This is a genomic window from Fenollaria sp. C0166D3, assembly GCF_056590255.1.
Window position 1 is genome coordinate 173015 of sequence record NZ_JBWPVU010000002.1, and the last position, 57671, is coordinate 230685.

The window sequence follows — 57671 nt, forward strand, 5'->3', positions numbered from 1 at the left end:
AGCTTTTGTAACACAGTAAGGGCATGGACACCAATATGGATGTTACCAGTTATGATTATAGGAACATTTATATTCTCTTTGATTGGTTCTTATTTTACAAAAAAAATATTAAATAAAAAGTTGGAATCCGCAGGAGTTTTATAATGGAAAATTCAAAGTTTGTTCTGGGGTCAAAATATGACCTCAGAACAAAACTTATCTTGCTTATAGGTGCGAATATTTTAATTTTTTTAGGGTTTGATTGGATCTATCAAAGCCTTATTACATTATTTTTCCTTGTCATTATTATTAGCGATGGTTATAAAAAATCCACTATAAGGTATATTTTATTTTTTGTAATAAGTGTAGTATTGGAAAAATCTTTAGCCTATTTTAGTATGAATTTTCTTTTGAATTTAATTTTATTTATCTTGGCAATTGGAAGAAAATTTCTGCCATGTATTATCGTGGGTAAATGGATTTTAAATTCAACATCTGTTTCCAGTGCAGTGGTAACTTTACAAAAATTAAAACTTTCAAAAGACTCGCTCATAATGATTTCTGTAATATTTAGATGTTTGCCTACTATTAAAGACGAATGGAGTCATATAAATATGGCGATGAAAACTCGAGGAATTAATTTTAACTTAATCAATTTAACAAGAAGACCAACATTAATTATGGAATATTTTTTTGTGCCATTGTTCGTAAGTGTGATAGAAATTGGGGATGAGCTCTCTCAATCAGCCATTATAAGGGGACTCGATGCTCCTGTTAACAAAACAAGTAGACACCTAATTAAGTTTAGAAAAAATGATATTGGTGTTCTAATTCTTATGATTTTAATTTTATCAATAGTAATATTTATGAAAGTATCAGGGTGGGACTTATGATTGAAATTAGAGAATTAAGTTTTAAGTATAAGGGAGGATCTGATTACTCATTAAAAGATATAAATTTGAAAATCAAAAAAGGGGAATGCATTCTTCTGTGTGGTAGGAGCGGTTGCGGAAAGTCGACTCTATTAAAGCTTATGAACGGTATAATACCTGAGTTTTATGATGGGAACATTTCTGGCAGCGTTATGGTCAATGGTATGAATACATTTACCACACCAATTTATAAATTATCTAATAATGTAGGCTCGGTTTTTCAAAATCCTAAAACACAATTTTATACAACCAATACAACCGATGAAATCGCTTTTGGTTTAGAAAATTATGGAATAGAAAGAGAAGTAATTAACAAAAGGATTGGAGAAGTTGAAAAAGAGCTTCATCTTGAAAACTTGATGAATAAAAATATATTCAATCTTTCTGGAGGAGAAAAGCAGAAGATTGCTATAGCAAGCATTTACGCATTAAACCCTGAGATATTTATTCTTGATGAACCATCTTCAAGCTTAGACATAAAGTCAATGAAAGAACTATCGCTTACAATAAAAAAGCTTAAATCTTTAGGAAAAACTATTATTATTGCAGAACATAGGCTGTGGTATTTAAAAGACATTGTTGATAGAGCAATATACTTAGAGGATGGAAAAATCATCAGAGAATATAGTATGGACGAAATTGAAAATCTAAGTGAAGATGAACGAATGAGAACAGGACTTAGGCATTCTGATTATAAAGCTATTGAAAGATTTGATGATTTTGAAACTTCAAATAAAGGGACTTTATTAGAGTTAAAAAATCTAATATTCAAAAGAAATACCAAAATAATTTTGTCCATTGAGGATCTTAAATTTTTTTATGGGAATATTATTGGAATTGTTGGAGAAAATGGAATTGGGAAGTCTACATTAGCAAAAATTATATGTGGCTTAAACAAAGAAAATAAAGGTAAAATTTTAAAAGATGATGAGAATTTAAATATAAAAAGTAGGCTAAATGAGAGCCTGCTTATTATGCAGGAAGTGAACTGTCAGTTATTCACGGACAGCGTTAAAGATGAAATAGTATTAACATCAAATATTAAAGATGATAATGCTTTAGATACTTGGTTAAAACATATGGAGTTGAAAAATATCAGTGATAGGAATTCTCACACCTTGTCAGGAGGACAAAAACAGAGAGTAATTATCTTATCCGCTTTACTATCCGACAAGAAAATTCTATTTTTCGATGAACCAACCAGTGGATTGGACTATAGAAATATGAAAATAGTAGCTAAAAACATAAAGAAAGTAAAGGAAGAAGATAAGTTGATTTTAATAATATCCCATGATGTTGAGTTTTTAGAGTCAGTTTGTGATAAAGTGATTGATTTCACGTCTTTATGAAAATGCATACATTAGTAAATTACAAGAGGGACATATGATAAAAACGCAAGAAAAACGAGAAGTTGTGAATAGTATTTTTTATAATATTCCATAAAATAAATTTTATAATATATTTTTTTCATTTTAGAGGACTTTTTATGCCTATGTGCAGAAGTCCTCCTTTTTTTGTATAAAAACGCAGACAAAAAAAGAAATGGAGGAAATAAAATGCCAAAAGAATATTACCTTTATGTCAATGGACAAAGGGTTAAAGTCAGCGAGCAGATATATAAAGTCTACTGGCGAGAAAAAGAACACGAAAAGTATTTAGAGCAGGTGGACAAGAAAAAACACTTGCTCTTTTTTCGTCCCTAAATCATGATGGGAATTTTGAAGATAATCTATAAGATAAAAATGTTGATGTAGAAAAAGTTGTAGCTACACAAATGATGATAGGAACAACGCTTACACTAATTGTTTATACTATGGAGATAAGACAAAAGATTTAGAGAATTTAAAACAAGGAGATTTTGTTAAAATTTTTGGAGAAGAAAAGCCTTATATAGATAATAATGGTAAAGAGCGTAAAAATATTCGTGTATTATCAGCAAAATTATTAAAGTCTAAAGATCTTAATAATGAAAAGCCAAAGAAAGAATCTGCCTTAGGCAAAATTGCAGACTATAAGAAAGAGGAAAAGAACAAATCTAAGTCTAAGACAGAAAAAGGAATTGACAGATAGATTCTTGAAAGAATTATTTAAGTGTGCTATAATGTGTGTACAATTAGTTAGAATATAATGTTTTTCAAAGATTTAAGCTTATAAGTTTTTTTTAAATACTTCGGAAGTATTTAAAATAAAGGAGAGAATAGTAATGGAAAATAAAGAAAGAAAAGCAGGAAATCAAAGCTTGGCAAAGGCTGCAAAAGCAAAGAATGACGAATTTTACACACAGTTAAGCGATATAGAAAAGGAGCTAAGATATTATAGGCAACACTTTAAGGATAAAGTTATTTTGTGCAATTGTGATGATCCGTTTGAAAGCAATTTCTTTAAATACTTTGTGCTTAATTTTAATCGTTTAGGACTTAAGAAGCTGGTGGCGACTTGTTATGCCACATCACCAATAGCTAACGAACAAATCTCTTTGCTTGATGTTGGATATGGGGAAGAAAGCGAAGGAATTGCCTAAAGAACCTACAGGAGAGTATATTCTTCCCGTTTTAACTTCAAGCTTTATGAATCAAGGCTTAAATTATTTTGCACCTAAGACAGGTGCCACTATAATAAAAAATGTTATTTCTATCCCATCTAATAGCGATGTATATAGATCGTACTATCAGTCTAGAGAATTTTCAGTATTGTCAGATGCCTATGCTATTGAATGGAAAGATAGAAATAAAAAATTAAGCCCTAACGGTTATTTGTTTTTTGTATCTTGTATAAATAAAGTTACTGATTTGCCTATATATTCATATAAAAACAAATTAGGCGGTTGGGATGTAGTTAAAAATAAATATATCAAATTTCCAGTAGATAAAAATGGAGAAATTGACTTTATATTTATGGAAAACTTGATGCAAGCTCTAAAAAAACTATCTGTGAAAGATATTATAATATATTTAGATCGAAAAATTAGCGATATGAACGATATGAAAGAAGATATAGTTAGGTGATAAATATGAAAAAAAATAAAGTGTTTAGTATTATACAAGCTGATATAGAAGTAATTGAACAACAATTAGAACATAGAAACGGTTCTCAAGATTTGTGGAACAGTTTGAGTACGAAATATTTACTAATTTTACCAGAGATAATTTCAGTTATTAAAGTTGAAGGAAAAGCGGCATTTCTTGGAGAAGAATATGATTACAGACCAGAATTAAAAAAATTAAAAGCTGCATTATTAACATGGGTATTAATGAATGAAGATGAATTGGAAATTGAAGGAAATAACATTAGTAATGATTCAAAAGAATTGCTAAATTTATGTACAACATCTTCAGTAGAAGAAGAATTAAAAAATTTGATTCTTGAGTCTAAAATATATATTAGTAAAAAAGGATCTAGAGAAAAGAAAATAGGACTTGAAAAAATATGGGATGCGTTTGAACGACTTAAGACTTTAGAGTGTGCAAATAAAAAATCTTCCGTAGATAAAATTATAAAAAAGATTTCAAGTAATCAAGAAGAAATTGAAGAACTAATAAATAAAGAATTTATTGAATTAACAGAAATTGGTAATTCATACAATATAAGACATTCAGAAACAACACAAAAGAAATTACCAAATAGTTCTTTTATCGAATATTTATATTTTAGAATGCTATCGTTAGTATCACTTGTATTAGAATTGATTAAGTGTGAATAAATGTCTGGTACTGGTACTGGAATGGGTATAAAAATAATAAAATGTGGTATAATTAAGCGGATTTATTAATATTTATAAAAATAAAATGGCTTGATTTAAATGCTTTTAGATACAGCGTATGATTGATAATGAAGAATGGGAGTAAAATTTGCGGCCTAAATGGCGGCTTAAACTTGATTTGTCGGCTCACAAACTCGAAGTATTAACTATACGACTCGTTTGTGAGCCTCCTCATCTACGTCTAATCCATCCATTTATTTCCACAAATTTTGAATAAATAAAATTTGGCGTTGATAGAGTTTTAAATAAACCGTTTTATCTCGTGACTCACGGCATTGAACTAGATAGGATATGGGAGGGCATTTAGCCCGCCTCACTCCTAAACATTCTGCGCATCGCGAAATAATTCCGTTTTATCTCACAAATTGAATAAACGAAATTTGGTGCTGATAAAAAAGATTTTGCTCGTTGCGACGTATCGTCTATACGACTCACTCGCAAAAATTCTGCACATCGCCTTTCTCATCAAATTTTCTAGCGAAATTTGGTATAGTGCAAAATCTCAAGCTACAAAAATTCATCAATTTTCGAAGCACCCTACACAAAAGAGCAGGCCGAGCAATTCCTATTTCGATCCGGTCTTTCTGAGACACCATTGATATACGCAGTTGAAAAAGATAGCGACTTCATCGGATATGTGATTTATCATGATTATGATTCAGAGAGTGTCGAGATTGGAGGGGTTTTAGAACCTTCCTTTTGGGGGTTAGGGATTGCATCATGCTTGACATCAGGGATGATGACAAAAGCTAGAAACTCAGGTAAATAGGTAGTGATTGAATGTGTACCTGAACAAAAAAGTAGTATTCGGATAGCTTAAAAATATGGATTTCAAAAGTGTGGTATTATCGATGGACTGATGATATATCGCTTGTAGAGGTAAATCCCCGTCTGTCGGGATAGGTAAATTAGAAGCTATGTGTGTAATGAAGCATTTGGAGGTATATAAAATAATATGATTAATGAAATTAAGGGTAACAATATTATATTGCGTGAGCAAAAAATCGAAGATGCGAAATTCTTTACCTACTGGTACAATCAGCCATTAGTCATGTTCCAATGTGGCTTTACAAAACTTACTGATGAAGAAGCTGAGAAAGAGAGGATTACAATTGGTCATAAACAGAAAGACTCAGTATGGTATACGATTATAGATTTAGAGGGGAATATAATAGGTGAAACGGGATTGTTACGAATGTGGCCTACCTGGAACTGTACTGATCTTTCGATTATCATCCCTGACCCTAAAATGCAACATAGAGGATATGGAACAGAAGCTATTAGACTTATGCTGAACCTTGCTTTTGATCACTATGAAATGAACCGAGTGGCAATTGGTGTGGTAGGGATGAATACCAATGCATTGAATTTCTATAGAAAAATCGGATTTAAGCAAGAAGGTATTCAAGAGCAAGGATACTACTATAACAACGAGTACAGTGACTTTATTATGATGAGGATTCTTCGCCAAGAATGGCGATAAAATACTAATCGCAATTTGTCTGGTTCATTCAAAAAAATTATATAGTGAAAGCATATGACTTTAAGATCATAGAATCTTTCAGTGATGTGCTTTTTCTGTGCCTATTTTATTTCCGGTGGAACTTTGACTGACATCGAGTTATGAAAGCGTTTGAGATTACTTTCTTCAAAAGGAACATAATTTTTTTTAGACTGTCGGGATAATTTACCTTATTCAAAATAAAATATTATTTACAAATTTAAAATACTATATTAGGCTCACAGGCTGTGCTTCTTAGTTTACTTGCTTGTGGGCCTTTTAATTTATTTGTTCTCAAAATTTTTGTACGAGACTTGGCTTTAAAATGTCGGATGCTATAGAAGATGAATATGTTTTTATGAGAATGTATATCTAGTGATACTTATTATATAGATAAAATAAATTTAAGCAAGTTATTTTAGTAAATAATATTTTGCGTAAGAATTAATTAATAAAGTACATAAGCAAATATGCATTTTGTATGAATAAAAAATTAATATATGATATAATATAAAAAAGAGGTGGTACGTATGGATATAGAAATAAAAACTTTACCTATGCATTTACAAGTTTCGATCTATGGCTTTTTAAAAGCTAAAGAAAATAAAGATGATATACTAGAAGCAATGTATTGGGGAGAAATATATGGATCAATAAATTCTGCAGAAGTAGATAGAGAAATATCCAGCGAGCTTGCTTGGATTTTGAGAGAAGAATACTTAGGAATGGTGAAAGAACAATGATTGACTTTAGTAACTGTGATATAGATTTGTCGGTTAACTATAATGGAGCCAATGGTAAGAAAGCTTGTATAATATATAATAATGAAAGATATATGATAAAAACAGCGGGCTTAGCAAAAGATAATCCTAATATAAAATATTCAAATAGCTGTATAAGTGAATACGTTAGCTGCAATATAATTGATGAGTTTGGATATGAAGTTCAAAAAACTATCTTAGGTGAATTTAACGGAAAAATGGTGGTAGCTTGCAAAGACTTTAGAGAAAACGGTAAATATACATTCTATGATTTTGCTTCATTAAAAAATAATATCGTGTTTAGTTCAACAAACGGAACAGATGCAGAGCTATCGGAAGTTCTAACAACAATTGAAGAACAAAACTTAATAGAAGTAGAAAAACTGAAAACATTTTTCTGGGATCAGTTTATCATAGATGCTTTTCTCGGCAACTTTGATAGGCATAACGGTAACTGGGGTTATCTTTATAATAATGAAACAGGACTGTGCAAATCAGCGCCTATATTTGATTGTGGTTCTTGTTTATATCCACAATTAGCAGAAAATCAAATGAAGACTGTATTAAATGATGAAAATCAGATAAATGAAAGAATATATGTTTTTCCTAATTCTGCATTAAAAATAGGCGGTGCTAAATTAAATTATTACAATTACTTAAAAAATACAGAGAATATAGATTGTCATAATGCTTTAAAAAAGTTTGTAGAAAGATATGATGAAGCTAAGATATTAAAAGTAATCAACCATACGCCTCAAATAACAGATATTCATAAAGAGTTTATATATAAGATGCTAAATAGTAGATATAAGAAAATAATTATTTTTTCGTTAGAGAATAACGCTAATCTAAATAAAAGTTTCTAATATTTAAAATACTTATACTTCAATAGTGTATTTACAAATATTTTACGAAAAATATGCACAAATTAGTGAAAAGATATTGACATAAAGAGCTATATATTATAATATTAAAGTATAGAATATAGTTGATGAGAGGCCTTAAGATGCTATTAGACAGAACTCAATTCAATAATAAATTAATCCACTCAAAGGTGGATTTATTTTAGTGCTATTGCGAAGTTTGCAAGTAGCACTTTTTTAATGCTTATGGTTTTGTTTAGCAACGGTAATAATTTTTACGGAGGGGGATATAATGAAGAAGCTTAGACGAATTATTTCAATGCTAATGGTTTTAGTTTTATTTATTGGTATATTGCCTATGAATTTAGGAGTAGTTAAAGCAGAAGCAGAGCTTGGTGATACTACTAAACTGAATAATATAAAAGTAAGGGCATATAATAGCGAGACAGAGATATGGGATGACATAGGCCTTACTATAAAAGAATATGTGGGGAGCAAACAAGATACGATATATACACCGATAGAATTTGATCCAGGTAGAAGACTTTATCAAATTAAGCTAGATCCTAAATACAAGAAAATACAATTTTATATTGAAAAAGCTTATGAAAAACAAGCTGTTGAAATAAAAAGTGGCGAAAGTTATAAAATTAGAAATAGCAATTATACTGAAGAAACTGTCTTGCAATCAGGATCAAATACTTTTGAATTTTATGTAAAAACGTCAAATGGATCTGCTACTCGTGAATATTTCTTTAGTGTTGATAGAGGAGATACAACAAAAGCTTATAAAATATATCTGCCTATTGGTTATAAAGACTTAAAGACAGCCTTCGAAGGTGACATTGTTAATATTAAGGCGTCAACAGATTTTAAGGGGAAAGTTTTTGAGAAATGGATTGCGCCAAATAATGTTGAAATAAAAGATCCTTATATAATATTAAATAAATTTAAAATGCCAAACAGCGACGTGACAATTAAAACTCAATATAGAGATAGTTCAGAAGATGGATCTAAATTAAAGTACATTATTGTTCATGCAATGAAAGATAATGTTTGGGAAACTTTTTACGATTCAGTAAAAGTAAGTAATGATACCTATGATTATGAATTAAATCTTAGCGGAGGATACACTGATGTTTATTTAACTTTACAAGCAGAGGATATTTTATTAAATAATAGCGAAGGTAGTTTATTAAAACAATCGAATAATCACATAAAAATAAAAGTTAATGGGGATAGTTTAAGTGTAGATGACTTTCCCTACGGCTTTGATACAAGTAAAACAGTATTAATAGAAGGAGAAAATCTTTTAAACATTAAAATTATTTCGAAAAACTTTAAAAATACGAGCGATTATACTTTAAAAATAAATAATGGCGAAGTAAAGTGCAATGTAAGCTTCAATCCAGACTATGGCAAAGGCTCAATGGAAGCAGTAGAAATTGCAAAAGGCTCGACATATGAATTACCTAAATGTACATTTGAAGCACCTGAAAACAAAGAGTTTGCTGGATGGAAGATAGGAGAAGAAATTAAAAATCCTGGCGATGAAATAACAGTTGATAAAGATACAGAAGTAATAGCTTTGTGGAAAGACATTATTTATAAAGTAAGCCTAGTTCCAGGTGAAGGCAAAGGTGAAACTATTGAAAAAGAATATGCTAAAGACTCGAAATATACTCTTCCTGATTGTCCATTTGAAGCGCCAACTAATAAAGAGTTTAAATCTTGGAGTGTTAATAACGAAGAAAAAGCTGTTGGTGATGTAATAACAATTAATGATAATACGGAAGTAACAGCAACTTGGCAAGATAAGACTATTGAAACTCATAAAGTGATTTTAGTGGCAAACAATAATATCGATGATAATATAGAAACAGAAAAAGAAAAAGGAACAGACTATACTCTTCCTGATTGTCCATTCACAGCACCTGATGGACAAGTGTTTAAAGCGTGGGAACTTGATGGTCAAGAATATCCAGCTAAGACAATTATTACAATAAATAAAGAAACGATAGTAAAAGCCATTTGGCGAGATAAGCCTATTGAAAAATATAAAGTGACTTTAGTTGCTAACAATGGCACTAATGATACTAAAGTAGTAGAAAAAGAAAAAGGAACAGAATATACTCTTCCTGAATGTAATTTTACTGCGCCTGAAGGACAAGTGTTTAAGGCATGGAAAATAGGCGATAAAGAATATAAGCCACAAGATAAAATAAAAATAGATGGTGAAACTATTGTAAGAGCTATATGGCAAGTAAAGTCAAATGAGACAGATCCAGACAAACCAAAACCTGATGAAGACAATCCTGGCGAAAAAGCAAATCCAGACGAAGACAATTCTGACGAAGACAATCCTGGTGAAGAAAGTCCAGATAAGCCAAGTCAAAAGCACGCTATAAATATCACCCCATCACCATATGGCAAGGTCATTATTGAACCAAGTGAAGCAAAGGCGGGAGACAAAGTTACTGTACATGCCATAGCGAACTATGGATATGAACTTGTGAGCCTTAGCCTTCGCGATGCAAGTGGTGAACTGCTTCCTATTAATAAGGGTCAATTCATTATGCCTGATGGCGAGGTAAGCATTTACCCTATATTTAGAGAAATTGCTCCATACATCGAGCCTGAAATATATGATAAAGCTGAAAGAGAAGAGCAAAAGATGAGAGATAGAAGAAATTATTATCATGAAGAAGAAAAGGACGAAGACGATGTCAAAACTATTGACAAGGCTAAAGAAGAAAAGCAAAAAGAGTCAAAAGTTTTAATCACTATAGGCTCAGAAATGCTTGACAAAGTGGATGGTGGCGTTCGCACTCTCAAGGCTATGGATACAAAGCCATATATCAAGGGCGGCAGAACAATGCTTCCACTTAGATATATTGCCGAGGCTCTTGGCTATAGGGTCGCTTGGTTAAGTGAGACAAGGACGGCTGTCATTATGGATTTAGGTCTACGAGTAGAAATACCTGTCGATAGCAGCTTCATCATTGTCAATGGCGTTAAATACACAAGCGATGTTAAGCCTGATATGCGTAATAACAGAATCATGCTTCCTATAGCAAATATCGCAAGGGCACTTGGCCTTAAGGATGGCAAAGACATTCTTTGGGACGAGGTCAATAGGCAAGTGACTTTAATTAGAAATTTTAATACGAAGTAATAATTAAGAGGCTAGTCGCAATTTTGACTAGCCTCTTTGTATTTATCGTCTATACTATTTTTCTTCTAAAAGCTCTTCTAGCTCTTTTTCTTTTTCTTCTTTCTCTATCTCTTTTTCTTCTTTTGATCCAGTCATTATCTCTTGATATATTTCCATGAAGAGACTTAAATCACTTTCTCTCTTGAAGTTATCGACTGCTGATTGGTATAGGTCCTCGGCTAAATCCATAACGACCTTTTTATTCTTGTCGCTAGCAGATACTTTGATGACAAGTAAGCCTTTGAATATGGCTCTTAAAACGCTAGCATCACTATCGCCATAAGTGAACAAGGGATGAGTATGCTCAATAAGCAGCTCCTTGAAGGACTTACTTGTGTAGTATATCCTTGCCTTGCCGTCGGTTTTGATGTAGTGGTGGTTCGAGTCGACTTTAGCAAGATGCGATAAAAGTATCGACAGCTTTCTTATGCAGTGTATAGCTGTGTTTGGATCGTTTGTACCAGGTGATAGAGCACGCGTTGCTATCTCTACTATCTTTCTAATGCCTTCCTTATAATCTTCTTCGGCGATTCTTCTTTCACTAAAAATAAATTGCTTTTGAATTTTTTCTAGAGTCTTATCATCAAGACAGTCTTGACTAAAGTAGCCAAGCGTTTCATTTTGAGCAACGAAATCGCCTTTTGATACTTCTATGGTGAAGACTATGTCCTCGTCTTCGATTAGCTTTTTAATCTTATCTATGTCAATAATTTCTAGGTAGCCTGATTTGTGAGCAGCAAGCCTTTTATCTTTCATAGTCCACTCTTCTTTATCAAGCAGTTCAAAATCACGATCTTCAAGCTCTTTCTCAATAAGTTTATCAGTTTTATCTGCAATATCTTCAAGTAGATTGGCATAGTTAATGCCAGACAAAACGTTTTGCACGAAGATAACGAAGTAGATTGCGCCCCATATAGCGTAGATGACACCTATGGTCCCAGCTATAACAAGTCTTTGATCTTGACCGGCCTTCATAAAGTTAAGGCTAACAAGGCAGTAGACGAAGCCGCCTATGAATATACCTAAGACTTTCATAGTTATCTTCTTATCTAAAAAGTTTTCGACGCTCCTCGGTGTAAATGAGTTATGATATAGAGTGAAAACTGCTAGTATGGTCGAGAATGTAAAAGTAGTTATTGTTAGTAGAGCAGAAACAAGTGATGAAAGTACTGTCTTTGCAAGCTCGACGCTCGATAGCATCACACGTGGTATGTGCTGCGTAAGGCCTGAGTAGCTGCTGTCTATGTAAGTTACTATCGCAAGCAGTATTACCGAGTAGAAAATGTATTCAAGACAGTATATCCACCGTCTATTGTTATAGAAAAATAATTTAATTTTGTTTTTCATCTTGTCACCATCCTTTTATATATTATAGCACATATTTTGTTAAAAAAATATATTTTAGGGTATATATAGTTAGCTGCAACTAATAAAAATACTGTTAGAAAAAGAGGTGTATTATGGAAAAAATAATTGATTTGGATATGACTGTTGCTGATTTAGTAAGTAAGTATCCAGATATTAAAGATGTACTAATTGAAATTGGCTTCAAAGAATTACAAAATAAACTTATGTTTAACAGCGTAGGTAAGTTTATGACTTTAAAGAGAGGTTCTGTTGTTAAAAACATTAGCATAGATTTTATAAAAGAAAAACTTATTGAACATGGATATACTATTAAAGAGAGCGAAATAAGTAATGATGACAAGGCTAGACTTGATAAGCTTAAAACGTTTATCGAAAGACTTAGTCAAGGAGAAGATATTGACAGCGTTAGGGCAGATTTTGCTAAAGAGTTTTCTGACGTTGACAGTAAAGAGATAATGAAGGCAGAAGAAGAGATTATTGCCTCTGGTGTACCTATAAAGGAAGTGCAAAAACTTTGCGACGTGCACAGCGCATTATTTCATGGAGCGACTGAGACAGAGCAAGGAAAAAAACTTAAAGCTATTGACGAAGTAGGACATCCTATATATAATTTGCATAAAGAGAACGATGTAATCGCGGATTTAATTGATAAAACGTTTTCACTATTAGATAAAAATGATTATAAAAGTGTTGACATTGATAATCTTAGAAAAATTCGTGTGCATTACACAAAGAAGGGTGATTTAATTTATCCATTATTAAAGGTTAAATATAATATTCCTGGGCCATCTGATGTTATGTGGTCTGTTGATGACGAGATTAGAGATGCATTTAAAAAACTTGACACAAGTAATAGGGACGATGCATGGGCTGAGGATCTTAAGAAAAATCTTCAAAGAGCAAAAGAAATGATATATAAGGAAGAAAATATATTGTTCCCGACTATTGAAGATAAATTTACTGATGAAGAGTGGCACAATATATATGAAGATTTCAAAGCATACAGCGGAGGCCTTAGAGCTGATAATGAGTGGAAGAGAGAGACTTTTGATACAAGCGAAACAAAGTCATCTTATCAAAATGCAATGATAGAACTAAAGGGCGGTCACTTTAGGCTTGATGAGCTAGAAGCGCTCTTAAATACAATGCCTTATGAGATTACCTTTGTTGATGCGAACGATATAAACGCTTTCTTTAATGACAATGGTAGGGAAAAGTTATTCAAAAGACCTATGACAGCTATCGGCCGTGATGTATACAGCTGTCATCCACCAAAGATTGAAGCCATGGTTAGAGAAATAATAGCTATGTTTAAGAGCGGGGCAAAGGATCAGCTTGGTATATGGATGAATAAGGAAGGACACGACTGTTACGTTTTATACATGGCAGTAAGAGATGAGACTGGTAAATATCTTGGCACTATGGAATTAGTTCAAGAAATGGATTTTGCTAAAGAACATTTTAAAGATAATAAATAAAAAATATTTTGATTAAAGGACTTGAGGCAATTACATTAAGTCCTTTTTTGTACATAATGTTTCTTTGCTAATTGATTTTTGCACTTGATTGTGGTAAAATGTAAGTATAATGGAGGGGATGATATGAAGAACAAATACGAAGACGCAATTAAGCTGCTTGAGGACAATGGTATTGAGTATGAATCAGTTAAGCATCCGCCAGCATATACGACTGAAGACGCTGATAAGTTTATCGAGGGCAAAATTGGCTGCAGAACTAAAACTATGTTTATGACGGATCAAAAGAAGAGACACTTCTACATGCTTGTTATGGACGATAAGGACAGACTTGATATGAAGGATTTCGCTGAAATTGCCCACGAAAAGAGAGTAAAGATGGCTTCGGAAGAGACTTTATTCAATAAGCTTGGCAATGAAGCGGGATGTGTTTCGCCATTTGGCCTACTTAATGACACGGAAAAAGAAGTTCAATTCTACTTTGATAATGCTATATTAAAAGAAGAGATAATGACTTTTCACCCAAATATTAATACAGAGACACTTTTCTTCAAGACTGAAGATTTGTTTAAGATCTTAAAAAATATGGGCTACGAAGTTCATTTTGTAGACTTAAATAAATAATGAAGAAGAAATCACTTGCGATAGCGATTTTAATATTGCTAGCGCTTCTAGCCATATCACGCATAGAGACAACTCATAGCTACACTGTTATAGATGAGGAGCTTGGCGAAGTAGAGATGACTTTAGCTAAACCAATATTTTCTAGGTTTTATAACAAAGTCATTTTTACTAAAGATGGCAGATCTAAGACGAAGACTTTTGAGGGCAAATACAAGCTAAACATCTATAAGGTGGACCTAGGCAGAGTTAACGACGAGAACAAATTTGACATCGCTTTTGGCGTTTACTCGATAGCCCCGTGGCACAGGACGCCGTCGAAGCGCGTGTTTTTATACAAAGTAGTTGACTTAGACTTGAAGCCAAAGTTTCGCTGCTCGAGGCTCATTAATCCCATGTATGATTTTATTTTGTATGATATTGATGGCGATGGCTTTGACGAGGTCGTTTCGATTGAGAAATATAAAGGAGTTTACTCTATCGGTATCTATAAGCAGTATGATATGCTCATTGAGCGTATCGCGACTAGAAAGATAGATTTTCGTCCGACAAAATTATCGAAGGACAAAAAACTATATATAGAGGGTATAAATATAATGAAGGAAATTAATTTTTCAAAGGAGGGTATTGATTTAAAATGAAAAAGAGATTATTAGCTATGGTCTTGCTATTAGTAATGACCTTAAGTGCATGCTCTTCACCATTTAATAATATGGGAGGAGAAGATAATAAAAAAGAAGAAGGTAAAGAGACTAGTAAAGAAAAAAATGAAGTGGACGAAGCAGACTTAAATGCTTTGCTTGGCTACGATGCAGAAAAACTATTGGATGTAGAAGAAGTAAAGGACTTCGAAGACATTGAGATTGAAGCAAATGTTAAGCCATATGACGTGCAAGATCCGAGCGAAGTATACGGCTTTAGCCCATATGACGAGCCGGCTAATGTAGCAAAAGCGGTACAAAGGCTAAAAGATTCTGGCTACTTCCGAATTAATTATAACACTTTCAAACAACCATTTGGTATATATGAAGACAATCAATATATGGGCAACAACTCATTTATAACTACTGACTCCGTTGTTCACCTATATCACATCATCTACCTTGGAATGATGGAGGACATGGAACAAAATTCATTGAAGCAAAAGCTTATGGCTCTATCAAAGAATTGCTTGGACAACGCTCTTCTTGATTACAAAGAAGCAAAGGGCGATGAAAAAGACGTCCTTATGAGAAATGCAGCGCTATTCTTATGTGCGGTTGACTTACTTGAAGCTGAATACGATGGCGAAGTGCCTAGTGAAGTAAGGGCCTTAGCTGATGATGAGCTTAAGAATATCAAAGCAGAAGGAAATGCTGCTTCAAACATAACAGGCAATGACATTGATTACTCACAATTTAAGGTGCGTGGCAATTACACTAAGAACGAAAACTTAAAGAAGTACTTCAAAGTAAATATGCTTTATTCACAAGAGCTAGTTCGCTTAGAAAATCCAGATGGATCCATAAATCTAGATGTTCTTAAGCAAGCGATACTTATCTCGAGACATATGCTTAAGGATGAGACAAGTTTTAAATTATGGCAAGACATATATAAGCCAATTAGCTTCTTAGTTGAAAACACTGAAGACATCACACCTATTGACATATATACAAGCATCAGCAAAGTGACTAAAGACAATACTATAGATGCCATACTTGATGAGAAGGTTCTTAGCGCTGTTGCAGATGATATTAAAAATACAGATGATCCAAAGATTAAGCCGGACTCAGGAAAGGTTTTTGCCTTCTTGCCACAAAGAGCTGTTGTTGACAACACTTGGTTACAAAACTTAGTCGATACTGATCGTATGAGCAAGAGACCAGTAGTTTCAGGCGTAGACCTTATGGCACTTCTTGGCAATAGCCTTGCTGAGAGACTTACTCTTACTAACGAAGACAATTTGAAATGGGATAAGTTTAAAGACAGATATGAAGAAACAAAGGCAATGGTTGACGCAAGAACAGATAAAGAAGAAAAAGCAAACATTTACAGAACATGGCTATGGGTTCTAAAGGCCTTTAACAATGAATATGGCGAAGGCTATCCAGACTTTATGAGAAGTGAAAGATGGCAATACAAGGACCTAAACACAGCACTTGCATCATGGGCTCAATTAAAGCACGATACTGTTCTTTATGCAAAACAATTTGGCGCTGAGATGGGCGGCGATGAACCGACAATCATTAAGCACTATGTTGAACCAAACGTAAATCTATATAGAAGAGTTAAGTACTTAGTCGGCTTAACTATGGATGCGGACGAAAAATATTCTTTATTAAACAATGATCAAAAAGCTAGATTAAAAGATTTTGACGACATGCTTGAATTTTTAATCAAAGTTAGTATAGAAGAGTTAAAGGACGAAACTACTAGCGATGAAGATAATGACAGACTTGGCGTTATCGGCGGAGAGATGGAAAATATCTTCATTGCATTTAATAAAGATGATGTCAATGGCGAGTACGAGATAAGACCATCTGAAAGAGACACAGCAAACATTGCCGACATACAAAAGATAGGCTCAAACGATGTAGACAAGCCAGAAGGTTCATTCTTAGAAGTGGGTTCAGGAAGTTTCTCGTACATGACTGCAATATACAGACTTGATGGAAAGTACTTTGTGGGCTCAGGACCTGTAATGAACTACTACGAATTCTATTCTGAAGACAGATTAACAAACGACGATTTCAAAGAACTATTATCAAATTTTTATTCGGCAAAATCTGAAAATAGAAAGCAAGTTCATCCATTCTTTGAAAATGAACTATATGATAAAATTGAATTTGGCTATTAGGAGGCAGCGATGAAGTACATCAAAGACGGCAAATCATATATCGTTAGAATCGATAGAGGCGAAGAAGTTTTAGATAAGCTAAATGAGTTTATCAAGGAGACTGATATAAAGGCGGCTACTATAAGTGGTATAGGCGCTTGCTCAGAGGTAGAGCTAGGTGTTTATAGCGTAAAAAAGAGAGAGTATAACAAATACAAATACGATGGCGAATTTGAAATTCTTTCTTTAATTGGCAATATCACTAGAGATGGTGAGGAGCCGTATATACACCTTCACATCATGATTTCAGATGGCATGGTACTTGCTGGCGGCTTAACTTTCGGCATGGGCATAACTGTTGGTGGTCACCTTAATAAGTGCATCATAAGCGGCACATGCGAGCTACGCATCGATGAGTGCGAAAACGCCTATCAAAGAAAAATCGATGACGAGACAGGCATCAAGATAATCGATATATAGTTAATAATACCTCCTCTTTGGGTACAATAAACCTACAGAGGAGGTATTTATATGAAAGAAAATATTAAGAGAGTGCTTGAAATTTTAGGAAGTGAAGAAGATTTTTATTTAGCAACAGCTGCTGATGGCAAGGCAAATGTAAGGCCATTTGACGTGCATTGCGAGTTTGAGGACAAGATCTACATCGTTACTAAGAAGCATAAAAACGTTTACAAGGAGATAAAAGCCAATCCACACGTAGCTATAGCAAGATCCATTGGCAAGGACTACTACAGAGTATTTGCGGAGCTTGTTGAAGATGAAAGAAGAGAAGCTAGAGAGAAACTTGTTAACGATAATGCAGAAGCATGTAAGGGCAAGTACGCCGCAGACGATAATGACACAGCTGTCTTCTACTTAAAGGATGCAGTGATGAATCTTATGAGTCACGGTAAGGATCCAGAAGTAATTAAATTTTAAAAATCTATATAAGGCAAGTCCATTAGCTTGGGCTTGCTTTTTATTTGAGATGAAATTAATAGGCAAAGTAAAAGCAAATGACATGTGACAAGCCGTGTAACTCTTTAAGCAAGTAGAGCAAGAGCAATCTTTCGCTTATCTAAATAAATACACCCATTGTCTTGAATGAGTGTAAAAAATGTGTTATAATAGTTTAAATTGTTTTACAAAGAGATATAGATATGAAAGAGATATGGAAGTGATTAATTGCTAGATAATGAATTTTTGAAAAGAGTTTTTAAAGTCGCGTGGCCATCGGTACTTGAGAGTGTCTTCATAGCCTTGGCGGGCATCATCGACACTTACATGGTATCGAGCTTGGGTACTTATGCGATTTCGGCTGTTGGCTTAACGACGCAGCCTAAGTTTATAGGCCTCGCTATATTCTTCTCGATAAGTATAGCTGTCTCAGCCCTTGTCGCGAGGAGAAAAGGCGAGGAGGACAGGCGTTCAGCGAATGAAGTCTTAGTGACTGCCTTTGTCGTTGCCATAATTTTATGTGTAATAATATCGACAGTTATGGTGACATTCTCAGATCCAATACTTAAGCTAGCTGGAAGTAAGCCAGATACACATGATTATGCTATCGAGTATTTTAACATCATCATGGGATTTAGCATTTTTAATATAATAAGCATAGTTATAAACGCGGCTCAAAGAGGTAGTGGTAACACCAAGATTGCTTTCACGACAAATTTAGTATCAAGTATAGTAAATATAACTTTTAACTACATACTTATCAATGGTAAACTTGGTTTTCCAGCTATGGGCGTAAGAGGTGCGGCGATAGCGACCGTGCTTGGTACCTTTGTTGCGAGTGTTATGAGTATTAGGTCCTTATTCAAGGCGGGTTCATATGTAAGACTGCCATATATAATAAAATATAAAATCAAACCAAGCTTTGATGCTTTCGTAAGCATAATGAAGCTCGGACTAAATATGTTTGCTGAGAACCTTGCGATGAGAGTCGGTTTCCTATCGACAGCGCTTATGGCGGCGTCCTTAGGAACGGACCAGTTTGCGGCACACAATGTCGGCATGAACGTACTAAGCATCGGCTTTGCCTTTGCTGATGGTATGCAGGTCGCAGCCGTTGCACTATCAGGCGAGGCACTTGGCGCGAAGAAGTATGACGACGCGGTGACTTACGGCAAGACTTGTCAAAAGGTGGGCTTCGTCATATCACTAGTTTTATCAGCGATATTATTATTCTTCGGCAAATACATTTTCGGCGCCTTCTTCCAAGACGAAGCAGTTATTAATTACGGCGTAATGATTGGCCGCTTCATAACAGTCATAGTTATTTGCCAAATCTCGCAAATCATTTATGGCGGCTGCTTAAGAGCGGCGGGCGATGTGAAGTACACACTTATCGCATCCATAGTAAGTGTTAGTATCATACGTACAGTAGTTACTTATGTCTTGGTTAATGTATTTCATCTTGGCCTTATGGGTATATGGCTGGGCGTTTTCTCAGACCAATTCTCAAGACTAATCTTTATGAGTACAAGATTTAAGCAAGGTAAATGGGTTGAAAAGAAAATTTAGAATAGAAAAAAATTATAAATAAAAAATAAATGCAAATTAATATTTAAGGCACAAAAAATATGATGTAGACTAAGTTGATCTACATCATATTTTTTTCTTTAAGTAAATTTTAATAGTTTTCTACGAATATTTCGAAGTGTGCTTGTGGATGATCACATGCTGGACACTTCTTAGGCGCTTCTTTTCCTTCATATAGGAAGCCGCAGTTTAGGCACTTCCAAATATAAACGTCGCCTCTTTTAAATACTTTGCCAGCTTCGATATTTTCAATAAGCTTTTTGTATCTATTGTAGTGAGCCTTTTCGACTTCAGCTATGTGAGTGAAAACTGCAGCTATCTCATCAAAGCCTTCTTCTTTTGCTACTTTAGCAAATTCTGGATAGATTTCACTCCACTCTTCATTTTCGCCTTCAGCAGCTGCCCTCAAGTTAGCAAGTGTATCTTGTAGTGCTACTGGATAAGTACCACATGCTTCGATTGTTTCGCCATCTAACTCGTCCTTTAAGAACTTGTAGAATCTCTTTGCGTGTTGCTCTTCGTTTTGAGAAGTTTCTAAGAAGATGTTTTGTATTTGTACATAACCATCTTTCTTTGCTTGAGATGCGTAATAACCGTATCTTACTGAAGCTTGTGATTCATTAACGAATGACTTCATAAGATTTTCACATGTCTTTGTTCCTTTTAATTTCATAATACCTCTCCTTTCAATATATTTAATTTAAGAACTTTATGTAAATATATTATATATCAAATAAATTTTTTTGTAAAGAAAAGCTTATGGTTGAATACATATAAATATTATAGTAAATAGACGTAAAAATGCTTGAACTAAAGCGGGCCTTGTGGTATAATTGATTTCATATTTGGTAAATTTATTATAGAAAATATTTATAGAAAAGGGGTAAACTATGAACATAACTAATGAAGTACAAAATTTAAATAAGGATAAGATAAAACACAAATACAATTGGAAGGAGATTGCACTTATCATCATTGGCATAACACTTGTTGCCAGTGCTATACATTTTTTCTTGGTTCCATCCAATTTAACATCAGGAGGCGCCTCAGGTATAGCCATCGTCCTAAGTCACTACATACCACTAGGCGTTGGACCACTATTTATCTTAGTAAACATCATTCTATTTATTATGGGCTTTATATGTATAGGTAAGGACTTTGGTACTAGGACTATAGTCGTGACACTTGCTTTATCAGGTTTGGTATGGCTATTTGAAATAATATTTCCAAATCCAAAGCCATTATCAGATGACTTATTTCTAATAATCACGCTAGGCATGATTATTCAAGGCATAGGCGTGGGCATGGTACTTAATCAATATACATCGACAGGCGGAACAGATATCATCGCCAAGATTATGCAAAAGTACTTGGGTCTTGATTTAGGTATAGGCTGTGTTATTGCAGACCTTGTTGTTAGTATATTTGCTGGATCTGCTTTTGGTATGAATATATTTTTATATTCAGTTATGGGTGTTATAATCAATGGCGCTGTTGTAAGCATCACTATAAGCGGTCTTAACACAAGTAAGCTTTGCTACATCAATACTAAAGAGGTTGATCTTGTATCAAAGTTTATCATAGAAGACCTTGATAGATCAGCAAACCTTATTCCATATAAGGGTGCTTACTCAAAGAAGGATAACGTTTTGATTCAAACAGCAGTTTCGACTCGTGAGTACATTAGATTGAAGGAGTTCGTTAACGACGTAGATCCAACAGCCTTTGTAGTAACAAGCAGCGCGAACGAAATACTTGGTGAAAAGTGGAGAAGATTTATATAAGTAAATATCATATTAAGACTGAGCTAGTAGATAGTTCAGTTTTTTTATGCTATAATATAAATAATGTCAATAGTAAAGGGGCTTAGTATAGACTAATCTTTATTATTAAAGCCGAAATTATATGATATAATATTAATGATATTGTGAGGAGATAAATATGCAGACAAATGATTGCATTGAAAAATATAAAAAAGAATTTGAAGAAGAGATAAGATCTTTGTTTTGGAAAAGCGATGGCTCTTTGAAGAAAAAGATCTATGGCAAGGTCAAGGAAGAGGCGCTTGACGAGATAGTAAACGATGTCTTTGTATATGATGATGACTTACTTAAATCACTAAACCTAAGTACGGCTAAGATAAGCGTCTACTTAGAGACAAAGTATAAAGCAGTTGATTTTAGAAGCTTTGTCGCACCGCTATCGAGGATACTATTGCCCGTGGCGATATCCTTTGTGACCTTCTTCTTAAGTGCGAAGTCCTTAAAGTACTTTGACATCGAAAAGATATTTGGTGTTACACTAAAAACTTTTTTCGCCTTCGCTTTAAGTGCCGTGGTCATAGCTATGCTATTTAGCATTTACTACACAAAAGTAAACGAGAAGAAGCTCTATGCCATATACATAAGAGATAGACTTAATTTTGAAATCAATAGGCTCATTGCCCAAGAGAAAGCTGAGGCATAATATGGCTTTATTTGTAATTATATTTGCCATTCTCATCTCATTAATCAATGGCGGACGCATAAAAAATTTATTTAAAATGAACTTAAGATATACATGGTTCTTAGTAATAACAGCGCTATTAAATATAGCGGTACTTGTCTATATCACAAGATTTAATCTTGCTCATAGACGTGAGCTGATGATGGTTTACCCATATCTTAATCTATTTACATTTTTTGTGATGATATTCTTTTCTATTGCAAATAATAAGTACTTTGCCTTTAACATCATTGCCTTGGGCCTAGCTTTAAACCTAATGGCGATGATTAATTACGCTGGCTTTATGCCAGTTGTGAAGGAAGCACTTCTATATAACGGCTCAGTTCATGAGCTGGCTGCTTTAGAGAACTCACTTTCGATGACACATACGCTTCTAGTGAGCGGAAAGACTTTCAATGCACTGGCGGACACTATACCTATAGGCAAGTTCATTAGTTTTAAAACTGTTATTAGCATAGGTGATATATTCTTATCGCTGGGTTTATTCATGCTTGTGGAAGACGTAATGAAGAGGAGGTCATGATATGATATTTAAAAATATAGTACTAGGTCTTCTATGTATTGCAAATTTATTATTTGGCCCGACAAAGGACATAGATGTAAATAATATATTAAAGGAAAGTATCAATACTTTCACTTATAAAATAGAGCTAGAAGCAAGAGAGGACGCGCTCGAAAAGTATAGATCCGAGCTTGAAAAGCTTAGAAAAAGCAGAGTAAGGATATTTGCTGCCGGTGACTTTATGACGCACGGACCGCAATTAAAAGGAGCAAAGTACAACGACGGATACAAATTTGACGAATATTTTAAGTATTTGCCATTCTTTAAAGAAGCAGATCTTGCTATGATTAATTACGAGACAACTGTTTCCTACAACGGTCAATACACTGGCTATCCAACGTTTTCTTCGCCCGAATCGTCTGTTGAAGCTATTAAAAACAGCGGCTTCGACGTGATTGCGACTGCGAATAACCACGCCTTTGATAAGGGCTTCAAGGGCATAGACAAGACCATAGACACAATCAAGAGCTATGGCATGGACAGTGTCGGCACATATAAAGACGCAAATAATATGCCGCTTATTAAGGAAGTCAATGGTATTAAGTTTGGTATATCGGCTTACACTTATTCCATTAACGGTTTTGATAGTCGTGTGAAGGGTACTGACAAAGCTTATGCGGTAAACTTCATCGATATGGACAAGATTAAAAAAGATGTCGAATATATGGATGCAAATGACGTAGATGTAAAGCTTGTCTACATGCACTGGGGCGTTGAGTACCAGCTAAAGCCAAACAAAGCGCAAGAAAATACTGCGAAGAAGCTTAATGAGCTAGGCGTAGACATAATCTTAGGCTCGCATCCACACGTTATACAAAAGTGCGATGTGATTGAGTCGGGAGGTAAGAAGACTTATGTTTGCTACTCCATGGGCAATTTTGTCTCAAATCAAAGACGTGAGTTTATGCCGAATCGCTATAGCGAGAATGAATTAATGATGGAAGTCATCTTACAAAAGACGCCAAATGGCGTAGTTGTAGAGAAATTTGAAGCGCATCCGCTTTGGGTTGACAAATATAGGACTAACGGCAGGGACCACTACAATGTAATTCCTGTTAGAGAAGCTCTTAACGGAAGCATCAAAGTTGAAAGAATCAATCAGATTAAAAATAAATTATTACAAAGCTTAGAAGATTTTAAAAGTATATACAAATAGGAGATGGTTAAATGTATTTTGAAGACGAAATGACACCAAAAGAAAGGATGACTGCCTTTTCAAAGGGCGAGCCAATGGACAGATTACCTGTAGTGCCAGATATGGGGGTAACTATGGCATGGTACATAGGTAAAAAGACAAACGATTATTACACATCATCGGATGTAATTACAGAGACTGAAATCGCTCTATTTAATCGCTTTCATCATGACAATATCTGTGTGTCAACAACATTAAGAGGTATGGCTGAAGCCATGGGCTCAGTAATGAACTACCCTGATGACAATATCTCAAACTTAAGAGAGCCAGTTGTTAAGACGGAAGAAGATATAGATAAGCTTGAGCTTGTTGATCCATGGAAGGATGGTCATCTACACGTACTTCTTGAAGCGCTTGAAAAGATCAGAGATGAACTAGGCGATGTAGCAGACATAGGTGCATCTATGACTGCGCCATTTACAGTAGCTGCATCAGTACTAGGCACTGAAAATATGCTTAGATGGATAGTTAAGAAGAAAGATGCTTTCCATAGACTTATGGATATAATCACAAGAAATAATACTGAATACATCAAAGCACTTGGCAAGATTGGTTTTGGAACAGGTTTTTGCGATCCAGTATCATCGACATCCATGATTAGACCTGCTCAATACAGAGAATTTTCTCTACCATACTTCAAAAGAAACGTTGAAGACGTTAAAAAATACTGCGGAGGCGCTCCGACTGTACACATTTGCGGCAAGTCAAGAGACATCTGGGAAGATGTTGTTAGCGCAGGCATAGGCAACTTCTCTATAGATAACTGCGAAGACCTTGCTGAAGCAAAAGAGGTTATGGGCGACAAGGTAGTTATAACAGGTAACGTGCCACCAGTTGATGCGATTTACTTAGGTAACGACGATATCATCAAAGAAGAAGTAAAGAAATGCGTTGCTAAGGCGTGGGACTCACCAAGTGGCTTCATCCTATGCACTGGCTGCCAAATTCCAAAGAACAGCCCTATCGAAAACATCGATTCATTCATGAAGTGGGGCAGATACTACGGCAAGATGCCTATAGATACATCGAAGTTCAATTAGTATAATATTTTTTTATAGACTTACGGAAATAGTAATAAATTTTTTAATTAATGTGCGTGTAGCTAAGCTATATGCACATTTTTTATTTATAAATTCTATGAATACCCCATAGCAATGGCTATTTGCTTAAGTCTCACAAGTATTATATAATGAATGATGGTGAGAGCGTGAAAAAGATAGGAGACTTAAGAGTATACTCTTGTAATGCGACGAACGAAAAAGAGTATACAGATTTAAATTTGAATATTAACGAAGAAGACTTATTTACTGATGCTGATCTATATAGAGAAGTGGCTCAAAGAATGAGCCTTGGTTTTCATACAATTTTTTATCCAATCGTAGGCACTATGGAAGGCGAATTAGCTGGCATGATGCTTGACAAAAACGCTAATCTTAGAAGATTCATCGAGCTAGACAGCATCGATGAACTATACAATTTAAAAGATTTTGATTTTAATTTGGAGCATTTTATTTGCCTTGAGAAAGCTATGGCAGGTGAGGAGGCTCCTATTTGTTTTAAATTAAACGGTCTTTTGTCATTTGTTTCACAAGTGATTGATATATCAAAGTTTTTATTAGCCTTTAGAAAGAAGCTTAATAAAGAAGAGATATATGCTTACTACAGAAGAAACGTTTTAGATCTATTACTAAAGCTTGATGAAGATAAGGTCAAGCTCATTAGTCTAGCCGATCCAATTTTAAGCGTTGAGACAGTTGGGCCGAAGCTTGTTAAAGAAGTAGTTAATGACTTTTACTTCCCACTTATCAATGATATATTAGAGTTTACAAATTTTAAAGTGCATTTATGTCCGAAATTAGGCTTTGCCTTGTCGGACCTAGGACTATTTAATGAAATCAAAGTAGAGACAGATGAGATGAGCTATCAAGAAGCGCTGATAAATTCATCTTACAGACTCTTTACGAATAGATGTTTTAAGATTCAAGGCAATGTGAAATTTATCACAGTATTAGGGGGGAACTATGAATAAGAAAGAAAGACTTTTAAAGATACTTAATGGCGAAAAGGCTGATAGACCAGCTGTTATTTGCCCAGGCGGTATGATGAATCCATGTGTTACTGAACTTATAGAGAAGCATGGCATTGATTTTGCAAAAGCAAATTCAGAAGCAGAAGAGATGGCAAAGCTATCAAAATTTGTTGTTGAAGAGAATCTCTTTGAGAACTATGCTGTGCCATTCTGCATGAGTGTTGAATCAGAGATGCTTGGCGCTAAGTGCGTCTACGGCACTAATGAAGAGGAAGCACACATCGTTGAGTACGCTATGGATAAGATCGATATAGATAAATTAAAAAGCGTTAAAGTTAAGTTTGACAGAGAAGAGGCTTTACTTGGCGCGATAAAATTACTTAAGAACGATGAAATACCTGTTATTGGCAATATCACAGGACCATTCTCAGTTGCGACAAGCGTTGTCGATGCAAAGGAAGTATATGTTGGTCTTAAGAAGAACAAAGAAGCTTTTGAAGCCTTTATGGATTATATTTCTGATCTGATAGCTGATTTAGCAATAAAAGAAGTAGATGCAGGCGCTGACCTTATCGCAATCGCTGACCCAAGCGGTACAGCTGAGATACTTGGACCAAAGTACTTTGAAGAGTACCTAATTCATTACGTTAACTATATCATAGACAAGATCAAGGCGCATAAGGACGTGCCAATAATTATTCATATCTGTGGTGATATGAAGAGCGTTATCGACATAGTTGAAAAAATTCATGCAGATGCTTATTCATTCGATGCGATAGTTAACTTAAAGAACGCTAAAAAACACATACACAAACCTGTCATGGGCAATGTGTCAACTTATTTAATCGAAAATCAAAGACCAGAACAAATTTCAAAGGTCGCTAAAAATAGAGTCAAAGATGGTGTAGACATCATAGCTCCAGCTTGTGGGCTAGGTATGGGCTCACCACTTGACAATGTAAAAGCAATACTAAAGGGAGTAGAAGATGCCTAAGATTCACATATTAAGTGATGACAATATAATTACAGCTAATGAGGGGAAGATCCTTTTAGAAGTATTAAGAGAGAACGGCTACTTTATTGAAGCGCCGTGCAATGGCATGGGCACTTGTAAAAAGTGTAAAGTCAAAATCATGGACGGAGCAAGTGAAGAGACGGTTCTTTCGTGTGAGTATAAGATTATGTCTGATATAAGCGTTGAATTCTTCGATGAGGGCAAGGCAGAAAACCTTCTTACATCAGATATAGATACTTTTGATGCGAGCGATTCAGTCCTTACTATTAAGACTCATGTCTTTGAAGATAGTAGAGACACCGACACTTCATGGGAAGACGAGTACGAGAAAGTCTTTGGACAGATCTCCTTCAATGTTTTGAAAAATACAAATTTTTCAAAGGGCGAGAAGCACGCGATATATTTAAACGATGAAGTGATTGCTATACGCGACAAAGATGATGACAAGATATATGCAGCAGCCGTCGATATAGGCACTACAAGCGTTGCCATATCAGTTCTTGATATTACTCATGGCAAAGTCATTGAAAGAGCATCCTTTGTCAATCCACAAATAAGCTTCGGACTTGACGTTTTATCAAGGATGAGCGCCGCCATCGACCTAAAGGAAAACCTTTATAAGATGCAGGAGCAAATCACAAAGGCGATTGAAGAAAACATATTAAAAATATTTAAAAAGTACAAGCTTGATATAGATAGCTTATATGAAATTATTTTCTCAGCTAACTCAGTTATGATGCATATACTTATGGGCGTCGACCCGACCAGCCTTGGCATAGCGCCATACAAGATAGTCAGCTACTTTAATTTTGAGATAGATGCAAAAGAGATAGGCATGAAGCTTGGTAAATATACTAAAGCCTTTACTATACCATCGATCTCGTCATATGTTGGCGCTGACATACTTAGCGGCGTTAACCATATCGATATAGAGAAGATTGATAAAAATATCATGTTTATAGACATAGGCACAAACACAGAGCTAGTGCTTAAGTATAAGGATAAGTACTACGCTAGTAGCTGCGCCGCTGGGCCAGCGCTTGAAGGCATGAACATAGAGTTTGGCTCAAGAGCTGAGCTAGGCGCGATTGAAAATGTTTTCTTTGACCTTGATAATGGGACTAAAAACATCGTCGTAATTGGTAAAGAAAAGGCAAAATCCATTTGCGGCTCAGGCGTTTTGGCTGTCATTCGTGAAGCCTTAAAGATAGGTCTCATCGACTATAGAGGAAGACTAGTAAAGCTAGAGGACCTTGCTGAAGATGACAAGCGAAGGCCATTCTTAAAGGATATCGATGGCAAGACCGTTATCGATTTAGGCGAAGTATATATAACTAAAAAGGATATAAGAAACATTCAGCTATCGAAGAGCGCGATTATGTCAGGGATAGTTTTACTATTTAACAAGCTTGGCATGACGGCTGAGGAAGTTGATGACTTATACATCGCGGGCCAATTTGGCTATCACTTATCAAAGGACATGTTAGTAGATACGTATTTTATACCAAATATAGAGGAAGAAAAGATTTCTTATCTTAAAAACACATCGCTTGATGGCGCGATCAGCGTAGTATTATCAAAGAAGAAGAGGGAAAATCTTTTAAGTTTAAGCAAGAAGATAAAGTTTTTGGAGCTAAGTTATGATGAAAACTACCAAAAAGTCTTTATCGACTGCTCATATTTTAGATAGGAGGCAAATATGACAAGAGAAGAGTATTACAAAATTCTAGACGATTATGTCTATGAGTATGAAGACGAAAAAATTGCAAAGGTCGCTCAAGACTACCTTGATGAAGGTTATGATGCGCTTGATGCTATTGTTAATGGCTTAGTTCCTGGAATGAAAAGGGCGGGGGACGCTTTTCAAGAAGAGGAATATTTCGTAACAGACCTATTACTTTGTTCTGATGCGATGAATAATGCACTTGATGTATTAAGACCACACCTTGAAAGAAACGAGCTAGAACACAATCACACTATAGTCATAGGTGTAGTTGAAGGGGATACTCATGACATTGGCAAGAACTTAGTTAAGACAATGTTCCAAACACAAGGCTTTGAAGTTATAGACTTAGGTAGAGATGTTGAAGTTAATAAATTTGTTGACGCAGCCGAAGAACATGGCGCAGAAATCATCTGTATGTCAACACTTATGACGACAACTATGAGAAATATGAGAAGGGTTGTTGAGATACTTGAAGAAAAGGGCCTAAGAGACAAGTATAAAGTTATGATAGGCGGGGGACCTATCTCACAATCGTTCGCGGACAAGATTGGCGCCGACAAATATACTATAGACGCTATCGAAGCCGTTAAAGCTGCTAAGGAGTTATTAAATATAAATTAAAAAGTAGGAGGAATTTTTGATGGACGAAAAATCATCAATCAAACCTAATGGATGGGCACTGATACCCTTCATAGTATTTATAGGTTTTTTCTTATTATCAGGAATCATTTTAGACAAGATGGGTGTAGAAATGGCATTCTACCAAATACCATCACCTATCGCCGTACTTATTGGTACTATCGTTGCCTTTATAATGTTTAAGGGTTCGATAGACTCGAAATTTGATGTATTCGTTAAGGGCTGTGGCGATGACAACATCATCATCATGTGCTTAATCTACATCTTAGCTGGTGCATTCGCAACACTATCTAAAGCATCAGGAGCTGTTGACTCAGTTGTAAACTTAGGTCTAAGCATAATACCAGTTCAATTCATAACAGCAGGTTTATTCATAATCGCTTGCTTCTTAGCAATTGCAACAGGTACTTCAGTTGGAACTATAGTTACAGTTGGTCCTATCGCTGTAGGTATCGCTCAAAAAGCAGGCCTACCAGTAGCTTTAGTTTTAGGTGCACTAGTAGGTGGATCTATGTTTGGTGATAACTTATCTATTATTTCTGATACAACTATCGCCGCAACTAGAACACAAAACGTTAACATGAAAGATAAGTTTAGAGCAAACTTCAAAGTAGCATTACCAGCTGCAATCGTTACAATTATTATTTTATTAATAGTTGGTAGAACAAGTGGACCAGTTCATTTTGATGACTTAAGCTACAATTTTGTACTAATCTTACCTTATCTATTCGTTTTAATAGCTGCTTTATGTGGCGTTAACGTATTCGTTGTATTAACACTAGGTATCGTTTTTGCAGGTGGTATAGGTATTGCAACTGGTTCATACAATGGACTTGAACTTTGTCAAAACATTTTTGCCGGCTTCTCAGGACAATTTGAAATTTTCTTACTTTCAATGTTAACTGGTGGTCTTGCCGCTATGGTTAGAGCAAACGGCGGCATCGAATGGCTAGTACTTAGAATATCTAGAATGGCTAAGGGTAAAAACTCAGCAGAATTATCTACTGCATTATTAACAATGATTTCAAACGCTGCTCTTGCTAATAACACTGTATCGATCATCATCTGTGGTCCTATCGCTAAGAGAATTTCTAATAAATTCAAAGTTGACCCTAGAAGATCAGCATCACTTCTTGATATGTTCAGCTGTATAACTCAAGGTCTTATCCCTTATGGCGCACAAATACTTATCGCTTCAGGCTTCACTGAAGGAGCTGTATCACCAGTTGAGTTAGTTCCATACGTCTGGTACCCAATGATACTATTAGTATTTGCAGTACTTTCAATCTTTGTTAGATACGCTGACCTTAAGACTGGATGGAACTTCGAACTTGACAAGCCAGAAGAAGCAAAGTAAAATATAGACATAATTAAACCTAAAGAGAGGAAGAATATCGTGATAAACATTAGAAAAGAATTACCTGAAATTTTTGATGAATTTAAAGATAAGAGAAGAGAATCATTTTTAAAAGTTAAAGAGATTAAGGATAAAAACATACCAGTCATAGGCATATTCTGCACATTTTTCCCGCAAGAGATAGCTCTTGCAGCAGGTGCAACATCTGTATCACTTTGTTCGACATCTGATGAAACTATCAAAGATGCTGAAAAGGATCTACCAACAAACCTTTGCCCACTTATCAAGGCAAGCTATGGCTTTGCCATTACAGATAAGTGTCCCTTCTTCTATTTCTCAGACCTTATAGTCGGAGAAACGACTTGCGATGGCAAGAAGAAGATGTATGAGTACCTAGGCGAGATTAAAAACGTTTATGTAATGGAGCTACCGCAAAAGAGATCAGAAGAGTCTCTTAAGTTATGGACGGCTGAAATAAAAAAACTTGCTGACTACGTATCAAAAGAGTTTGGTGTAGAGATAACAGAAGAAAAACTTAGAGAAGCAACTGTAATCAAAAATGCTGAGAGAAGTGCTGTTAAAGACTTTTATGGCATAATGAAAGCCGATGAACTTCCAATCATGGGTTTAGACTTGTGGCACGTCTTAAATGGAGTGCAATTTGAATTCGACAAGAAGGCAGTGCCTGATGAACTTAAAAAGCTTAAGGAAAAAGTCCTAAGCGAGAACAAGCGCATCACTGGCAAAAAGAGGATACTTATAACAGGCTGCCCAATAGGTGGAGCGACTGAAAAAGTTATCGAAGCTGTTGAAAATAACGGTGGAATTGTAGTTGCTTACGAAAATTGTGGGGGAGCTAAGGCAATCGATGAAAACGTTGACTTAGACAACCCAGACATATATGATGCACTTGCTAAGAAGTATCTAAATATAGGCTGCGCATGCATTAGTCCTAACACACCAAGACTAAATCTATTATCAAGAATGATAGACGACTACAAAGTAGATGGTGTAGTAGATATGCAGCTTCAAGCGTGTACGCCATTCCAAGTAGAAACAAAAGCCATAAGAGACTTTGTCACAAAAGAAAAGAAAACTCCTTATATCCAAGTAGAAACTGATTATTCAAAATCAGACTTGGGCCAATTAAACACAAGAATCGAAGCGTTCCTAGAAATGCTATAGATAAAAGATTAGGCTCTCCGTGCAGAGAGCCTTCTTTATACATAAGAGCCATCGATGAAGCTCTATACAAAGAAAGAGTCAAGCAGTATCGCTTGACTCTTTTGATATGTAATCCCATTATGTGCCGTTTTTCATAAGTAATTTATCCCCGCATATACGAGGTGGGTCCGTTGTCTACAATATCTAATGTCCACTTAAGGCATATTATCAATTGTAAAACGTCACAGTCCCATATTATTATTGTCGGTTAAATTAATATGAAAAGCGGTCACTACAGGATATCTTAACTATATTATATAGCAAACGCATTTAAAATGCAAGGAAATTAGATAATTTTTTTAGAAAAATTTATTATATCAGCGTGGTCACTCACTTCATAGTGCCTTTCCTCATTAGTCCTAGGGTCATTAAAGCTTATCTCAAAGGAGTGAAGCAATTGTCTATCAACGCCGTCATATGTCTTGTCATTATATAGCGTGTCGCCAACTATAGGAAAGCCTAAGTAGGCTAGGTGCAGCCTTATCTGATGCGTCCTACCAGTAATGAGCTCCGCTTCGACTATGGAGTATTTTTCGCAGCTTATAACTTTCTTGAATATGGTTTTCGCGTAATCACCATCGCCATCGTCACAGATCATCTTCTTTATGTGATCATTCTCGTCGGTCTTGATATTTTTCTCAACAACAATCTCGTCATAAGGAAAAGATCCATCAACTACAGCGTGATACTTTTTTCTAAAGCTGCCATCTTCCATCTGCTGCATTAGATTGTAGTGGGCGAATGGATTTTTAGCGACCACCATCAGCCCCGTCGTGTTCATGTCAAGTCTATTAACAAGGCGGACGCGCCTCTTAAGGCCACGCGACTGAAATAAATTGATCAGTGCATTGTAAAGAGTATTGCCTTGATTGTTCTTCGTCTCATGAACGAGGATATTTTTCTCTTTATTGATGACCATGTAGTCAATGGTCTCGTCAATGATATCTATATCGCAAGTAAAGTCATCAGGGGCGGTCTCTTCCTCAGGCATATGTATCCTTAAGACCTCGCCCTTAATGATTGGCAGGTCCTTGCGCCTAAACTCTTCATTTACATATATATCTTTATTTAAGTAGCTTCGTCTAAAAAGTCTCTTCGATATTTTAAGCTCATTTATCATTTCACTCATCTTATTATAAGACTTCTTAGCGACAAAGCTTACATTGTATTCATCGTTAATCACTTTATCACCTAAGATAAATTATAATATATTTTTCTAGCTTTTACAAGTAGATGGCTTAAGTCATTGAAAAATTACTCTATTTGTTGTATAATTAATAATTATAAGAGGTGAAGAAATGAGTGAGAGAATTATAAATATACTCGCAAAGGATGACGAGCTTAGCAAAAAGATCTTGCTTGAGCTTGAAGAAAAGCTTGAGGCGCGCGGCTTTATTACTACGAGAGACTTTAGTAACGAGGCTGAACTTTCCATCGTTATAGGTGGAGACGGATCCTTCTTAAGAAGTGTTCATGAAAATGATTTTCCCGAAGTGCCTTTTGTTGGCTTCAATACAGGCCACTTAGGTTTTTTTCAAGAGCTTTCTATTGATGATGTAGACAAATTTGTCGAAAATTATATAAAGGGTGAGTTTAAACAAGAGTCACTACACTTAATCGAGACAAGCGTTCACTACGAAGTCGGCGAGTCAAAACTATATTCAGTTAATGAGATGGTTGTTAAAGCAAACAAATCAAAGGCCGTTGAACTCGATGTATTTATCAATTCTGATTACTTGGAAAGATTTTTTGGCGACGGGCTTATAGTCTCAACACCAGCTGGCAGCACTGCATATAACTACTCAGTTAGAGGCAGCGTAGTGCATCCAAAGCTTGAGTGCATACAAATGACTCCGCTCGCACCCATTAACTCAAAAGCTTTTAGGTCACTGCAAAACTCAATCATCGTTCCACCAAACTTTATTATAAGATTCGAGCCAAAGAAGAGATATGAAGGAGAGATCATACTTCTTAACGATGGCGAAGAACGTATCTTCAAAAACGTCACTAGCGTAGAGATAAATCTAAGCTACAAGAAGATATATAGGATAGTATTTTCGAAGAATATTTATTGGAATAATCTAAAAGATAAATTTTTATAGGAGGCATAGATGTACGATTTTCATTTGCATTCAAATTTTTCAGTTGACTGCAAGGTCCCGCCGGAGGACATGGTCAAAGAGGCTATAAAGATGGGTTTGAAAGCTATATGCTTTACTGATCACATAGACCTTTCACTTGACCAAGACAAAAGTAAAAACGTCCTTTTTAATATTGAGGACTATATAAAAGAGATAAACAAATTAAAATACACATATATTAATGAGATAGAAGTCTTAAAAGGAGCTGAGTTTGGTCTTCAACTTGGTTTAATTGATGAATATGATGAGCTAAGCAAAAACCCTTTTGATTTCATTTTATGTTCAATTCACAGCATCGATGGCGAAAGGATATTCTCTAGAGAGAAGAGCTTTGAAAGTGATTACGAAAGAGGTCAAGTGCGCTACTACACAGAGCTATTAGAAGTAGTGAAACGCTTTGACAGCTTCGACTCAGTCGCACACATAGACTTTATCGACAGATATTACAAATTCAAAGACATCGACTATGAATTTTCTGATGCGGCTAAGGAGCTTGTTTATGAGATACTAAAAGTCATAGTGGATAAGGGCAAGGCGCTCGAGATAAATACAGCTGCACTTCGCTATGATATGAAGAGCTTTCATCCGCAAGATGAGATACTTGATATGTATAAGTCCTTAGGAGGCGAGCTGATCACAGTTGGTTCAGACGCTCACTACACCGAAGACCTTGCTTATGGCATAAAGGACGCAGAAAAGTATCTTAAGGAAAAAGGCTTTAAGTACTTATATATTTATAAGAAGAGAAGACCATATCCAATACATTTGTGATAATTAATAAAAAATACTTATCACTCCTTGATTATTTTGTCAAGGAGTGATACAATATTTAGGAACACGAAAGATTTACAAAGGAGGGGGCACTATGTTTAAATCTTTAAAACCTCTTTTAAAATATTTCAGAAAGTACAAAGTGCAGTATATTTTAGGTATATTTTTCCTGCTGTTCATAGACGTTGTTCAGCTATATATACCACAAATACTTAAGTACTTCGCAAACGACTATCAAAGGGGAGTCTTGACTATGAAGTCTGCTACTAAGTATGCACTCTTAACCATAGCTACAGGACTGATGGTTGCTGTTGCGAGATATTTTTGGAGAAACTTTATTATTGGTAACTCGATGAGAGTTGATTATGATTTGAGAAAGGATTTCTTTTGGAAACTCACAAGTCTTTCTCAAAATTTTTTTAATACGCACAAAACAGGTGACTTAATGAGTCTTGCAACTAACGACATCAACGCTGTTAGGATGACTCTTGGTCAAGGTATCATCATGTTTATTGACTCAACATTTTTACTTATACTAAACCTTGTTATGATGATAAAAACAACAAATGTTTTGTTTGCATCAAAAGTTTTATTCACTATACCACTAATTATACTCATAGTAATGAGGTTTGGTGGCGTTATTCATTCGCGTTTCAAAGCTGTTCAAGCACAATATGGCACGATCACTGATAGAGCTCAAGAAAACTTCTCAGGGATCAGAATCATAAAAGCCTTTGGACAAGAGGAAGAGAACGCAAAATTATTCAGAGAAGAAAATCAAAATTATTATGATAAAAATATTGAATTAGCAAAATTACAAAGCTTTTTCAATCCATTCATTCATGTACTAAGCAATATTAGCTACATGCTACTTTTATTCTTCGGAGCAAAAGAAGTTATGGCGGGCACTATGCTTCTAGGGGACTTTATTGCCTTTAATGCTTACTTAGGACTTATGATGTGGCCAGCAAGAGCACTTGGCATGGTTATAGTCTTCATGCAAAGAGGCGCCGCGTCCATGGATAGGCTGACAAATATATTCAAGACAGAGCCAGAAATTGTCGACAGAGAAGGCGCTATCGAGCTAGACGAAATAAAAGGCAATATTGAATTTAAAAATGTTTCATTTAAGTACGCAGAGGACCTACCATATGCCCTTAAAGACATAAGCTTTAAGATAGAGCCAGGTAAGACACTTGCCATACTAGGCAGAACTGGTAGCGGCAAGTCAAGTATAGTTAACGTACTTCTTAGACTTTATGATATAAATGAAGGTGAGATACTTGTTGATGGTCATGAAGTTAAGGACGTAACACTTAATTCTTTAAGAGAAAATATTTCTTATGTGCCGCAAGATGACTTTTTATTCTCAAAAACTGTTAAGGAAAATATTGAGTTTCACTACGAGCATGAGCTTGATGACGAGACTATAGAAAAGTACGCGAAGATAGCTGGCGTATACGATGACATTATCGAGTTTAAAGATGGTTTCGACACTATCTTAGGCGAAAGAGGCGTAACGCTATCTGGCGGACAAAAGCAAAGAGTTTCTATTGCGAGAGCTTTGGCAAAGGAAAAGAACGTTTTAATCATGGACGACTCTCTATCTGCAGTTGACACACAAACTGAAGAAGAGATACTAAAAAATCTTAACACAGACGAAGCGGATGTTTCAAAAATCATCATTTCACATAGAGTTTCGACTATAAAAGATGCTGATGAGATACTATTTATTGAGGACGGAGCTATAGTTGAGAGAGGTACACATGATGAGCTTGTTTCACTTGGCGGCAGATACAATAAATTATACGAAGATCAATTACTAGAGCAAAAGATAAATAGAGGTGATGAGTAATGGAAAGAAACATAGACGATATTAATTATCAAAGCAAAAACTCTAAAAACACCTTTAGAAGGATGCTCTCATATGCAAGGCCATATACATTCCAGCTTATATTAACCTTCCTCATGATAGTCGCGTTAACAGGACTAGCGCTTGTAAGCCCTTATCTAATCAAGGTTGCCATAGATGAGCACATACAAGTCGAAAACATCAAGATGTATGAGTACCCAGAGGCGACTGAACACACTTTGAGTATCAAATATACTAAGGATAATATGGAAGATGGCATAGACTACTTCATTAGAGAGACTAATCTTAGTAAGGAAGAAAAAGCTCAATACGAAGGCAAAGGAGCCTATCACCTAAAAGAAGAAGATGGTAGAGCCTTTCTATATAAATCAGGTGACGAGACAAAGAGCCCTGTCTATGAAGTGCCAATGGCTGAGTATAAAGCATATAGAGACAAAGACTTTAAAGCCATAAACAAATTAAGCTTATACTTTTTACTAACAATAATATTAACTTTTGTTCTTGACTATTTACAAACGATGTCCATCACTATAGCATCGCAAAAGATGATTTATAGCATGAGAACTGAAGTTTATGACCATATCATATCAAGGTCCTTAAGCTTTTTCGATAGAAATGCAATAGGCAGACTAACCACAAGGCTAACTAATGATATAGAAGCAATCAGCGAAATGTATTCAGACGTTATGATAACACTGTTTAAAGACATCTTCATGCTTGCGGGCATCATGATTTTTATGCTGTCAATGGACTTAAAGCTAAGTTTACTAAGCTTTATAACGCTGCCATTCATATTTGCGATTTCAATATTCTTTAGAGGCAAGATCAGAAAGATACTTGCATTATCGAGAAAGAAATTATCGCTAATAAACTCAAAACTAAGCGAAAACATCTCAGGTATGAGGCTAATCCATATCTTTGGTAAAGAAAATAAAATTAATAGAGAGTTTGATGAAGCAAATGCTGACTACAGAAACACTATGCTTAGAAGGGTAAAGATATTCTCAATATATAGACCATCGATAGACATCATTAGAAACGTAGCCATCGCGAGCCTTATCTACTTCGGCGCGAAAGAAGTTTTGAATGAGACCATGTATTTTGGTATGCTATACCTTTTCATTGATTACTTAAAGAAATTCTTTATGCCAATCATGGACCTTACAGAAAAGTATAACATCACTCAATCGGCTATGGTTTCAGCTGAGAGGGTCTTTGCGATACTTGATGATGATAGCGAAATTAAAAATCCTGAAAATCCAGTGCCATTTGATGACATTCAAGGCGAAATCGAGTTTAGAAACGTTAGCTTCAGCTATATTGAAGGCGAGCCAGTTCTTAAAAACATCTCATTTAAGATTAAGAAAGGCGAATCGGTTGCCCTTGTTGGACCAACTGGTTCGGGTAAGACGTCTATCATATCACTATTAACAAGATTCTATGAGATAGATGAAGGTGAGATACTAATCGACGGCATAAACATAAACGACGTAAGAAAAGAAGATCTAAGGAAGAATATAGGAGTTGTTTTACAAGACGTATTTTTATTCTCGGGAACTATAAGAGACAATATCAAGCTGAATAAAGATATATCTGACGAAGAAATAATTAAGATTTCGAAGTATGTAAACGCTGATTCATTTATACAAAAACTACCAGGCAAATACGATGAACCTGTTATGGAGAGAGCATCTACCTTATCATCAGGTCAAAGGCAGCTATTAAGTTTTGCAAGAACACTTGTTTATGAACCGAAGATACTTGTGCTTGATGAGGCAACAGCAAACATCGATACAGAGACGGAGCTATTAATTCAAGACGCAGTGAAGAAACTTATCAAGGGAAGAACGTCCATCGCCATAGCGCATAGACTGTCAACTATACAGCACGTTGACAAGATACTAGTTATTAAGAACGGTACAATCAGAGAAGAGGGTACACATCAAGAGCTTCTTGATAAGAAGGGTCTTTACTACGACTTATATAGACTTCAATATGATAAATAATATATAAGGATATATATAGAAGAAAAACTAATTGATTGCGATTAGTTTTTCTTTTTTTATATTTATGTTTTATTAGTACGCTTAGTGGGTATATAATTAATAGTAAAAATAAAAAAAGGAGTGATATTATGGGATTATTTGATTTCATATCAGCAAAAGCTAGGGAAGAAGAAAGAAAAGAAAGAATGAGAAACGCTGGCAACATCGCCATCGGTACTGTATTAGGATTAGCAGCAGGTGCTGCAGCAAGCTATCTATTTGCACCAAGAAGCGGTGAAGAAACTAGAGAAATGATAGCTAAGAAGAGCAAAGAAACTTATAACGACATGAAAGACGGCATAGCAACAGCAACTCAAAGAGCTAAAGAATTAGGACAAAGTGCTTTAGAAAAAGCTAAAGAATTTAAGGACGAAGCAGCACAAAGAGCTGAAGAACTTAAAGAAGAAGCAGAAGACAAAGCAAAAGAACTAAAAGACAAAGCTGAAGATAAGGCTATCGACGCTAAAAAAGAAGTAGAAAAGAAAGCTAACGACGTTAAAAAAGACGTAGAAAAAGAAGTAGAAAAGGCTAAGAAATAGGTGATAAGATGGGCATAGATTTTGATAAAATTAAAGACGAAGCAGCTAAAAAAGTTAATGAAGTAAAAGACGAAGCAGCAAAAAAGGCTGATGAATTAGAACGCGAAGCAAACAAAAAGATTGACGAAGCTAAAGACGCTGCTGAAGAAGTAAAAGATGAAGCAGTTAAAAAGGCTAATGAAATTAAAGAGGACGTAGAAAACGCAGTTAAGAATATCGGGAAATAGGTGCTAAGATGCCTAATCGAGAATATAGTAGAAGGCCCAAGAGAAGTTTAATTGATAGCTTAGAAAAAAGCTTAGACAGTTAAAAGAAACAGTTTCTTCCTTCTTAGATGAAGACGCTATGGAAGAGAGAATTGATGACAGAATAAATATAGAGATGTCAGATTGCAGAAGAGCTATGAACTTTGCTAAAGATAAACTTGGCTTATCAGATAATGATAGCATGGGCGAAAGGCCTAGAAGACGTAGACCGAACAATTATAATGACAAGGAAGACTACGGCATGGGCGAAAGGCCTAGAAGACCTAGACCAAACAATTATAATGATAAGGAAGACTACGGCATGGGTGAAAGGCCTAGAAGATCTAGACTAAACAATCATAATGACAAGGAAGACTACGGCATGGACGAAAGGCCTAGAAAGCATAGAGTAAACGATAACGAAAGAAGATAGGTGATATAGTGGACGCAAAATATATTTTACAATGTGTGCTTATAGTATTTGGCATAGCAGCACTAGGTTCATTAGCTTATTTATTCATTAAGATCGCTTCAACAATTAGCACTATGAAGAGCATGATGGAAGAAAACAGACTTAACATCGGCCAAACAGTAGCTAAACTACCTGAAGTGATGAATAACGTAAATGGTATTACGAGCAATGTAAACGGATTAGTTGATGACATTAGACCAGATATTAAAGAGATGACAGTCGAAGCCAAAGGTTTAGTTAGAGACCTTGGTCCAAACATAAAGAGCGTTACAGATGATGTAAGCACTTTAGTTACAGAATTAAGACCTAATATATCAGGCATTATGAGTAACATAAACGGTGTTACATCAGATGTTTCCAAATTAACTAATACAGCTATGGGTATTACCAATAGCGCGGTAAACACTGTCAACAAAATCACATCACAAGTTTCAAGCACAGCAAACAACGCCTACTCAGCTGTCAATGGCATTATAGGCAATGTTAAAGATTCCATCTATGATAAAAGGATGAAATCTAAAAGCGTAGCTGAAAATATTATATCCAAAGTAGTGGACATATTTAAAAGAAGCTAATATATTTGCAAAAAAGGACTCATATGGGTCCTTTTTTTATGTGCGAAACATTAGCAAGAGCTAATTTAATATTGAAAATTATATAAAAATGGATAAAAAAGTATAAAATATTTCAATGACAAATTATGAAAATAAGTGTTATAATAGTAAATGTGTTAATTTTAGAAAAGCTATATAAAAGGAGAGAAAAAGAAATGAAAAAAATTAAATTTTTAGCAATGCTATTAATGATTTCATTATTATTAGTAGCTTGTGGTCAAAAGACAGACACAACAACAGATAAGACAGAAGACACTAAGACAGCTGAATCAACTGATACAACTGATACAACTGATACAGAAGAAAAAACTGATGATGAAAATACTGAAACAGCAGATGCAGAAGGCACTATAGCTGGCGTTTCAGAAGAAAACCCTATCAAGATAGACAAGGACGCTAAGAGCGTAACTATCTATACTAAGTACAACGGAAAATTCGAAACAGAAGCAACAAGACACTTGGCAATCTACAAAGATGGTAAGTTAAGCGATATGTCAATCTTCTCATCTTATGTATCTCCAGAAGACTTCTACAAGGCTTTAGAAGAAGTAGGAGCTGAAGCTGGTAATAACATGAACGCTGATAACGCTGCTACAACTAAGTCTGAAGGATCTAAGCTTGAACTTACTCTTGCTTGGGCAGGTCAAGAAGGATCAGTAGGTATTGACGATGTAGTTAAAGATTCTAACGGAAAAGCTATTGACATGAGATTCTCAGGAAATATTGATCCATCAAAAGAATACAACACTGGCTGTATCTCTTGTCTTGACTCTTGCTTCGTTGGTATCACTAGTAACGGCGAATACCCATTAGGTGCTATTGAAGAAACAAAAGAAGTTTCTTTTTCTGTAGATGCTGACAAAGCACCTGAAGATGGAACTGCAGTAGCAATAACATACACAGTAAAATAGTTGAAAAGAGTCTTTAATTTACTTTTAGCCATAGCTGGAGCTGTCTTAGCTGCGGCCTTTATATCGAGCCTCATTAGTTTAAGCCTTTGGCTTGACATGAGAGTGCACTCGAGGTATATATACTACGTGTGCCTTGCAATTGCTACCCTAGCTTCATTATTAGGCAAAGTAAATGAAAAAACATTTTTAATTATTGAGCTTATATCCATAGCAGGAATATTTTTACTTGGCAAATTCACGAGAACTATCTATGAGCTAAGGGAAACGCTGCATATAGATATGGGCATAGATTTACTTAAGCGAATATCAATAATTGTTTTAATAGTAATTAATTTAATGCTTTTTCTAAAATTTTTAATAAAGAAAAAGAAGTCTGCGTAATTTAATCGCAGACTTCTTTTTTTGTAATCTAGTATTTTATTTCTTTTAATATTTCCCCAGTATAAATGTCTAGGAGCATAATCTTTTCATCATCCATCTTGGCAACGGATGCTTTGCCATCTTTTGGTATAGTTGTTGATCCAGGGTTTACTAAGATGATGCCGTCCTTTTCATCTAAGACCTTTATATGTGTGTGGCCAGTAACTATCATCTTGATGCCGGAGTCTTTTGCGTATTGGATCCTTGCAAATTCTGTCTCTTCGTAGCCATGTATCAGTAGGGTCTTAAGTCCATTGATATCGACTACACGAGCTTTTTGCGTTAAATCTTTCTCTATAACCATTTGATCGACGTCGCTATCACAATTGCCACGAACGTAGATAATATTGTCACGCTCCTTTAAATACGAGGCCAAATCTTTTGGATTGTAATCATTTGGAAGAGCGTTTCGAGGGCCGTGATACAAAACGTCGCCTAGGTGATAGATAACGTCGCAGTCCTTAAGCACATCAAGCGCCCTAAGCGTTTCGTCTATGCCGCCATGTGTGTCGCTAATAAAGCCTATAGTCTTTCTCATTATAGATAAACTACCTTTTCTGTTCTTTCTTTTGCCTTAGGAACTTCATCAGCGTAGCCCAAAGCCATCATGCCATATGAAATGTGATTAGCTGGTATATCAAATGAAGTCAATACCTCTCTAACGCCTTCGTCCTTATTACCTCTTAATTGATTGATCCAAACAGAAGCAAGTCCAAGCGCGTGAGATGCTAAGTAAATATTTTCCATAGCTGTTGATGTGTCGGCGTCGCCTAATTTTAAATCTTCAGGCACAGTTATTATGATTAAAGCCTTTGCATAATAAATGTGATAGTCATCTCTATCAAGTGACTTTGCAATGGCAGCTGCTAGTTTTTGTATATCTTCATCTTTAGTCACAACAGTAAAAAGTCTTTCTTGTTTATTCATGCCAGTTGGTGAAGCCTTTGCGCACTCAATTATCTTTTCAAGTGTTTCACGAGGCACTTCATCAGTTTTAAATTTTCTTATACTTCTTCTTGTCAATAGCATTTCTATTGCGTCCATAAAATCACAACCTTTCTTATAGATATTATACCACAAAATTGGGTATAATATTTATGGTGATATTATGAAGGACAATTTTTTAATACAAGGAATGAGCTGCGCTGCTTGTTCAGCAAGGCTCGAAAAAGTTTTATCGAGACAAGATGGTGTATCAAAAGCCAATGTAAATTTATCGTCGAATAGAGCGAGAGTAATTTATGACGAAAATGTCATAACTCGTGATGATATATTGGCTGTCATCTCAAGAGCGGGCTTCACTGGCTACTATCAAGAGAGCCGTGATATAGAAAAGGAGAGAGAGCTTAGAGAAAAGGAGATAAAAAGTCTTAAGCGTGATTTTATCATCTCATTAATATTTGCTCTGCCACTTTTTTCAGTAATGTTTTTTCATATGGCAGGCATACACGTGTTTTATGCGGACGCCAGATGGCAATTCGCCTTCGCGACGCTTGTGCAAATATTTGGTGGGCACAGATTTTATAAGGGTGCAATAAGTTCATTAAGAAGCAAAACCTTTAATATGGATGTGCTCGTATCCATGGGTACGACTGCGGCGTATCTATATAGTATTTACAATATGTCCATAGCTAATCCGCATCTATATTTTGAGTCATCGGCGGTCATCATCACTTTAGTTTTACTTGGTAAACTTATGGAGGCAAAGGCAAAAGCCAAAACGAATGAAGCTGTTGATAAATTACAAAGCCTAAAAGTTGATGAAGTAACTGTAATTAGGGACGGTGAAGAAAAAACCATAAGCATAGACGAGCTTGACATAGATGACGTAGTTCTAGTTAGACCAGGCGAGAGACTTGCCTCAGATGGCGTAATCATCGAAGGCGAGGCGTCAATTAACGAAGCGATGATTACTGGCGAGAGCCTTCCTGTGAATAAAACTGTGGGGGACGCAGTTATCGGATCAACTGTCAATGGACCAAGCACTTTTAAATTTAAAGTTACTAAAGTCGGCGAAGACACTACACTTGCCAATATCATAAGGATGGTTGACGACGCGGCAAGTTCGAAGGCGCCAGTACAAAGATTAGCAGATAAGATTGCAAATATCTTTGTTCCGGCAGTAATGGCTATTGCATTTTTGACATTTTTGATTTATACTATATTTAAGGATGCTAACACAGGGATAATTAACGCGATAAGCGTTTTGGTTATCGCTTGCCCATGCAGTTTGGGTCTTGCAACGCCTACTGCCATTATGGTGGCAACAGGCAGAGCAGCTCAGTCAGGTATACTTATCAAGTCTGGCGAAGTTTTGGAGGCAAATGCCAAAGTTGACGCAATTTGCTTTGACAAAACAGGTACCTTAACTGAAGGCAAATTAGCACTTACAAAATTTATCAATACTTCATCCCTTAGCGATAGAGAAATTTTAAGGTACGCTTACAGCGCTGAGAATCAATCGGAGCACTTGATAAGTGAGGCGATATCCTCATACGCAAGAGATAAGAGCATTGAATATGCTGAAGCTGATGAATTTGAAGCGATTCACTCAAAGGGTGTTCGCGCAAAACTTGATAATAAAGAAATAATTTTATCGAACGAAAGATATTTTGATGAGCTAGGAATTAATTATGACAAGGCTCTGATGAAAGAACTTTTGGATGAGGGCGCTACTGTCATAGTCATGGCAATAGATAGAAAAGCCGTTAGCTACTTTGCTATCGAAGACAGCTTAAGAACTGACAGTAAAGAAGCCATTGCCAAGATCAAGGCTATGGGCATAAAGACTTATATGCTTACTGGTGACAATAGCACTGTCGCTAGGAATGTAGCTAATAAGCTTGGCATAGATGATTTTAGAGCAGAACTTCTTCCAGAAGATAAATTAAAAGCGATAGAAGAGATTAAAAAATCATGCGCAAAGCTTGCCATGGTTGGTGACGGCGTCAATGATGCGCCGAGCTTAGCAAGTTCAGACGTTGGTTACTCAGTCGCTTCAGGTACAGACGTTGCCTTAGAGGCGAGCGACATAAGTCTTTTGAATAACTCCATCGGCGGAGTGGCAAGAGCACTAGAACTTTCACGAGCAGCCATGAAAATTATTAAAGAAAATTTATTCTGGGCCTTCTTTTATAATGTGGTCGGAATACCATTTGCCATACTAGGCCTATTAACACCGATGCTTGCGGGAACTGCGATGGCGTTCTCATCGGTATGTGTAGTAACAAACTCACTAAGATTAAGATATAAATAGAATTGAGGAGGGAATTTATGGATAGCAAAAAACTAGACATCGCTAGAAACAGAAAGGGTTTCATAGCTGCCTTAGACCAAAGCGGTGGATCAACCCCAAAAGCTTTGAGACTGTATGGTATTGATGAGGACAAGTATTCATCAGAAGATGAGATGTTTAAGCTTGTTCACGAAATGAGAACAAGAATCATCAAGGCACCAAGCTTTAACAAGGAGTATATACTTGGAGCGATACTTTTTGAACAAACTATCGATAGAGAGATTGATGGCATGAAGACAGCTGATTACCTGTGGAATAAGCTTGAGATACTACCATTCGTTAAGGTTGACCAAGGTCTTGCAGATGTGGAAAATGGCGTACAAGTTATGAAGGAGATGACTAAGCTTGACTCGCTTCTTGATAGAGCGAAGGAAAGAGGAATCTTCGGAACTAAGATGAGATCTGTAATAAAAGAATTTAACTGCGAAGGTATCAAAGAAGTGGTTAAGCAACAATTTGATTACGCAAAGAGAATTATCGAAAAAGGCTTTGTACCTATCATAGAACCAGAAGTTGATATACATGCTGAATACAAGGCTGACATAGAAAAGATATTGTTAAATGAATTAAAAGAAAATATTGAAAAATTAGCTAAAGATGACTTCATCATGTTAAAGCTAACACTACCTGAGGAAGACAATCTATATCTACCATTATACGATTATGACAATGTCTTAAGGATAGTTGCGCTTTCAGGCGGCTACACTAGAGAAGAGTCTAACGAAAGACTTGGCAGAAACCATAAAGTCATTGCATCATTCTCAAGAGCGCTTACTGAAGGAGCAAAGGCTAGCATGACAGATGAAGAATTCAATAAACATATGGAACAGTCCATAAATTCAATTTATAAGGAGTCGATTAAGTAATGAAAAGAATTTTAAAAGTTCAAGGAATGAAATGTGAAGGATGTAGCGAAGCTATTGAAAAGGCATTAGAAAAATTTGATGAAATTGACGTTGTAACAGCTGATTTCGCATCAGGCCACGTTAATATCGAAAGCAAGGAAGAATTCGATCTAGGAAAAGCTAAAAAAGCTATCGAAGACCTTGGCTATGAAGTAGAAGACTATGAAGGAGTCGAATAAAAGAATCCTCGATATAGCAGAAAATTTACTCAAAATAGATTCACCATCGGGCATGTGTCAGATGGTGAATACTTATATAGAGGAGCATTTCAAAGGTAAGCTTAGCTTTGAAAAGACTAATAAGAACGCTCTTTATGCTATATTGAAGGGAAAAGATTCATCTAAGCTTAGGATAGTAACTGCTCACGTCGATACACTTGGCGGAATTGTTTCAAGAGTCAAGGACAATGGCAGATGTGAATTTGAAAACATAGGCGGCTTTATGTACGCATCGCTTGAAGGTGAGCTAGTAAGGGTCTATACTAAGAAGGGTGTAGTTACTGGAACAGTTTTACCTAACAAGGCGAGTGTCCATACTATGGAGGACGAAAGAGAAAAAACTCTTCCAAGAGAAAGGCACTCGACTGAAATAAGGCTTGATATAGAAAGCTCTTCTAAGGAAGATACTTTAGCAAGCGGCATTAAGGTTGGCGAATTCGTTGCCTTTGAGCCGCGCACAAGACTTACAGAAAATTATTTAGTATCCCGCTTCATCGATAACAAGATCCACGCAGCAATAATGATTTATGTGATGGAAGAAGTTCTTAAGAAGAATATCGAGCTCGCATGCGACACAATGTTTTACTTCACAAACTTTGAAGAGCTTGGTCACGGCATTAGCTATGTGCCAAATAATGCATACGAGGTCCTTGCGCTTGATATAGGTATAGTTAGTTATGAAAATAATTCAGCTGAAGACAAGGTGACAATAGTCGCAAAAGACTCAAGAACACCTTATCCAATCGACTTTAGAGACAGGCTTGAAGATTTAGCTATAAAAAACGATATTGATTACGCCATCGATGTTCATCAAAGATATGGCTCAGACGGATCACTAGGAGCAGTCGCTGGACTTAATCTAAACTTCGCTTGCATCGGCTGCGGCACAGACGCCTCACATCATATCGAAAGAACAAATATAAAGGCGATTGAGAGCACTGAAAAATTATTAAGAGCCTACTTAGAAAATTAAATTAAGCGATAACGCAAGAAGACGAGCAGAGATGCCCGTCTTTTTTATGTGCTCAATGACTTATATCACAAAAAAGACTCCGAACTTAATCGGAGTCCATATAGTAATTATTAACTATTTACCAATATTTTCGTGAATCTTATCATAAACGAATTGAACTTGTGGTCCAATAATGATTTGGATTGAATCCTTATCAGGTTTGATAAGTCCTAAAATTTTTGCTTCTTTAATCTTTGCTTCGTTAACTTTTGCTCCATCAACAAGGCTAGTTCTTAGTCTAGTTGAGCAGTAGTCAATGTCTTCGATATTTTCTCTTCCGCCAAGACCTTCGATGATGATGGCAGCCACTTCGTCAAAGTTATCATGCTTAGAAATAGTTTCTGCCTTTACTTCAACGTCGTCATCTTCTCTACCAGGAGTCTTTAGATCGAACTTTCTGATGCAGAATTTGAATACTACATAATAAATAACGAAGAATATTAATCCAAGTGGGATTAACATTAATGGCTTGTTAGCTACTGGGTTTCTTAGTGATAAGAAGTAGTCAACAAAACCTGCTGAGAAACCAAAGCCTGCTGTCCATTGGAAAGCTGCTGCGATGGCAACTGATATACCTGTTAATAATGCATGAACTACATATAGAGCTGGAGCTAAGAACATGAATGCGAATTCAAGTGGTTCTGTAACGCCTGTGAAGAATGATGAAAATGCTGCAGCAACTAGTAGTGACTTAGCAACATTTTTCTTTTCAGGTTTTGCTTCTTGATACATAGCAAGAGCTGCACCTGGAAGACCAAACATCATTACAGGGAAGAAACCTGCTTGATACATACCTGTTTTACCGATAACAGCTGTTCCTTCTGCAAGAGATTTTGCTCCGCCTAAGAAGTTAGGGATATCATTGATATTAGCAATATCAAACCAGAATACTGAGTTTAATGCGTGGTGAAGTCCAGTTGGTATTAAAAGTCTGTTGAAGAACGCATAAATACCTGCCCCTATAGCACCTAAACTTTCAATGCCTTTACCAAAGGCTACTAGAGCGCTATATAGTATTGGCCATACATAGTAAAGGATTGCTGATACTATAATCATGAAAAGTGATGTCATGATAGGAGTAAGTCTTCTACCACTGAAGAATGCAAATGCATCTGGCAATTGTACTTGATAGAACTTGTTGTAAGCATAAGCTGCTACAAGACCTGAGATGATACCAACGAATACGTTTTTGTTGTTCATACTTTGCCAGCCGTCAGTTAGAGCTAGGTCAGCTACATCTACTCCTCTAAATATAGCAACAGTTGCTGATGATAGAAGTGTAGTTGCGATTAAGAATGCTACTAGGCCTGATAGACCTGCTGCACCATTCCTGTCCTTGGATAGGCCATAAGCAACACCTACTGCGAATATAATTCCTAAGTTATCAAGGATAGCGCCACCAGTCTTGATCAAGAATGCTGCAACGATGTTGTTAGCACCCCAGCCTGTTGGGTCAATCCAATAACCAATACCCATTAGTAGAGCTGCAACTGGAAGTATAGCTACTGGTTGCATCAAAGCCTTACCTAGGTTTTGAAGTTTTTTCATCATAATAATGACCTCCTTAATAAAAATTTAATAATAATTACTATTATTATATATATTATACCACATTTATCTAATTAAAGCTCTAGTAATCAAAAATTTGTTTGCAAAATTTGCATATTTATTGTAAAATGAATATAAGCATACTAAATTAAGTAGAAAATATCAGGGGGTGTTACTATGCTTATACAAGGAGCTAATGTTTACTGCGACGGTAAATTTATTCGAAGAGACATTGCTGTGAGTGGAGAGATCTTTACTGTTTATAGTAATGACGATATTGTTAAAGATTATTCAGATGCTTACATCATTCCAGGACTTACTGACATACACTTTCATGGAGCAGTGGGTAAGGATCTTTGCGATGGGACTAAGGAGTCTATAGAAGCAATATGCGAGTACGAAGCACAAAATGGCGTGACACAAGTCATACCAGCGACTATGACATTGGCAGATGATGAGCTTGAAAGGATATTCAAAGCAATCGGCGAATACGATGGAACTAAGGGCGCTGAGTTTATTGGCGTGCACATGGAAGGACCATATATATCCAAGGACAAGATTGGTGCGCAAAACCCTAAGTACTTAGCTATGCCGAGCCTTGAAAATTTTGACAAGTATCAAAAGCTTTCTAATAATAGAATCAAGAAGGTGACTATAGCGCCTGAAGTTGATGGAGCGAAGGACTTTATCAAAGAAAGAGCTGATGAGGTCGTTATATCCATAGGTCACACTGACTGTGACTATGACACTGCACTTGAAGCCTTTGATTTAGGAGCAAAATCAGTAACACATTTATTCAATGCACTTAATGATATCAAGCACAGAAGCCCTGGTGTGTGTGGAGCAGCCTTTGACAGCCCTGAGGTCATGGTTGAGCTCATAACAGATGGCGTTCATATACATCCATCAGTAATTAGGATGATATATGCAATGTTTGGTGACGACAGAGTTATCTTAGTATCCGACTCGATGATGGCGACAGGCTTATCAGATGGTAAGTACAGCCTAGGCGGTCAAGACGTTTACGTCAAGGGCAAGAAGGCTACACTTGAGTCAGGAACTATAGCTGGCAGCGCAAGTAATTTATTTGACTGCATTAGATATGCTTACTCAATCGGCATTCCATTCGAATCGCTTGTTAGATCGGCGGCTGTTAACTCAGCCAAAGAAGCTGGCATTTATGATAAATATGGCAGCATAAGAGTAGGTAAATATGCTAACTTTGTTGTAGTTGATAAAGATTTAAACATAATCGATGTATATATTAGAGGCAAAAAAATAGGTGAACTTAATGAAAACAATTAAAGGAACTATAGCTAATAAAGGTCTTGTTTTAGGCAAGATAAAAGTTTTTGCTGATGAAAAAATTAATATTAGCAAGGATAAAATTACTGATACAGCTAGTGAAATAGCAAAATTAGATGCAGCTGTAAAAAAATCAATTGATGAGCTTGATAAATTATTTGAAAAAGCAAAGATGGACGCGGGCGAAGAAGAGGCGCAAATCTTCGAAGTACACAAGATGATGCTTGATGATATCGAGTACCAAGACGAGATTAGACGTAATATTAATGAAGAAAAAGATAATGCAGCCTACGCCGTAAGCCTTGCTGAAGAAAAATTTTACATGATTTTTAATAGCATGGACGATGAATACTTTAGCCAAAGAGCAAAGGACATCAAAGACATTTCTCAAAGACTTATCAAAAACATCTTAGGTATTAAAAATGCTTTCGATGATGATTTTGATGAAAAAGTAATTTTATATGCAGAAGATCTTTTGCCAAGTCAAACCCTTAACATTGACAAGGAAAAACTACTTGCCATAGTCACAGTGAAAGGCTCGACGCAATCACATACGGCGATACTTGCAAAGTCTATGAACATAGCGTCGCTTGTGAACCTTGATAGTGCTTTTGATAAAGACATCGATGGCAAAACCGCCATCCTCGATGCGTATGAAGGCGAATTAATCATTGATCCAGATGAAAAATTACTAAAAGATGTTAAGGAAAGAATAGAAAAAGAAGAAAAAAGAAAATTAGAGCTTGAAAAATTAAAGACAGCCAAAGCCATTAGCAAGGACGGAACGCATATAAGTGTTTACGCAAACATTGGTAATTCAAAGGACTTACCGCTTGCTTTAAAGAATGGCGCAGAAGGCATAGGCCTATTTAGAACTGAATTTTTATATCTTGGCAGAGACTCGCTTCCGACTGAAGAGGAGCAATTCAAGGAATATAAATACGTTGCTGAGGCGATGGAAGGCAAAGAAGTCATAGTAAGGACTTTTGATATAGGAGCGGATAAAAAAGTTGATTACCTAAATCTACCTGAAGAAGAAAATCCAGCACTTGGTTATAGAGCGATAAGGATATGTCTTGACGACGAAGAATTATTTAAATCGCAGCTCAGAGCCATAATCAGAGCGTCTCACTACGGCAATATAAAAATTATGCTTCCTATGATAAATGACATTTGGGAAGTGAAAAAGGCAAAAGAGCTTATCAGAGAAATATTTGCTGAGCTTAGAGAAAAAGATATTCCATTTAACGAAGATATCGAGATAGGCATCATGATTGAGACGCCAGCGGCAGCCATAATCAGTGATGATCTAGCGAAGGAAGTAAGCTTCTTTAGTATAGGTACAAACGATTTAACTCAATACACACTTGCTGTTGATAGACAAAATGAAAAGATAGCAAGACACAGAGACATTCATCACAAGGCGATACTTAGACTTATGGAGCTGACTTGTGAAAACGCGAAGAAAAACGGCGTGAAGATCAGTGTCTGCGGCGAGCTTGGAAGCGACCCAGACTTAACTGAGTTTTACGTAAAGAATAAATTTGACAAGCTATCTGTCAATCCAGGACAGATACTTGAATTAAAAGACAGAATAATAAATTCATAGGAGGTTATCATGAAAGAATTTGAATACACAATCACAGACCCTATAGGCATACACGCGAGACCAGCTGGTCTACTTGTAAAACTACTTGCAGCCATCAAGAGCGATGTAAAAGTTGCCAAGGGAGAAAAAATTGTTAATGCCAAATCGATTTTAGGACTTATGGGCCTACAAGCAAAGCAAGGCGAGACAATTAAGTTCATAATCGAAGGCGAAGACGAAGACGACGCAGTGAAAAAGATTGAAGACTTCTTAAAAGAAAATTTATAATCTTGACTAGAAACCTCTTAGCTTGTATAATATAAGCTAGGGGGTTTTATTATGGAAAAAGAAAATTTCAGCCCAAAAGAGATATTGTCCATGACCTTAGACAATGGAGTCAAGAAGACTAAGCTAAGAGCGAGTTCACAGTTCTTCTTAGGCGTTCTAGCGGGCATGTATATAGCTATGGGTGGAGCGGCATCGACAATTGTCAATAGTCTTGGCAAAGGCTTTAATCCGCAAATAACAAGAGTATTAGTTGGACTAACATTCACCATCGGCATAGTGGCTGTAGTAGTTGGCGGAGCAGAGCTTTTCACAGGCAATATACTTATGTTTGGTGCAACGCTTGACAAAAGAACTAAGCCAGGTTCACTAATAATTAATTGGGCAAAAGTTTATTTATATAATTTTATAGGTGCACTGCTATTTGCCTGTGTAGTTTATTATTCAAATATCTTATCCGATGGCACTAAGGAGCTCTTCGTAAACATCTTTAACGCGAAGACTTCACAAGGCTTTTTCGAGCTCTTTGTAAAGGGTATTGGATGTAACTTGCTTGTGTGCTTGTCAGTTTGGCTTGCATCAGCAAGTAAAGAGATAACAGCAAAAGTATTTGCATCAGCATTCCCAGTAGCAATCTTTGTTATAGCGGGCTTCGAGCACTGCGTTGCCAATATGTTTTATTTGCCGATAGCTATGATGATTAGTGGCAGCTTTGATATGGCAGCAATGTTTCACAATTTACTTCCAGTTACACTTGGCAATATCGCAGGCGGCATGATGCTAATCACTATGTATTACTACGCTTATAAAGATTAATTAATATAGCTTTAGAACGAGTGCTTGTACGAGCACTTGTTCTTTTTTATGCATCGAAAAAGGCCAAGCAATTTGCTTGACCATGTGAATCATTTTAATTATAGTTTACTATTTTTTTAAGTTTAATACCTTTAATAGGCTGAGCGTCGAGCCCTTCTTTGGAGTCTTAAGTGCGTTAGTCGTCATCAAAGCCATCTCACCACGATTAAGAAAGTCATCAGGCTTTAGATCAAGACCATCCATAAGGCCATAAGTAACTGCGTAGTCAGAGACCATATCCCACTTTTTCGCCTCAGATGAATAATCAAGTATCCTTAAGAGTATTGCTTGATACTGCCTAACAGTTACATAGTCACCGTAGCCAAACTTGTCCTTCGTTACACCATGTATATAGCCGTTCGAAACGGCCCAGTTGATGTAAGGCAAGTAGACTTTGCTTGCACTCTTAAGATCAGTGAACTTTGTTTCGGAGCTATACTTTTTCGCTCTTTCTTCATCATTCATAAGCCTCGATAGTATAACTATGAGGTCCTCTCTCTTAAGATTCTTATCAAGCATCAAGTCGCCCGATGAGTCACCTTGTATTATATTGTATGACTTAAGCTCTTCGGCACTCTTCTTGTACTTAGTCGTTACACTCGTTGCAAATATATTTGTACTAGCAAATAAAACTAAGACAAGGCAGAGTAAGAGCATAATTCTTTTCTTCATGCATACCACTCCACTTATATTATACTACATATATAAGGCTTAATATGTTAAGTTCGTGTTACAAAACACGTTTTTTGATTGATAATTACTTAATAAAGGCAGATTTTTAACTAGATTGTAATAATTTATTCATATTTTATATGTTATAATGAGTACATAAGAAGTAGTAATTACTTATGATTAGTTATGAAAGGAGCAAAAACATGAAAAATAACTTAAAAAGAGTATTTAGTTTAGTACTTGCTATTATGCTATGTATTACATTTATACCTATGACTACAGCAAGTGCAAAAACTTTTAAAGACGTGCCTACATCACATTGGGCATACACTTACATCAACGAGATGAGTAATCAAGGATATATATCAGGTTATCCTAATGGAACATTTAAACCAAGAAAGAATATCACATTCTTAGAAGCAATGAGGTTTGCAGCTATACTTACACAATACGATGATCAAGCCTTAGCAGCTGCAAGACAAGTTTGGCAAAGCAAAGTTGTTGCACTAGGCGTTCCTAAGTGGGCACAAGACAATGTTGTTAAGTGCTTAGCAAAGGGTGTAGTTGATATGAAGACACTTGAAGCAGCTAAGAAGAACAAGATGTTTACAACAGACAAAGCAGTAAGCAGAGTTAATCTTGCAGAATACTTTGCAAAGGCTATGGGAGTTAAGTCAACTGATCCAGTTATTGCACTTCCATTTAAGGACGTAAAAGATATTCCTGAACACTTAAGAGCTCATGTAGCTGGCCTTATAGATGCAGGAGTTATTTCTCCACAAGGCGCTGGAAAAGGATATTTCTATCCAAGACAAGCAGTTAAGAGAGAACAAGTTGCTAGGATGGTTTACGCAGCACTTCAATATCAAGCGAAAAATACAAATCCAGTTAACCCTGTAAATCCAGTTAATCCAATTAACCCAGTTACACCAGTTAATCCAACACCAACAGTAGTTACAGGTACAATTAAGGAAATCTCTGTAACAGGCATCACAGCTATAATGCTAGTAAACGATAACACAGTTAATGGTAAGGTATTCTCAGTAGATGCATCAACAGTTATCACAGTTGACGGAAGCATTGGCAATATCTCAAGCTTATTAGTTGGACAAAACGTAACAGTTACAGCTAACTCAGCTTTAGGCGTAATGCAAGCTAAGTCAATCAACGCAAAGGGTGTAGAATTCAGCCTTGAAGGTGAAGTAACAAACGTTGACAACTCAAATAAAGAAATAAAGATTTCTTATACAGATAATAATAAGAACAAAGTTTCAAGAGTATTTAAAGTTGATTCTAATTCATCAATCACTATAAATAACAAAGCAAGAAGCCTTTATGATGTTAAGAATGGTTCTCAAGTTAAGGCAACTATACGTAACGACGTTGTTAAAACACTTGATGTAACAGCATCTTCAGATGATTACAAGGGTTATATAAAGAAATTAACTTCTAGAGACATCACTATAGTTTCATTAAATGGTAGAGAAAACACTTATAGAATACCAAGTAGAGATACTGACTATGAAATATATGACAGCAGATACAATTCTGGAAGATATTCTAGAGAACGTAAATTATCATATAGCGAACTAGAAAGACTTGGTTCAGTATATGTTGAAATAGAAACAGACGCTAGATATAACAATGAAGTTTCTTACATTGAAGTACGTGATGGTTTTGATAACGAATACATTGTTTATAGAAACAATGATAGAGGCAGAAACCGTGACCAATGGCAAATAGAATTATATCCAAAGGATTCAACAAATAGCTATAGAGACAGAGAAACTTACTACTATGATTACGATTTAAGAGCAGATAACTTTGACTCAAGAAGCGGCGTAAGAGTAAGAGATATAGGTGAAGGATCAAGAGTGGTTATTCTTGAAAAGGATAAAGACGTTATTAAGAAGATTATGGTTATTGATTCAAGATATAACAATGGATATTACTATGGCGATTGGGTTTATGGTAAAGTAGATTCTGTTGCAAGAGACCATTTCTGGTTGATTACAGATAAAGATAAATATGGCATTAAAATTGACTTAGGAAGAATATCTAATTCATATTTAATAGCTGGAAAATCATATTGGTTTGAAATTAAAGATGGAGTTTTACAATCAGCACCTAGAGATAGTAGACCAGATGGATATTACTATAATAAATATGACTATGATATGAAAGTAACAAGTTCAAGAAGTTTTGGACGTGAAATAGATATTACAGGTGATAGAGGTACATTTACAATTGATAAAGATACTACTATTGAAGGATTGTTTTCAAGATTCGATCAAATAAGCTCTGTAGACAATGCTCTTAGAAACTATAGTGTATCTTTTAAATTAAGAAGCAGTTCATCAAGTAGTAATGTCAAGTATATTGACACGATTAATATTTATTACAAGTAATTCAATTAAACAATTAACAAAAAATCTTAGGGCGTTTTGTCCTAAGATTTTTTTGCGTTAAAATCATTTTTGCTAAATTCATTTGCGTAAAACCATTTCCATTAATCCATTTGCTTAAAAAGCATTTTACAAAATCCATTTCCATTACAGTGGCAAATCCATTCTCAAAAATCTTCATCCATTAGCAAAATAATAATTGTAATAATCTTACTCATATGTTATAATCAAAACGAGGTGAAAAGATGAAACTAGGTTTTTCGAATGAATTATATATAAAAGAACAAAGCGACTATATCCTTAAGAGGGTTGAAAAGTTTGAGAAGCTTTATATGGAGTTTGGCGGTAAGCTTATCGGTGACAAACACGCGCAAAGAGTTTTGCCTGGTTATGATGAAGACGTCAAGACTGTTTTACTTGAGAAGTTAAAGGACAGGATGGAGGTCATCATCACTATACACGCTCAAGACATCATATCAAACAAGCTTAACAACAACACTGGCCTTACTTATGAGAGAGAGGCCATCAGACTTATCGAGAGACTTAAGGCAAAGGGTATTAAGATTAACAGCGTTGTTATCAACCGTTACAAAAAGGATGAAAATGTCGATAAATTTAAAGAATACATGGAAGCAAGAGGCATGAGGGTTTATCTTCATGACAAGACTGAAGGCTTCCCAAATGACGTTGACAAGATACTTTCTGAAGATGGTTTTGGCAAGCATCCATACATTGAGACGACTATGCCAATCATCGTGGTAACTGGTCCGGGACCTGGCAGCGGCAAGATGACTACATGTCTTTCGCAGCTATATCATGAGTACAAACGCGGTGTTAAGGCTGGATATGCAAAGTTCGAGACTTTCCCAGTTTGGAACATGCCTTTAAAGCACGAGCTAAACCTTGCTTATGAGGCGGCAACTGCTGATCTTAGTGACGTCAATCAAATCGACCCATATCATTTACAAGCTTATGGCGAGATCTCAGTAAATTACAACAGAGACGTACAAGCCTTTCCTATATTAAAGAAGATTCTTGATAGAATTATGGGTGAGGAGTTCTACAAATCACCAACTGACATGGGCGTCAATAGAATCAAGTCAGGTATCATAGATGAAGAAGTAGTTAAAGAAGCATCGAGACAAGAAATTATCAGAAGATATTTAAAGGCACTTCTTACTTACAAGATGACTAATCAAAAGAAGGACGAAGCTCAAAGAATCAAAACGCTTATGGAAGAGCTTAACCTTACTGTTGAGGATAGAAAATCTTTAGTTGCTGCAAGAAATAAAAAGGCTGAACTAATCAAGATGGGTATCACTAATTCAAATGTTACTGCTATCGAATATGAAGACACTATCATAACTGGTAGAGACGGCGAGCTTATGGACTCAGCCGCAGCTGCTGTACTTAATCTACTTAAGTATATATCGAATATACCAGACGATTTGCACTTGATAGACAAGG

The 57671-nt window shown here is 35.8% G+C and carries 57 protein-coding genes and 1 other RNA gene (2 of these 58 running past the window's edge); 50 read left to right on the forward strand and 8 right to left on the reverse strand.

The features are described 5' to 3' along the window. The 12 genes from AC1EJ0_RS02065 to AC1EJ0_RS02120 all read left to right on the forward strand — a co-directional run. Window positions 1-144: the 3' portion of an MptD family putative ECF transporter S component gene (locus AC1EJ0_RS02065; protein ID WP_480022974.1), read on the forward strand. The gene continues 447 nt to the left of window position 1, outside the view; only the last 144 of its 591 coding nucleotides appear in the window; the start codon falls outside the window, past its left edge; its stop codon occupies window positions 142-144. Then, on the forward strand, window positions 144-872 hold the full coding sequence (locus AC1EJ0_RS02070) for an energy-coupling factor transporter transmembrane component T (RefSeq protein ID WP_480022973.1): 729 nt from the start codon (window positions 144-146) through the stop codon (window positions 870-872). Before AC1EJ0_RS02065 ends, AC1EJ0_RS02070 begins: the two co-directional genes overlap by 1 nt. Further along, on the forward strand, window positions 869-2260 hold the full coding sequence (locus AC1EJ0_RS02075) for an ABC transporter ATP-binding protein (RefSeq protein WP_480022972.1): 1392 nt from the start codon (window positions 869-871) through the stop codon (window positions 2258-2260). The genes AC1EJ0_RS02070 and AC1EJ0_RS02075 overlap by 4 nt, the downstream gene beginning before the upstream one ends. A gap of 207 nt (window positions 2261-2467) precedes the next feature. Next, window positions 2468-2614 (forward strand): hypothetical protein, encoded by a 147-nt coding sequence (locus AC1EJ0_RS02080; RefSeq protein ID WP_480022971.1) that lies wholly within the window; start codon window positions 2468-2470, stop codon window positions 2612-2614. 500 nt (window positions 2615-3114) lie between these two features. Beyond that, window positions 3115-3432, forward strand: a complete 318-nt coding sequence (locus AC1EJ0_RS02085) for an adenine-specific methyltransferase EcoRI family protein (RefSeq protein WP_480022970.1) — start codon at window positions 3115-3117, stop codon at window positions 3430-3432. Next, the gene (locus AC1EJ0_RS02090) at window positions 3404-3916 is read left to right on the forward strand and encodes a restriction endonuclease subunit S (protein ID WP_480022969.1); all 513 of its coding nucleotides are present in this window, start codon (window positions 3404-3406) and stop codon (window positions 3914-3916) included. Before AC1EJ0_RS02085 ends, AC1EJ0_RS02090 begins: the two co-directional genes overlap by 29 nt. A gap of 5 nt (window positions 3917-3921) precedes the next feature. Then, on the forward strand, window positions 3922-4611 hold the full coding sequence (locus tag AC1EJ0_RS02095) for a hypothetical protein (RefSeq protein WP_480022968.1): 690 nt from the start codon (window positions 3922-3924) through the stop codon (window positions 4609-4611). Window positions 4612-5194: 583 nt separating this feature from the next. Further along, window positions 5195-5440: a GNAT family N-acetyltransferase gene (locus AC1EJ0_RS02100; RefSeq protein ID WP_480023973.1), complete on the forward strand. Its 246-nt coding sequence runs from the start codon at window positions 5195-5197 to the stop codon at window positions 5438-5440. Between the two features lie 186 nt (window positions 5441-5626). Further along, window positions 5627-6154 (forward strand): GNAT family N-acetyltransferase, encoded by a 528-nt coding sequence (locus AC1EJ0_RS02105; RefSeq protein ID WP_480022967.1) that lies wholly within the window; start codon window positions 5627-5629, stop codon window positions 6152-6154. A gap of 548 nt (window positions 6155-6702) precedes the next feature. Continuing rightward, window positions 6703-6915 carry a hypothetical protein gene (locus tag AC1EJ0_RS02110; RefSeq protein WP_480022966.1) on the forward strand — a complete coding sequence of 71 codons (213 nt, stop codon included), beginning with the start codon at window positions 6703-6705 and terminating at the stop codon, window positions 6913-6915. Next, complete coding sequence (locus tag AC1EJ0_RS02115) at window positions 6912-7799, forward strand: HipA domain-containing protein (RefSeq protein WP_480022965.1); 888 nt, start codon at window positions 6912-6914, stop codon at window positions 7797-7799. The genes AC1EJ0_RS02110 and AC1EJ0_RS02115 overlap by 4 nt, the downstream gene beginning before the upstream one ends. A gap of 289 nt (window positions 7800-8088) precedes the next feature. Then, the gene (locus tag AC1EJ0_RS02120) at window positions 8089-10971 is read left to right on the forward strand and encodes a stalk domain-containing protein (protein WP_480022964.1); all 2883 of its coding nucleotides are present in this window, start codon (window positions 8089-8091) and stop codon (window positions 10969-10971) included. Between the two features lie 54 nt (window positions 10972-11025). Here AC1EJ0_RS02120 and AC1EJ0_RS02125 read toward each other — a convergent pair whose 3' ends face one another. After that, window positions 11026-12357, reverse strand: coding sequence for a DUF2254 domain-containing protein (locus tag AC1EJ0_RS02125; RefSeq protein ID WP_480022963.1), 1332 nt, complete (start codon window positions 12355-12357; stop codon window positions 11026-11028). Window positions 12358-12470: 113 nt separating this feature from the next. Between AC1EJ0_RS02125 and AC1EJ0_RS02130 the strand changes: the two genes are divergently transcribed. From AC1EJ0_RS02130 to AC1EJ0_RS02160, 7 genes are all read left to right on the forward strand, one after another. Next, on the forward strand, window positions 12471-13856 hold the full coding sequence (locus tag AC1EJ0_RS02130; RefSeq protein WP_480022962.1) for a DUF438 domain-containing protein: 1386 nt from the start codon (window positions 12471-12473) through the stop codon (window positions 13854-13856). Window positions 13857-13979: 123 nt separating this feature from the next. Then, window positions 13980-14477 carry a prolyl-tRNA synthetase associated domain-containing protein gene (locus AC1EJ0_RS02135; RefSeq protein ID WP_480022961.1) on the forward strand — a complete coding sequence of 166 codons (498 nt, stop codon included), beginning with the start codon at window positions 13980-13982 and terminating at the stop codon, window positions 14475-14477. Beyond that, window positions 14477-15115, forward strand: coding sequence for a hypothetical protein (locus AC1EJ0_RS02140; protein WP_480022960.1), 639 nt, complete (start codon window positions 14477-14479; stop codon window positions 15113-15115). The genes AC1EJ0_RS02135 and AC1EJ0_RS02140 overlap by 1 nt, the downstream gene beginning before the upstream one ends. Then, on the forward strand, window positions 15112-17310 hold the full coding sequence (locus AC1EJ0_RS02145; RefSeq protein ID WP_480022959.1) for a DUF3160 domain-containing protein: 2199 nt from the start codon (window positions 15112-15114) through the stop codon (window positions 17308-17310). The genes AC1EJ0_RS02140 and AC1EJ0_RS02145 overlap by 4 nt, the downstream gene beginning before the upstream one ends. Before the next feature lie 9 nt (window positions 17311-17319). Then, window positions 17320-17769: a PPC domain-containing DNA-binding protein gene (locus tag AC1EJ0_RS02150; protein ID WP_480022958.1), complete on the forward strand. Its 450-nt coding sequence runs from the start codon at window positions 17320-17322 to the stop codon at window positions 17767-17769. Window positions 17770-17820: 51 nt separating this feature from the next. Further along, window positions 17821-18228: a pyridoxamine 5'-phosphate oxidase family protein gene (locus tag AC1EJ0_RS02155; RefSeq protein ID WP_480022957.1), complete on the forward strand. Its 408-nt coding sequence runs from the start codon at window positions 17821-17823 to the stop codon at window positions 18226-18228. Between the two features lie 246 nt (window positions 18229-18474). Continuing rightward, on the forward strand, window positions 18475-19815 hold the full coding sequence (locus AC1EJ0_RS02160) for an MATE family efflux transporter (RefSeq protein WP_480022956.1): 1341 nt from the start codon (window positions 18475-18477) through the stop codon (window positions 19813-19815). Window positions 19816-19924: 109 nt separating this feature from the next. Here the strand turns inward: AC1EJ0_RS02160 and rbr are convergent, their stop codons facing one another. After that, window positions 19925-20509: a rubrerythrin gene (rbr, locus tag AC1EJ0_RS02165; protein ID WP_480023101.1), complete on the reverse strand. Its 585-nt coding sequence runs from the start codon at window positions 20507-20509 to the stop codon at window positions 19925-19927. A gap of 214 nt (window positions 20510-20723) precedes the next feature. Here rbr and AC1EJ0_RS02170 point away from each other — a divergent pair, with 214 nt between their 5' ends. From AC1EJ0_RS02170 to AC1EJ0_RS02220, 11 genes are all read left to right on the forward strand, one after another. After that, the gene (locus AC1EJ0_RS02170; RefSeq protein ID WP_480022955.1) at window positions 20724-21617 is read left to right on the forward strand and encodes a YitT family protein; all 894 of its coding nucleotides are present in this window, start codon (window positions 20724-20726) and stop codon (window positions 21615-21617) included. Between the two features lie 157 nt (window positions 21618-21774). Continuing rightward, window positions 21775-22299: a hypothetical protein gene (locus AC1EJ0_RS02175; protein ID WP_480022954.1), complete on the forward strand. Its 525-nt coding sequence runs from the start codon at window positions 21775-21777 to the stop codon at window positions 22297-22299. A gap of 1 nt (window position 22300) precedes the next feature. After that, entirely contained in the window at window positions 22301-22861 is a 561-nt protein-coding gene (locus AC1EJ0_RS02180; RefSeq protein WP_480022953.1) for a DUF5317 family protein, read from the forward strand. A 1-nt stretch (window position 22862) separates the two neighbouring features. Further along, a complete protein-coding gene (locus AC1EJ0_RS02185) occupies window positions 22863-24056 on the forward strand; it encodes a CapA family protein (RefSeq protein WP_480022952.1) in 1194 nt (397 codons plus the stop codon). An 11-nt stretch (window positions 24057-24067) separates the two neighbouring features. Further along, complete coding sequence (locus AC1EJ0_RS02190; RefSeq protein WP_480022951.1) at window positions 24068-25135, forward strand: uroporphyrinogen decarboxylase family protein; 1068 nt, start codon at window positions 24068-24070, stop codon at window positions 25133-25135. Window positions 25136-25302: 167 nt separating this feature from the next. After that, window positions 25303-26124, forward strand: coding sequence for a hypothetical protein (locus AC1EJ0_RS02195; RefSeq protein WP_480022950.1), 822 nt, complete (start codon window positions 25303-25305; stop codon window positions 26122-26124). Next, on the forward strand, window positions 26117-27118 hold the full coding sequence (locus AC1EJ0_RS02200) for a uroporphyrinogen decarboxylase family protein (protein WP_480022949.1): 1002 nt from the start codon (window positions 26117-26119) through the stop codon (window positions 27116-27118). Before AC1EJ0_RS02195 ends, AC1EJ0_RS02200 begins: the two co-directional genes overlap by 8 nt. Beyond that, window positions 27111-28829 carry an ASKHA domain-containing protein gene (locus tag AC1EJ0_RS02205; RefSeq protein WP_480022948.1) on the forward strand — a complete coding sequence of 573 codons (1719 nt, stop codon included), beginning with the start codon at window positions 27111-27113 and terminating at the stop codon, window positions 28827-28829. Before AC1EJ0_RS02200 ends, AC1EJ0_RS02205 begins: the two co-directional genes overlap by 8 nt. Before the next feature lie 9 nt (window positions 28830-28838). Then, on the forward strand, window positions 28839-29486 hold the full coding sequence (locus tag AC1EJ0_RS02210) for a corrinoid protein (protein ID WP_304017114.1): 648 nt from the start codon (window positions 28839-28841) through the stop codon (window positions 29484-29486). A 19-nt stretch (window positions 29487-29505) separates the two neighbouring features. After that, on the forward strand, window positions 29506-30861 hold the full coding sequence (locus AC1EJ0_RS02215) for a Na+/H+ antiporter NhaC family protein (protein WP_480022947.1): 1356 nt from the start codon (window positions 29506-29508) through the stop codon (window positions 30859-30861). A gap of 42 nt (window positions 30862-30903) precedes the next feature. Beyond that, complete coding sequence (locus tag AC1EJ0_RS02220) at window positions 30904-32046, forward strand: double-cubane-cluster-containing anaerobic reductase (protein WP_304017153.1); 1143 nt, start codon at window positions 30904-30906, stop codon at window positions 32044-32046. 107 nt (window positions 32047-32153) lie between these two features. Here the strand turns inward: AC1EJ0_RS02220 and ssrS are convergent. Together ssrS and AC1EJ0_RS02230 are read right to left on the reverse strand one after the other, a co-directional pair. After that, window positions 32154-32329: non-coding RNA, 6S RNA (gene ssrS / locus AC1EJ0_RS02225), on the reverse strand. Window positions 32330-32371: 42 nt separating this feature from the next. Next, a complete protein-coding gene (locus AC1EJ0_RS02230; RefSeq protein WP_480022946.1) occupies window positions 32372-33268 on the reverse strand; it encodes an RluA family pseudouridine synthase in 897 nt (298 codons plus the stop codon). 115 nt (window positions 33269-33383) lie between these two features. Here AC1EJ0_RS02230 and AC1EJ0_RS02235 point away from each other — a divergent pair, with 115 nt between their 5' ends. The 10 genes from AC1EJ0_RS02235 (at window position 33384) to AC1EJ0_RS02280 (ending at window position 42077) form a co-directional block, all read left to right on the forward strand. Beyond that, entirely contained in the window at window positions 33384-34187 is an 804-nt protein-coding gene (locus AC1EJ0_RS02235; protein ID WP_480022945.1) for an NAD(+)/NADH kinase, read from the forward strand. A gap of 9 nt (window positions 34188-34196) precedes the next feature. Then, the gene (locus AC1EJ0_RS02240; protein WP_480022944.1) at window positions 34197-34997 is read left to right on the forward strand and encodes a histidinol-phosphatase HisJ family protein; all 801 of its coding nucleotides are present in this window, start codon (window positions 34197-34199) and stop codon (window positions 34995-34997) included. 94 nt (window positions 34998-35091) lie between these two features. Then, on the forward strand, window positions 35092-36852 hold the full coding sequence (locus AC1EJ0_RS02245) for an ABC transporter ATP-binding protein (protein ID WP_480022943.1): 1761 nt from the start codon (window positions 35092-35094) through the stop codon (window positions 36850-36852). Beyond that, window positions 36852-38876 carry an ABC transporter ATP-binding protein gene (locus AC1EJ0_RS02250; protein ID WP_480022942.1) on the forward strand — a complete coding sequence of 675 codons (2025 nt, stop codon included), beginning with the start codon at window positions 36852-36854 and terminating at the stop codon, window positions 38874-38876. Before AC1EJ0_RS02245 ends, AC1EJ0_RS02250 begins: the two co-directional genes overlap by 1 nt. Before the next feature lie 128 nt (window positions 38877-39004). Next, window positions 39005-39454, forward strand: a complete 450-nt coding sequence (locus tag AC1EJ0_RS02255) for a YtxH domain-containing protein (protein WP_480022941.1) — start codon at window positions 39005-39007, stop codon at window positions 39452-39454. An 8-nt stretch (window positions 39455-39462) separates the two neighbouring features. Then, the gene (locus tag AC1EJ0_RS02260) at window positions 39463-39681 is read left to right on the forward strand and encodes a hypothetical protein (protein WP_480022940.1); all 219 of its coding nucleotides are present in this window, start codon (window positions 39463-39465) and stop codon (window positions 39679-39681) included. A 118-nt stretch (window positions 39682-39799) separates the two neighbouring features. Further along, window positions 39800-40132, forward strand: a complete 333-nt coding sequence (locus AC1EJ0_RS02265; protein ID WP_480022939.1) for a hypothetical protein — start codon at window positions 39800-39802, stop codon at window positions 40130-40132. An 8-nt stretch (window positions 40133-40140) separates the two neighbouring features. Further along, window positions 40141-40746 (forward strand): hypothetical protein, encoded by a 606-nt coding sequence (locus AC1EJ0_RS02270; protein WP_480022938.1) that lies wholly within the window; start codon window positions 40141-40143, stop codon window positions 40744-40746. A gap of 194 nt (window positions 40747-40940) precedes the next feature. Next, the gene (locus tag AC1EJ0_RS02275; protein WP_480022937.1) at window positions 40941-41696 is read left to right on the forward strand and encodes a YdjY domain-containing protein; all 756 of its coding nucleotides are present in this window, start codon (window positions 40941-40943) and stop codon (window positions 41694-41696) included. Continuing rightward, a complete protein-coding gene (locus tag AC1EJ0_RS02280; protein ID WP_480022936.1) occupies window positions 41697-42077 on the forward strand; it encodes a hypothetical protein in 381 nt (126 codons plus the stop codon). Between the two features lie 28 nt (window positions 42078-42105). Here the strand turns inward: AC1EJ0_RS02280 and yfcE are convergent, their stop codons facing one another. Beyond that, window positions 42106-42654 carry a phosphodiesterase gene (yfcE, locus tag AC1EJ0_RS02285; protein ID WP_480022935.1) on the reverse strand — a complete coding sequence of 183 codons (549 nt, stop codon included), beginning with the start codon at window positions 42652-42654 and terminating at the stop codon, window positions 42106-42108. Further along, window positions 42654-43160 carry a nitroreductase family protein gene (locus AC1EJ0_RS02290; protein WP_480022934.1) on the reverse strand — a complete coding sequence of 169 codons (507 nt, stop codon included), beginning with the start codon at window positions 43158-43160 and terminating at the stop codon, window positions 42654-42656. Before AC1EJ0_RS02290 ends, yfcE begins: the two co-directional genes overlap by 1 nt. Before the next feature lie 64 nt (window positions 43161-43224). Between AC1EJ0_RS02290 and AC1EJ0_RS02295 the strand changes: the two genes are divergently transcribed. The 4 genes from AC1EJ0_RS02295 to AC1EJ0_RS02310 are packed head-to-tail and all read left to right on the forward strand — an operon-like array spanning window position 43225 to window position 47507. Next, window positions 43225-45372 carry a heavy metal translocating P-type ATPase gene (locus AC1EJ0_RS02295; RefSeq protein ID WP_480022933.1) on the forward strand — a complete coding sequence of 716 codons (2148 nt, stop codon included), beginning with the start codon at window positions 43225-43227 and terminating at the stop codon, window positions 45370-45372. 17 nt (window positions 45373-45389) lie between these two features. Further along, window positions 45390-46277 (forward strand): fructose bisphosphate aldolase, encoded by an 888-nt coding sequence (locus AC1EJ0_RS02300; RefSeq protein WP_480022932.1) that lies wholly within the window; start codon window positions 45390-45392, stop codon window positions 46275-46277. Continuing rightward, window positions 46277-46495, forward strand: coding sequence for a heavy-metal-associated domain-containing protein (locus AC1EJ0_RS02305; protein ID WP_294985926.1), 219 nt, complete (start codon window positions 46277-46279; stop codon window positions 46493-46495). Before AC1EJ0_RS02300 ends, AC1EJ0_RS02305 begins: the two co-directional genes overlap by 1 nt. Then, complete coding sequence (locus tag AC1EJ0_RS02310; RefSeq protein WP_480022931.1) at window positions 46479-47507, forward strand: M42 family metallopeptidase; 1029 nt, start codon at window positions 46479-46481, stop codon at window positions 47505-47507. The genes AC1EJ0_RS02305 and AC1EJ0_RS02310 overlap by 17 nt, the downstream gene beginning before the upstream one ends. A gap of 114 nt (window positions 47508-47621) precedes the next feature. On the opposite strand, the gene nagE is transcribed toward AC1EJ0_RS02310, so the two are convergent. Continuing rightward, window positions 47622-49097: an N-acetylglucosamine-specific PTS transporter subunit IIBC gene (gene nagE / locus AC1EJ0_RS02315; RefSeq protein WP_480022930.1), complete on the reverse strand. Its 1476-nt coding sequence runs from the start codon at window positions 49095-49097 to the stop codon at window positions 47622-47624. A 174-nt stretch (window positions 49098-49271) separates the two neighbouring features. On the opposite strand from nagE, the gene nagA reads away from it, so the two are divergent. Genes nagA through AC1EJ0_RS02335 form a run of 4 tightly spaced genes read left to right on the forward strand, consistent with a single transcriptional unit; the run spans window position 49272 to window position 53088 of the window. Then, entirely contained in the window at window positions 49272-50399 is a 1128-nt protein-coding gene (gene nagA, locus AC1EJ0_RS02320) for an N-acetylglucosamine-6-phosphate deacetylase (protein ID WP_480022929.1), read from the forward strand. Beyond that, window positions 50386-52008, forward strand: coding sequence for a phosphoenolpyruvate--protein phosphotransferase (gene ptsP / locus AC1EJ0_RS02325; protein ID WP_480022928.1), 1623 nt, complete (start codon window positions 50386-50388; stop codon window positions 52006-52008). Before nagA ends, ptsP begins: the two co-directional genes overlap by 14 nt. 9 nt (window positions 52009-52017) lie before the next feature. Beyond that, window positions 52018-52275: an HPr family phosphocarrier protein gene (locus AC1EJ0_RS02330; RefSeq protein WP_480022927.1), complete on the forward strand. Its 258-nt coding sequence runs from the start codon at window positions 52018-52020 to the stop codon at window positions 52273-52275. A gap of 51 nt (window positions 52276-52326) precedes the next feature. Next, on the forward strand, window positions 52327-53088 hold the full coding sequence (locus AC1EJ0_RS02335; RefSeq protein ID WP_480022926.1) for a formate/nitrite transporter family protein: 762 nt from the start codon (window positions 52327-52329) through the stop codon (window positions 53086-53088). A 108-nt stretch (window positions 53089-53196) separates the two neighbouring features. On the opposite strand, the gene AC1EJ0_RS02340 is transcribed toward AC1EJ0_RS02335, so the two are convergent. Beyond that, window positions 53197-53799: an S-layer homology domain-containing protein gene (locus AC1EJ0_RS02340; RefSeq protein WP_480022925.1), complete on the reverse strand. Its 603-nt coding sequence runs from the start codon at window positions 53797-53799 to the stop codon at window positions 53197-53199. A gap of 203 nt (window positions 53800-54002) precedes the next feature. Between AC1EJ0_RS02340 and AC1EJ0_RS02345 the strand changes: the two genes are divergently transcribed. Continuing rightward, the gene (locus AC1EJ0_RS02345) at window positions 54003-56207 is read left to right on the forward strand and encodes an S-layer homology domain-containing protein (RefSeq protein WP_480022924.1); all 2205 of its coding nucleotides are present in this window, start codon (window positions 54003-54005) and stop codon (window positions 56205-56207) included. A gap of 242 nt (window positions 56208-56449) precedes the next feature. After that, window positions 56450-57671 carry the 5' portion of a DUF1846 domain-containing protein gene (locus AC1EJ0_RS02350; RefSeq protein WP_294985810.1) on the forward strand. 257 nt of this gene lie beyond the right edge of the window, so only the first 1222 of its 1479 coding nucleotides appear in the window; its start codon is at window positions 56450-56452; the stop codon falls past the right edge of the window.

Excerpts from the sequence above, each read along its gene's own strand:
- AC1EJ0_RS02170 (WP_480022955.1), top strand. The coding sequence starts at position 20,724 with ATGAACATAACTAATGAAGTACAAAATTTAAATAAGGATAAGATAAAA.
- AC1EJ0_RS02185 (WP_480022952.1), top strand. The coding sequence starts at position 22,863 with ATGATATTTAAAAATATAGTACTAGGTCTTCTATGTATTGCAAATTTA.
- AC1EJ0_RS02130 (WP_480022962.1), top strand. The coding sequence starts at position 12,471 with ATGGAAAAAATAATTGATTTGGATATGACTGTTGCTGATTTAGTAAGT.
- AC1EJ0_RS02300 (WP_480022932.1), top strand. The coding sequence starts at position 45,390 with ATGGATAGCAAAAAACTAGACATCGCTAGAAACAGAAAGGGTTTCATA.
- AC1EJ0_RS02310 (WP_480022931.1), top strand. The coding sequence starts at position 46,479 with ATGAAGGAGTCGAATAAAAGAATCCTCGATATAGCAGAAAATTTACTC.
- AC1EJ0_RS02115 (WP_480022965.1), top strand. The coding sequence starts at position 6,912 with ATGATTGACTTTAGTAACTGTGATATAGATTTGTCGGTTAACTATAAT.
- AC1EJ0_RS02250 (WP_480022942.1), top strand. The coding sequence starts at position 36,852 with ATGGAAAGAAACATAGACGATATTAATTATCAAAGCAAAAACTCTAAA.
- AC1EJ0_RS02290 (WP_480022934.1), bottom strand. The coding sequence starts at position 43,160 with ATGGACGCAATAGAAATGCTATTGACAAGAAGAAGTATAAGAAAATTT.
- AC1EJ0_RS02340 (WP_480022925.1), bottom strand. The coding sequence starts at position 53,799 with ATGAAGAAAAGAATTATGCTCTTACTCTGCCTTGTCTTAGTTTTATTT.
- yfcE (WP_480022935.1), bottom strand. The coding sequence starts at position 42,654 with ATGAGAAAGACTATAGGCTTTATTAGCGACACACATGGCGGCATAGAC.
- AC1EJ0_RS02075 (WP_480022972.1), top strand. The coding sequence starts at position 869 with ATGATTGAAATTAGAGAATTAAGTTTTAAGTATAAGGGAGGATCTGAT.
- AC1EJ0_RS02335 (WP_480022926.1), top strand. The coding sequence starts at position 52,327 with ATGGAAAAAGAAAATTTCAGCCCAAAAGAGATATTGTCCATGACCTTA.
- AC1EJ0_RS02345 (WP_480022924.1), top strand. The coding sequence starts at position 54,003 with ATGAAAAATAACTTAAAAAGAGTATTTAGTTTAGTACTTGCTATTATG.
- AC1EJ0_RS02085 (WP_480022970.1), top strand. The coding sequence starts at position 3,115 with ATGGAAAATAAAGAAAGAAAAGCAGGAAATCAAAGCTTGGCAAAGGCT.
- AC1EJ0_RS02265 (WP_480022939.1), top strand. The coding sequence starts at position 39,800 with ATGGAAGAGAGAATTGATGACAGAATAAATATAGAGATGTCAGATTGC.
- AC1EJ0_RS02135 (WP_480022961.1), top strand. The coding sequence starts at position 13,980 with ATGAAGAACAAATACGAAGACGCAATTAAGCTGCTTGAGGACAATGGT.
- nagE (WP_480022930.1), bottom strand. The coding sequence starts at position 49,097 with ATGATGAAAAAACTTCAAAACCTAGGTAAGGCTTTGATGCAACCAGTA.
- AC1EJ0_RS02240 (WP_480022944.1), top strand. The coding sequence starts at position 34,197 with ATGTACGATTTTCATTTGCATTCAAATTTTTCAGTTGACTGCAAGGTC.
- AC1EJ0_RS02235 (WP_480022945.1), top strand. The coding sequence starts at position 33,384 with ATGAGTGAGAGAATTATAAATATACTCGCAAAGGATGACGAGCTTAGC.
- AC1EJ0_RS02155 (WP_480022957.1), top strand. The coding sequence starts at position 17,821 with ATGAAAGAAAATATTAAGAGAGTGCTTGAAATTTTAGGAAGTGAAGAA.
- AC1EJ0_RS02150 (WP_480022958.1), top strand. The coding sequence starts at position 17,320 with ATGAAGTACATCAAAGACGGCAAATCATATATCGTTAGAATCGATAGA.
- AC1EJ0_RS02260 (WP_480022940.1), top strand. The coding sequence starts at position 39,463 with ATGGGCATAGATTTTGATAAAATTAAAGACGAAGCAGCTAAAAAAGTT.
- AC1EJ0_RS02305 (WP_294985926.1), top strand. The coding sequence starts at position 46,277 with ATGAAAAGAATTTTAAAAGTTCAAGGAATGAAATGTGAAGGATGTAGC.
- AC1EJ0_RS02205 (WP_480022948.1), top strand. The coding sequence starts at position 27,111 with ATGCCTAAGATTCACATATTAAGTGATGACAATATAATTACAGCTAAT.
- AC1EJ0_RS02140 (WP_480022960.1), top strand. The coding sequence starts at position 14,477 with ATGAAGAAGAAATCACTTGCGATAGCGATTTTAATATTGCTAGCGCTT.
- AC1EJ0_RS02200 (WP_480022949.1), top strand. The coding sequence starts at position 26,117 with ATGAATAAGAAAGAAAGACTTTTAAAGATACTTAATGGCGAAAAGGCT.
- AC1EJ0_RS02180 (WP_480022953.1), top strand. The coding sequence starts at position 22,301 with ATGGCTTTATTTGTAATTATATTTGCCATTCTCATCTCATTAATCAAT.
- AC1EJ0_RS02255 (WP_480022941.1), top strand. The coding sequence starts at position 39,005 with ATGGGATTATTTGATTTCATATCAGCAAAAGCTAGGGAAGAAGAAAGA.
- AC1EJ0_RS02090 (WP_480022969.1), top strand. The coding sequence starts at position 3,404 with ATGGGGAAGAAAGCGAAGGAATTGCCTAAAGAACCTACAGGAGAGTAT.
- nagA (WP_480022929.1), top strand. The coding sequence starts at position 49,272 with ATGCTTATACAAGGAGCTAATGTTTACTGCGACGGTAAATTTATTCGA.
- AC1EJ0_RS02120 (WP_480022964.1), top strand. The coding sequence starts at position 8,089 with ATGAAGAAGCTTAGACGAATTATTTCAATGCTAATGGTTTTAGTTTTA.
- AC1EJ0_RS02105 (WP_480022967.1), top strand. The coding sequence starts at position 5,627 with ATGATTAATGAAATTAAGGGTAACAATATTATATTGCGTGAGCAAAAA.
- AC1EJ0_RS02175 (WP_480022954.1), top strand. The coding sequence starts at position 21,775 with ATGCAGACAAATGATTGCATTGAAAAATATAAAAAAGAATTTGAAGAA.
- AC1EJ0_RS02245 (WP_480022943.1), top strand. The coding sequence starts at position 35,092 with ATGTTTAAATCTTTAAAACCTCTTTTAAAATATTTCAGAAAGTACAAA.
- AC1EJ0_RS02080 (WP_480022971.1), top strand. The coding sequence starts at position 2,468 with ATGCCAAAAGAATATTACCTTTATGTCAATGGACAAAGGGTTAAAGTC.
- AC1EJ0_RS02095 (WP_480022968.1), top strand. The coding sequence starts at position 3,922 with ATGAAAAAAAATAAAGTGTTTAGTATTATACAAGCTGATATAGAAGTA.
- AC1EJ0_RS02210 (WP_304017114.1), top strand. The coding sequence starts at position 28,839 with ATGACAAGAGAAGAGTATTACAAAATTCTAGACGATTATGTCTATGAG.
- ptsP (WP_480022928.1), top strand. The coding sequence starts at position 50,386 with ATGAAAACAATTAAAGGAACTATAGCTAATAAAGGTCTTGTTTTAGGC.
- AC1EJ0_RS02110 (WP_480022966.1), top strand. The coding sequence starts at position 6,703 with ATGGATATAGAAATAAAAACTTTACCTATGCATTTACAAGTTTCGATC.
- AC1EJ0_RS02070 (WP_480022973.1), top strand. The coding sequence starts at position 144 with ATGGAAAATTCAAAGTTTGTTCTGGGGTCAAAATATGACCTCAGAACA.
- AC1EJ0_RS02330 (WP_480022927.1), top strand. The coding sequence starts at position 52,018 with ATGAAAGAATTTGAATACACAATCACAGACCCTATAGGCATACACGCG.
- AC1EJ0_RS02275 (WP_480022937.1), top strand. The coding sequence starts at position 40,941 with ATGAAAAAAATTAAATTTTTAGCAATGCTATTAATGATTTCATTATTA.
- AC1EJ0_RS02125 (WP_480022963.1), bottom strand. The coding sequence starts at position 12,357 with ATGAAAAACAAAATTAAATTATTTTTCTATAACAATAGACGGTGGATA.
- AC1EJ0_RS02145 (WP_480022959.1), top strand. The coding sequence starts at position 15,112 with ATGAAAAAGAGATTATTAGCTATGGTCTTGCTATTAGTAATGACCTTA.
- AC1EJ0_RS02295 (WP_480022933.1), top strand. The coding sequence starts at position 43,225 with ATGAAGGACAATTTTTTAATACAAGGAATGAGCTGCGCTGCTTGTTCA.
- AC1EJ0_RS02215 (WP_480022947.1), top strand. The coding sequence starts at position 29,506 with ATGGACGAAAAATCATCAATCAAACCTAATGGATGGGCACTGATACCC.
- AC1EJ0_RS02190 (WP_480022951.1), top strand. The coding sequence starts at position 24,068 with ATGTATTTTGAAGACGAAATGACACCAAAAGAAAGGATGACTGCCTTT.